At 71.8% G+C, this 50,147-nt stretch carries 39 protein-coding genes and 2 pseudogenes; 18 read left to right on the top strand and 23 right to left on the bottom strand.

Annotated features, from left to right (window positions below):
• Positions 1-48: 48 nt before the first annotated feature.
• From ABZT03_RS30450 to tkt, 7 genes are read right to left on the bottom strand one after another with little or no spacing between them, the layout of a single operon-like run.
• Positions 49-636, bottom strand: a complete 588-nt coding sequence (locus ABZT03_RS30450) for a histidine phosphatase family protein (protein ID WP_356045273.1) — start codon at positions 634-636, stop codon at positions 49-51.
• Positions 637-642: 6 nt separating this feature from the next.
• Complete coding sequence (gene gnd, locus ABZT03_RS30445; protein WP_356045289.1) at positions 643-1,524, bottom strand: phosphogluconate dehydrogenase (NAD(+)-dependent, decarboxylating); 882 nt, start codon at positions 1,522-1,524, stop codon at positions 643-645.
• A 10-nt stretch (positions 1,525-1,534) separates the two neighbouring features.
• Positions 1,535-3,187, bottom strand: a complete 1,653-nt coding sequence (gene pgi / locus ABZT03_RS30440) for a glucose-6-phosphate isomerase (protein WP_356045270.1) — start codon at positions 3,185-3,187, stop codon at positions 1,535-1,537.
• Positions 3,180-4,133, bottom strand: coding sequence for a glucose-6-phosphate dehydrogenase assembly protein OpcA (opcA, locus tag ABZT03_RS30435; RefSeq protein WP_356045267.1), 954 nt, complete (start codon positions 4,131-4,133; stop codon positions 3,180-3,182). Before opcA ends, pgi begins: the two co-directional genes overlap by 8 nt.
• Positions 4,130-5,689: a glucose-6-phosphate dehydrogenase gene (gene zwf / locus ABZT03_RS30430; protein ID WP_356045288.1), complete on the bottom strand. Its 1,560-nt coding sequence runs from the start codon at positions 5,687-5,689 to the stop codon at positions 4,130-4,132. Before zwf ends, opcA begins: the two co-directional genes overlap by 4 nt.
• 38 nt (positions 5,690-5,727) lie before the next feature.
• Entirely contained in the window at positions 5,728-6,873 is a 1,146-nt protein-coding gene (gene tal, locus ABZT03_RS30425; RefSeq protein ID WP_356045265.1) for a transaldolase, read from the bottom strand.
• Between the two features lie 19 nt (positions 6,874-6,892).
• Entirely contained in the window at positions 6,893-8,968 is a 2,076-nt protein-coding gene (gene tkt / locus ABZT03_RS30420; RefSeq protein WP_356045262.1) for a transketolase, read from the bottom strand.
• Positions 8,969-9,114: 146 nt separating this feature from the next.
• Between tkt and ABZT03_RS30415 the strand changes: the two genes are divergently transcribed.
• The gene (locus tag ABZT03_RS30415; RefSeq protein WP_356045260.1) at positions 9,115-10,020 is read left to right on the top strand and encodes an AraC family transcriptional regulator; all 906 of its coding nucleotides are present in this window, start codon (positions 9,115-9,117) and stop codon (positions 10,018-10,020) included.
• Between the two features lie 117 nt (positions 10,021-10,137).
• Here ABZT03_RS30415 and ABZT03_RS30410 read toward each other — a convergent pair whose 3' ends face one another.
• The 4 genes from ABZT03_RS30410 to ABZT03_RS30395 all read right to left on the bottom strand — a co-directional run bounded on the left by ABZT03_RS30410 (position 10,138) and on the right by ABZT03_RS30395 (position 14,489).
• Entirely contained in the window at positions 10,138-11,553 is a 1,416-nt protein-coding gene (locus ABZT03_RS30410) for a glycoside hydrolase family 16 protein (RefSeq protein ID WP_356045259.1), read from the bottom strand.
• Between the two features lie 246 nt (positions 11,554-11,799).
• On the bottom strand, positions 11,800-13,053 hold the full coding sequence (locus tag ABZT03_RS30405) for an Ig-like domain-containing protein (RefSeq protein WP_356045257.1): 1,254 nt from the start codon (positions 13,051-13,053) through the stop codon (positions 11,800-11,802).
• Positions 13,054-13,179: 126 nt separating this feature from the next.
• Entirely contained in the window at positions 13,180-13,950 is a 771-nt protein-coding gene (locus ABZT03_RS30400; protein WP_356045255.1) for an IclR family transcriptional regulator, read from the bottom strand.
• A 113-nt stretch (positions 13,951-14,063) separates the two neighbouring features.
• Positions 14,064-14,489, bottom strand: a complete 426-nt coding sequence (locus ABZT03_RS30395; protein ID WP_356045253.1) for a MarR family transcriptional regulator — start codon at positions 14,487-14,489, stop codon at positions 14,064-14,066.
• Between the two features lie 227 nt (positions 14,490-14,716).
• Here ABZT03_RS30395 and ABZT03_RS30390 point away from each other — a divergent pair, with 227 nt between their 5' ends.
• Genes ABZT03_RS30390 through ABZT03_RS30375 form a run of 4 tightly spaced genes read left to right on the top strand, consistent with a single transcriptional unit; the run spans position 14,717 to position 18,519 of the window.
• The gene (locus tag ABZT03_RS30390; protein ID WP_356045251.1) at positions 14,717-15,634 is read left to right on the top strand and encodes an SDR family oxidoreductase; all 918 of its coding nucleotides are present in this window, start codon (positions 14,717-14,719) and stop codon (positions 15,632-15,634) included.
• A gap of 11 nt (positions 15,635-15,645) precedes the next feature.
• Entirely contained in the window at positions 15,646-16,521 is an 876-nt protein-coding gene (locus tag ABZT03_RS30385) for an amidohydrolase family protein (protein WP_356045250.1), read from the top strand.
• An 11-nt stretch (positions 16,522-16,532) separates the two neighbouring features.
• On the top strand, positions 16,533-18,038 hold the full coding sequence (locus ABZT03_RS30380) for a long-chain fatty acid--CoA ligase (RefSeq protein ID WP_356045248.1): 1,506 nt from the start codon (positions 16,533-16,535) through the stop codon (positions 18,036-18,038).
• Positions 18,039-18,063: 25 nt separating this feature from the next.
• Positions 18,064-18,519: a MaoC family dehydratase gene (locus tag ABZT03_RS30375; RefSeq protein WP_356045246.1), complete on the top strand. Its 456-nt coding sequence runs from the start codon at positions 18,064-18,066 to the stop codon at positions 18,517-18,519.
• A gap of 175 nt (positions 18,520-18,694) precedes the next feature.
• Here ABZT03_RS30375 and ABZT03_RS30370 read toward each other — a convergent pair whose 3' ends face one another.
• The 7 genes from ABZT03_RS30370 to ABZT03_RS30340 all read right to left on the bottom strand — a co-directional run bounded on the left by ABZT03_RS30370 (position 18,695) and on the right by ABZT03_RS30340 (position 29,426).
• Entirely contained in the window at positions 18,695-20,359 is a 1,665-nt protein-coding gene (locus ABZT03_RS30370) for a histidinol-phosphatase (protein WP_356045243.1), read from the bottom strand.
• A gap of 16 nt (positions 20,360-20,375) precedes the next feature.
• On the bottom strand, positions 20,376-22,223 hold the full coding sequence (locus tag ABZT03_RS30365) for a LamG-like jellyroll fold domain-containing protein (RefSeq protein ID WP_356045240.1): 1,848 nt from the start codon (positions 22,221-22,223) through the stop codon (positions 20,376-20,378).
• 115 nt (positions 22,224-22,338) lie between these two features.
• Positions 22,339-25,263: a glycoside hydrolase family 2 TIM barrel-domain containing protein gene (locus ABZT03_RS30360; RefSeq protein ID WP_356045237.1), complete on the bottom strand. Its 2,925-nt coding sequence runs from the start codon at positions 25,261-25,263 to the stop codon at positions 22,339-22,341.
• The gene (locus ABZT03_RS30355) at positions 25,260-26,099 is read right to left on the bottom strand and encodes a carbohydrate ABC transporter permease (RefSeq protein ID WP_356045234.1); all 840 of its coding nucleotides are present in this window, start codon (positions 26,097-26,099) and stop codon (positions 25,260-25,262) included. Before ABZT03_RS30355 ends, ABZT03_RS30360 begins: the two co-directional genes overlap by 4 nt.
• 12 nt (positions 26,100-26,111) lie before the next feature.
• Complete coding sequence (locus ABZT03_RS30350; protein ID WP_356045232.1) at positions 26,112-27,065, bottom strand: sugar ABC transporter permease; 954 nt, start codon at positions 27,063-27,065, stop codon at positions 26,112-26,114.
• Positions 27,065-28,351, bottom strand: a complete 1,287-nt coding sequence (locus tag ABZT03_RS30345) for an extracellular solute-binding protein (RefSeq protein ID WP_356045228.1) — start codon at positions 28,349-28,351, stop codon at positions 27,065-27,067. Before ABZT03_RS30345 ends, ABZT03_RS30350 begins: the two co-directional genes overlap by 1 nt.
• A gap of 55 nt (positions 28,352-28,406) precedes the next feature.
• Positions 28,407-29,426, bottom strand: coding sequence for a carbohydrate kinase family protein (locus ABZT03_RS30340; RefSeq protein ID WP_356045287.1), 1,020 nt, complete (start codon positions 29,424-29,426; stop codon positions 28,407-28,409).
• Positions 29,427-29,566: 140 nt separating this feature from the next.
• Here ABZT03_RS30340 and ABZT03_RS30335 point away from each other — a divergent pair, with 140 nt between their 5' ends.
• From ABZT03_RS30335 to ABZT03_RS30320, 4 genes and pseudogenes are all read left to right on the top strand, one after another.
• Positions 29,567-30,343, top strand: a complete 777-nt coding sequence (locus ABZT03_RS30335; RefSeq protein ID WP_356045284.1) for a DeoR/GlpR family DNA-binding transcription regulator — start codon at positions 29,567-29,569, stop codon at positions 30,341-30,343.
• Positions 30,340-31,677 carry a 6-phospho-beta-glucosidase gene (locus ABZT03_RS30330; protein WP_356045226.1) on the top strand — a complete coding sequence of 446 codons (1,338 nt, stop codon included), beginning with the start codon at positions 30,340-30,342 and terminating at the stop codon, positions 31,675-31,677. Before ABZT03_RS30335 ends, ABZT03_RS30330 begins: the two co-directional genes overlap by 4 nt.
• A gap of 67 nt (positions 31,678-31,744) precedes the next feature.
• Positions 31,745-34,812, top strand: a pseudogene (locus ABZT03_RS30325) (glycoside hydrolase family 38 C-terminal domain-containing protein).
• 87 nt (positions 34,813-34,899) lie between these two features.
• Positions 34,900-36,153 (top strand): annotated as a pseudogene (locus ABZT03_RS30320) (alpha-L-fucosidase); the annotation flags it as partial.
• Positions 36,154-36,223: 70 nt separating this feature from the next.
• Here the strand turns inward: ABZT03_RS30320 and ABZT03_RS30315 are convergent.
• Together ABZT03_RS30315 and ABZT03_RS30310 are read right to left on the bottom strand one after the other, a co-directional pair.
• Positions 36,224-37,909: a carbohydrate binding domain-containing protein gene (locus tag ABZT03_RS30315; RefSeq protein WP_356045224.1), complete on the bottom strand. Its 1,686-nt coding sequence runs from the start codon at positions 37,907-37,909 to the stop codon at positions 36,224-36,226.
• Positions 37,910-38,037: 128 nt separating this feature from the next.
• A complete protein-coding gene (locus ABZT03_RS30310; RefSeq protein WP_356045221.1) occupies positions 38,038-39,189 on the bottom strand; it encodes an ATP-grasp domain-containing protein in 1,152 nt (383 codons plus the stop codon).
• A 387-nt stretch (positions 39,190-39,576) separates the two neighbouring features.
• On the opposite strand from ABZT03_RS30310, the gene ABZT03_RS30305 reads away from it, so the two are divergent.
• A complete protein-coding gene (locus ABZT03_RS30305) occupies positions 39,577-40,437 on the top strand; it encodes a metallophosphoesterase (protein ID WP_356045281.1) in 861 nt (286 codons plus the stop codon).
• Complete coding sequence (locus tag ABZT03_RS30300) at positions 40,434-41,114, top strand: 4'-phosphopantetheinyl transferase superfamily protein (RefSeq protein ID WP_356045219.1); 681 nt, start codon at positions 40,434-40,436, stop codon at positions 41,112-41,114. Before ABZT03_RS30305 ends, ABZT03_RS30300 begins: the two co-directional genes overlap by 4 nt.
• A 248-nt stretch (positions 41,115-41,362) precedes the next feature.
• Here the strand turns inward: ABZT03_RS30300 and ABZT03_RS30295 are convergent, their stop codons facing one another.
• Entirely contained in the window at positions 41,363-41,596 is a 234-nt protein-coding gene (locus ABZT03_RS30295; RefSeq protein ID WP_356045216.1) for a hypothetical protein, read from the bottom strand.
• Positions 41,597-41,940: 344 nt separating this feature from the next.
• Here ABZT03_RS30295 and ABZT03_RS30290 point away from each other — a divergent pair, with 344 nt between their 5' ends.
• Positions 41,941-42,900: an alpha/beta hydrolase gene (locus ABZT03_RS30290; RefSeq protein WP_356045279.1), complete on the top strand. Its 960-nt coding sequence runs from the start codon at positions 41,941-41,943 to the stop codon at positions 42,898-42,900.
• A 54-nt stretch (positions 42,901-42,954) separates the two neighbouring features.
• Here the strand turns inward: ABZT03_RS30290 and ABZT03_RS30285 are convergent, their stop codons facing one another.
• Positions 42,955-43,485, bottom strand: a complete 531-nt coding sequence (locus ABZT03_RS30285) for a toxin-antitoxin system, toxin component (protein ID WP_356045276.1) — start codon at positions 43,483-43,485, stop codon at positions 42,955-42,957.
• Positions 43,486-43,517: 32 nt separating this feature from the next.
• Positions 43,518-44,168 (bottom strand): helix-turn-helix transcriptional regulator, encoded by a 651-nt coding sequence (locus ABZT03_RS30280; RefSeq protein ID WP_356045214.1) that lies wholly within the window; start codon positions 44,166-44,168, stop codon positions 43,518-43,520.
• A 228-nt stretch (positions 44,169-44,396) separates the two neighbouring features.
• On the opposite strand from ABZT03_RS30280, the gene ABZT03_RS30275 reads away from it, so the two are divergent.
• The 6 genes from ABZT03_RS30275 to ABZT03_RS30250 all read left to right on the top strand — a co-directional run bounded on the left by ABZT03_RS30275 (position 44,397) and on the right by ABZT03_RS30250 (position 50,078).
• On the top strand, positions 44,397-45,068 hold the full coding sequence (locus ABZT03_RS30275) for a hypothetical protein (RefSeq protein ID WP_356045211.1): 672 nt from the start codon (positions 44,397-44,399) through the stop codon (positions 45,066-45,068).
• 209 nt (positions 45,069-45,277) lie between these two features.
• Positions 45,278-46,429 carry an FAD-binding oxidoreductase gene (locus ABZT03_RS30270; protein WP_356045208.1) on the top strand — a complete coding sequence of 384 codons (1,152 nt, stop codon included), beginning with the start codon at positions 45,278-45,280 and terminating at the stop codon, positions 46,427-46,429.
• On the top strand, positions 46,426-46,728 hold the full coding sequence (locus ABZT03_RS30265; protein ID WP_356045205.1) for a (2Fe-2S)-binding protein: 303 nt from the start codon (positions 46,426-46,428) through the stop codon (positions 46,726-46,728). The genes ABZT03_RS30270 and ABZT03_RS30265 overlap by 4 nt, the downstream gene beginning before the upstream one ends.
• Positions 46,721-48,130, top strand: coding sequence for an NAD(P)/FAD-dependent oxidoreductase (locus ABZT03_RS30260; RefSeq protein ID WP_356045202.1), 1,410 nt, complete (start codon positions 46,721-46,723; stop codon positions 48,128-48,130). The genes ABZT03_RS30265 and ABZT03_RS30260 overlap by 8 nt, the downstream gene beginning before the upstream one ends.
• Positions 48,127-49,017: a dihydrodipicolinate synthase family protein gene (locus ABZT03_RS30255; protein ID WP_356045199.1), complete on the top strand. Its 891-nt coding sequence runs from the start codon at positions 48,127-48,129 to the stop codon at positions 49,015-49,017. The genes ABZT03_RS30260 and ABZT03_RS30255 overlap by 4 nt, the downstream gene beginning before the upstream one ends.
• A 59-nt stretch (positions 49,018-49,076) precedes the next feature.
• Entirely contained in the window at positions 49,077-50,078 is a 1,002-nt protein-coding gene (locus tag ABZT03_RS30250) for a proline racemase family protein (RefSeq protein WP_356045197.1), read from the top strand.
• The last annotated feature ends 69 nt before the right edge of the window (positions 50,079-50,147 follow it).

Below are 50,147 nucleotides of genomic sequence, written 5' to 3'. Positions count from 1 at the left end.
CCCGGGTTCGCGCCCTTCGCGCGAACCCGGGCCGTTCCGTGCGCCGCTCTACGGCCTGGTGTTCCACTCCGCGATCACCGGGCGGCCGTGCTCGGTCGACAGCCGTCCCAGGGTGCCGGTCGCCAGTTGGAACAGGCGTCCGTCGGCCGCCGCCAGGCCCAGCCGCCGCGCGGTCAGGACGCGCAGGAAGTGGGCGTGGGCCACGAGGACCACGTCACCGTCGGGCAGCGCCTCGGCGACCCGGTCGAGCACCCGGTCGGCGCGCGCGCCGACCTGCTCGGGCGACTCGCCGGGGTATCCCTCGGGGCCGGGCGGTACCCCGTCGGTCCACAGGTACCAGTCGGGGCGGGTGCGGTGGATGTCGACGGTGGTGATGCCCTCGTAGCCACCGTAGTCCCATTCGTGCAGGTCGGGATCTGCCACGGCGCCGGTCAGGCCGGCCAGTTCGGCGGTGCGTATCGCGCGGTCCAGCGGGCTGGTCAGCGCGAGCGCACAGGTCCGCGACGAGAGGAGCGGAGCGAGGGACTTGGCCTGTTCCTCGCCGTGCTGGGTGAGGGGCAGGTCGGTCCAGCTGGTGTGCCGGCCCGACACGCTCCACTCCGTCTCGCCGTGGCGGACCAGGAGAAGGTCCCCCACGGCGGACTACTCCTTCACGGACTCGACGGCGTGGCCGCCGAACTGGTTGCGCAGCGCGGCCACCATCTTCATCTGCGGGGAGTCCTCCTGGCGGGAGGCGAACCGGGCGAAGAGGGAGGCCGTGATCGCCGGCAGCGGCACGGAGTTGTCGATGGCCGCCTCGACGGTCCAGCGGCCCTCGCCCGAGTCCTCGGCGTAGCCGCGCAGCTTCGTCAGGTGCTCGTCCTGGTCCAGGGCGTTGACGGCCAGGTCGAGCAGCCAGGAGCGGATGACCGTGCCGTCCTGCCAGGAGCGGAACACCTCGCGCACGTCGGTCACGGAGTCCACCGACTCCAGCAGTTCCCAGCCCTCGGCGTACGCCTGCATCATGGCGTACTCGATGCCGTTGTGGACCATCTTCGAGAAGTGCCCGGCGCCGACCTTGCCGGCGTGGACGTAGCCGTAGGGGCCTTCGGGCTTGAGCGCCTCGAAGATCGGCTGGAGCCGGTCGACGTGCTCCTTGTCGCCGCCGACCATCAGCGCGTAGCCGTTCTGCAGACCCCACACGCCGCCGGAGACGCCCGCGTCGACGAAGCCGATGCCCTTGGCGCCCAGCTCCTCGGCGTGCTTCTCGTCGTCGCTCCAGCGGGAGTTGCCGCCGTCGACGACGGTGTCGCCGGTCTCCAGCAGTCCGCCGAGCTCGTCGACGACGGACTGGGTGGCGGCGCCGGCCGGCACCATCACCCACACCGTGCGGGGCGCCTGGAGCTTGTCGACCAGTTCGGCCAGGCTGCTCACGTCGGAGACTTCGGGGTTGCGGTCGTAGCCGATGACGGTGTGGCCGGCGTGGCGGATGCGCTCGCGCATGTTGCCGCCCATCTTGCCGAGACCGATGAGGCCGAGCTGCATCGTTGTCATGTCAGTTCACTTCCCGAGTGTTGCGGAGAGTCCGGTACGCGGCCACGAGGGCGGTGGTGGAGGGGTCGAGTCCGGGGACGTCGGCACCCTCGGTCAGCGCGGGCTCCACGCGCTTGGCGAGGACCTTGCCGAGTTCGACGCCCCACTGGTCGAAGGAGTCGATGTTCCAGACGGCGCCCTGCACGAACACCTTGTGCTCGTACAGCGCGACGAGCTGACCCAGCACCGAGGGGGTCAGTTCGGCGGCCAGGACGGTCGTGGAGGGCTTGTTGCCCTTGAAGGTGCGGTGCGGCACCTGCTCCTCGGGCACGCCTTCCGCCCGTACCTCCTCGGCGGTCTTGCCGAAGGCCAGCGCCTGTCCCTGGGCGAACAGGTTCGCCATCAACAGGTCGTGCTGCGCCTTGAGTTCGTCGCTCAGCTCGGCGACCGGCCGGGCGAAGCCGATGAAGTCGGCCGGGATCAGCTTGGTGCCCTGGTGCAGGAGCTGGTAGTAGGCGTGCTGGCCGTTGGTGCCGGGCGTGCCCCACACCACCGGGCCGGTCTGCCACTCCACCGGCGTTCCGTCACGGTCCACCGACTTGCCGTTGGACTCCATGTCCAGCTGCTGGAGGTAGGCGGTGAACCGGGACAGGTAGTGGCTGTAGGGGAGCACGGCGTGCGACTGGGCGTCGAAGAAGTTGCCGTACCAGACCCCCAACAGGCCCAGAATCACCGGGGCGTTGGCCTCGGCGGGTGCGGTGCGGAAGTGGTCGTCGACGATGCGGAAGCCGTCCAGCAGCTCACGGAAGCGGTCCGGGCCGATCGCGATCATCAGGGACAGGCCGATGGCCGAGTCGTAGGAGTAGCGGCCGCCGACCCAGTCCCAGAACTCGAACATGTTGTCCGGGTCGATACCGAACTCGGTGACCTTCTCCTCGTTCGTCGACAGGGCGACGAAGTGCCGTGCGACGGCCTTCTCGTCGCCGAGGGTGTCGAGCAGCCAGGAGCGGGCCGAGGTGGCGTTGGTGATCGTCTCGATCGTCGTGAACGTCTTGGACGCGACGATGAACAGCGTCTCCGCCGGGTCCAGGTCACGGACGGCCTCGTGCAGGTCGGCCCCGTCGACGTTGGAGACGAACCGGAACGTCAGCTCACGGGCGGCGAACGCGCGCAGCGCCTCGTAGGCCATGGCCGGGCCGAGGTCGGAGCCGCCGATGCCGATGTTGACGACGTTCCTGATGCGCCGGCCGGTGTGGCCGGTCCACTCGCCCGAGCGGACCCGGGCGGAGAAGTCGCTCATCTTGTCCAGCACCGCGTGGACCTGGGGGACGACGTTCTCGCCGTCCACCTCGATCACCGCGTCCGCGGGGGCCCGCAGCGCGGTGTGCAGGACGGCCCGCCGCTCGGTGACGTTGATCTTCTCGCCGCGGAACATGGCGTCCCGCAGCCCGAAGACGTCGGTGGCGGTGGCCAGTTCCTGGAGCAGGGCGAGGGTCTCGTCGGTGATCAGCTGCTTGGAGTAGTCGAGGCGCAGGTCTCCGACGCGCACCACGTACCGCTCGGCGCGCCCGGGGTCGGCCTCGAACAGGTCCCGCAGAGTGGCGTGCCACTCGGCGCGGTGGTCCTCCAGGGCGGCCCACTCCGGCCGCCGCGTCAGCTTGGGGGTGTCAGACATGTGCAGGTGTCTCCTTGGTGCCCTTGGTGCCTTTGGTGTCCTCACCGCGCAGGGCGATGGCGTACATCTCGTCCGCGTCGAGGCGCCTGAGCTCCTCGGCGATGAGTTCGGAGGTGGAGCGGACCTTCAGCGCGAGGGTGCGCGAGGGCTGGCCCGGCAGGGACAGCGTGGCCAGCGGGCCCTCGGGGCGGTCGATGACGACGTCGCCGCCCGCCGTGCCCAGCCGCACCGCCGTGACCACCGGTCCCGCGGTGACCACCCGGTCGACGGTGACCCCGAGGCGGGCCTCCAGCCAGCGCGCGAGCAGCTCGGCGCTGGGGTTGTCGGCCTCGCTCTCGACGGCCGCCGAGGTGATCTCCGCGCGGGCCTGGTCGAGGGCGGCCGCCAGCATCGAGCGCCAGGGGGTGAGCCGGGTCCAGGCGAGGTCGGTGTCGCCGGGCGCGTAGGAGGCCACCCGGGCCTCCAGCGCCGCCAGCGGCCGGTCGACGGCGTACATGTCGGTGATCCGGCGCTGTGCGAGGGCGCCGAGGGGGTCCTTGACGGGCACCCCCGGCGCGTCCACGGGCCACCACACGACGACCGGCGCGTCCGGCAGCAGCAGCGGCAGCACGACGGAGTCGGCGTGCTCGGACACCTCGCCGTAGGTCCGCAGCACCACCGTCTCCCCGGTGCCGGCGTCGGCGCCCACCCTGACCTCGGCGTCCAGCCGCGAGGCGGTGCGGTCGCGCGGGGTGCGGGCGTGCCGCTTGATGACGACCAGGGTGCGCGAGGGGTGCTCGTGCGAGGCCTCCTCGGCGGCCCTGATCGAGTCGTAGGCGTTCTCCTCGTCCGTGACGATGACCATCGTCAGGACCATGCCCACCGCGGGTGTCCCGATGGCGCGGCGCCCCTGCACCAACGCCTTGTTGATCTTGCTTGCCGTGGTGTCGGTCAGGTCGATCTTCATGGCCTGCGCCAGCTCCGTCCGTCTCGTGCGAGCATCTCGTCGGCTTCCTCGGGTCCCCAGGTCCCCGAGCGGTACTGCGCGGGCGTGCCGCGCCGCGCCCAGTACTCCTCGATCGGGTCGAGGATCTTCCAGGACTCTTCCACTTCCTGGTGGCGGGGGAACAGGTTGGCGTCGCCGAGCAGCACGTCCAGGATGAGGCGTTCGTACGCCTCCGGGCTGGACTCGGTGAAGGACTCGCCGTAGGCGAAGTCCATGGACACGTCCCGGATCTCCATGGAGGTGCCCGGCACCTTGGAGCCGAACCGGACCGTCATGCCCTCGTCGGGCTGGACGCGGATGACGATCGCGTTCTGGCCGAGTTCCTCGGTGGCGGTGGAGTCGAAGGGGGAGTGCGGGGCCCGCTTGAAGACGACCGCGATCTCGGTGACCCGGCGGCCCAGGCGCTTGCCCGTGCGCAGGTAGAAGGGGATGCCCGCCCAGCGACGGTTGTCCACCTCCAGCTTGATCGCCGCGTACGTGTCGGTCTTCGACCGGGGGTTGATGCCCTCCTCCTGGAGGTATCCGGCCACCTTCTCGCCGCCCTGCCAGCCCTCGGCGTACTGCCCGAGCACGGTGTGCTCGCCCAGCTCCTCCGGCAGCCGCACGGACTTGAGGACCTTGAGCTTCTCGGTGAGCAGCGCGTCGGCGTCGAAGGCGATGGGCTCCTCCATCGCGGTGAGCGCCATCAGCTGGAGCAGGTGGTTCTGGATGACGTCACGGGCGGCGCCGATGCCGTCGTAGTACCCGGCGCGGCCGCCGATGCCGATGTCCTCGGCCATCGTGATCTGGATGTGGTCGACGTACGACCGGTTCCACACCGGCTCGTACATCTGGTTGGCGAACCGCAGCGCCAGCAGGTTCTGGACGGTCTCCTTGCCCAGGTAGTGGTCGATGCGGAAGACCTGGTCCGGTTCGAACACGTCGTGCACCAGCGCGTTGAGCTCGCGGGCGCTGCGCAGGTCGCGGCCGAAGGGCTTCTCGATCACCGCGCGCCGCCAGGAACCCTCCGGGGCGTCCGCCAGACCGTGCTTCTTGAGCTGGCGCACGACCTTGGGGAAGAACTTCGGCGGTACGGAGAGGTAGAAGGCGTAGTTGCCGGCGGTGCCGCGGGAGCTGTCGAGCTCGTCCACGGCCGCCCGCAGCTGCTTGAACGCGGTGTCGTCGTCGAAGTCGCCCGGGATGAACCGCATGCCCTCGGCGAGCTGCTGCCAGACCTCCTCACGGAACTCGGTACGGGCGTGCTCGCGCACCGCGTCGTGCACGACCTGGGCGAAGTCCTGGTCCTCCCAGTCCCGGCGGGCGAAGCCGACCAGGGAGAAGCCCGGCGGCAGCAGACCTCGGTTGGCCAGGTCGTACACGGCCGGCATCAGCTTCTTGCGGGACAGGTCGCCGGTGACGCCGAAGATCACCAGGCCGGAGGGGCCGGCGATGCGGGGCAGCCGGCGGTCGCGCGCGTCGCGCAGCGGGTTGGCCCATTCGGCGGGCGCGGTGGCGGACAGGGCGCTCACGGCCTCCATCGCCTCCTCGGCAGTCGTCGTCCCGGACAGTTCCTCACTCATTCCCCGTCGACCCCCTTGCTGTTCAGCGATTTGGTGACGGCGTCCAGCAGCTCCTGCCAGGCCGTCTCGAACTTGGCGACACCCTCGTCCTCGAGCTGCCGCACGACCTCGTCGTAGGAGACGCCGAGCCGCTCCAGGGCGGCCAGGTCGGCGCGAGCGGCGGCGTAGTGGCCGGTGACGGTGTCCCCGGTGATCCGGCCGTGGTCGGCGGTGGCGTCGAGCGTGGCCTCCGGCATGGTGTTGACCGTGCCGGGGGCGACGAGTTCGTCGACGTACAGCGTGTCCTTGTACGCCGGGTCCTTCACGCCGGTCGACGCCCACAGCGGGCGCTGGCGGGTGGCGCCGCCCGCGGCGAGCACGCTCCAGCGGTCCCGGGCGAAGACGCTCTCGTACGCCTCGTAGGCGAGCCGCGCGTTCGCGAGGGCGGCGCGCCCCGTGAGCGCGAGGGCCTCCTCGGTGCCGAGGACCGTCAGCCGCTTGTCGATCTCGCTGTCGACGCGGGAGACGAAGAAGGAGGCGACCGAGTGGATCGCGGACAGGTCGAGGCCGGCCGACCGCGCCTTCTCCAGACCCGTGAGGTAGGCGTCCATGACCTCGCGGTAGCGGGCCAGGGAGAAGATCAGCGTGACGTTGACGCTGATGCCGAGGCCGATGACCTCGGTGATCGCCGGGAGGCCGGCCTTCGTCGCCGGGATCTTGATCATGACGTTGGGGCGGTCCACCAGCCAGGCCAGCTGCCTGGCCTCGGCGATCGTGGCCCGCGTGTCGTGGGCGAGCCGGGGGTCGACCTCGATGGAGACCCGGCCGTCACGGCCGGCGGACGCCTCGTACACCGGACGCAGGACGTCGGCGGCGGCGCGGACGTCGGCGGTGGTCATCATGCGGACGGCCTCGTCGACGCCCACCCCGCGCACGGCGAGATCGGTGAGCTGCTCCTGGTAGCCGTGCCCCGAGCCGATCGCGGCCTGGAAGATGGACGGGTTGGTGGTCACGCCGACCACGCAACGGTGTGCGACGAGGTCGGCCAGGTTGCCGGACGTGATCCGTTCGCGTGACAGGTCGTCCAGCCAGACGGAGACGCCCTCCTCGGACAGTCGCTGGAGCGCACCCGCGGTCGCGGTTGCTTCGGTCACTGTGATCATCTTCTTTCTGGCGGTCGGATCAGCCACGCGCGGCGGCCAGCGACTGCCTGGCCGCCTCGGCGACGTTCTCGGCGGTGAAGCCGAACTCGGCGAACAGGGTCTTCGCATCGGCGGAGGCGCCGAAGTGTTCGAGGGAGACGACGCGTCCCGCGTCACCCGTGAACCGGTACCACGTCAGCCCGATCCCGGCCTCGACCGCAACGCGGGCCTTCACGGACGGCGGCAGGACGCTGTCGCGGTACTCGCGCGGCTGCTCCTCGAACCACTCCACGGACGGCATCGACACCACCCGGGTCCCGACGCCCTCGGCCTCCAGCCGTTCCCGTGCGGCGACGGCGAGTTGGACCTCGGAACCGGTCGCGATCAGGACCACCTCGGGCGTCCCGGTCGAGGACTCCACCCGCACGTAGCCGCCCTTCGCCGTGCCCTCGTCGGACGCGTACGTCGGTACGCCCTGACGGGTGAGCACCAGGCCGTGCGGAGCGGGGTTCGTGGCGTGCCGCCGCAGGATCTCGCGCCAGGCGATCGCGGTCTCGTTGGCGTCCGCCGGGCGGACGACGTTGAGGCCCGGGATCGCGCGCAGCGAGGCGAGGTGCTCGACCGGCTGGTGGGTGGGGCCGTCCTCGCCGAGGCCGATGGAGTCGTGCGTCCACACGTACGTCACCGGCAGCTGCATCAGCGCGGACAGGCGCACGGCGTTGCGCATGTAGTCGGAGAACACCAGGAAGGTGCCGCCGTAGATCCGGGTGTTGCCGTGCAGGGTGATGCCGTTCATCTCCGCGGCCATGGAGTGCTCGCGGATGCCGAAGTGGATGGTGCGCCCGTACGGGTCGGCACCGGGCAGCGGGTTGCCGCCGGGCAGGAACGAGCTGTTCTTGTCGATCGTGGTGTTGTTGGAGCCGGCCAGGTCGGCCGAGCCGCCCCACAGCTCCGGGATGACCGCGCCCAGGGCCTGGAGGACCTTGCCGGACGCGGCGCGGGTGGCGACAGAGGCGCCCGTCTCGAAGACCGGCAGCGAGTCCTCCCAGCCCTCGGGGAGCTGACCGGCGACGACCCGGTCGAAGAGCGCCGCGCGCTCCGGGTCGCCCGCCCGCCACTTGTCGATCCGCTTGTCCCAGGTGGCGTGTTCCCGCGCACCCCGGTCGAGGGCCTCGCGGGTGCGGTCGAGGACCTCGGGCTCGACCTGGAAGGTCTGCTCCGGGTCGAAGCCGAGGGTGCGCTTGGTGGCGGCGATCTCGTCCTCGCCGAGGGCGGAGCCGTGCGCGGCCTCGGTGTTCCGCGCGTTCGGGGCGGGCCAGGCGATGATCGTGCGCATCGCGATGATCGAGGGTCGGCCGGTCTCGGCCTGCGCGGCCCTGAGCGCCGAGTGCAGCGCGTGGACGTCGATGTCGCCGTCGGCGGCGGGCTCGATCCGCTGGACGTGCCAGCCGTACGCCTCGTACCGTTTCAGCACGTCCTCGGAGAACGCGGTCGCGGTGTCGCCCTCGATGGAGATGTGGTTGTCGTCGTAGAGGAAGACCAGGTTGCCGAGGCGCTGGTGGCCGGCGAGGGAGGACGCCTCCGCGGAGATGCCCTCCTCCAGGTCGCCGTCGGAGACGATCGCCCAGACGGTGTGGTCGAACGGCGACTCGCCCTCGGGTGCCTCCGGGTCGAACAGGCCGCGCTCGTAGCGGGCGGCCATCGCCATGCCCACCGCGTTGGCGACACCCTGCCCGAGCGGGCCGGTGGTCGTCTCCACCCCGGCCGTGTGCCCGTACTCCGGGTGGCCGGGCGTCTTCGAACCGTGGGTGCGGAACGCCTTCAGGTCGTCGAGTTCCAGCTCGTACCCGGCGAGGAACAGCTGCGTGTAGAGGGTCAGCGAGGTGTGGCCCGGCGACAGGACGAAGCGGTCACGACCCGTCCACTCGGGGTCCGCGGGATCGTGACGCATTACCTTCTGAAAGATCGTGTACGCCGCCGGGGCCAGGCTCATCGCGGTGCCGGGGTGTCCGTTCCCGACCCGCTGCACGGCATCGGCCGCCAGAAGACGGGCGGTGTCGACGGCACGCCGGTCGAGTTCGGTCCATTCGAAGGTGTCCGGTGTCTGCGTGCTCATCTTCAAGAAGTCCTCGATCGGAGCGGGAAATCTGACCTGACGCGTTCAAACTTAAAAGTCTGACTTTTACGGGGGAAGGTCGCCGTGTGTCAGCCTGTGGTGAAAGTGGGACACCGACGGCGTGAACAGGGCGGCACGAGAAGGACATGGCGGACAGAACCATCCAAGGCGGAGTCGGTGACGGCGGCGTTGACACGATCAGAACGTTCCCCTTTCCGGCCGAATTGAGCGTGGGCGGTGTCGGCATGCAGGTCGGCCCGATGGGAACCGGCCGCACCTGGCACGCCGACGCGCCGCTGCACCGCGTCCACCGCATCGACTTCCACGTCGTGATGCTGTTCGACGCCGGCCCCGTGCACCACATGATCGACTTCGCCGGGTACGAGGCGACAGCGGGCGATCTGCTGTGGATCCGCCCCGGACAGGTCCACCGCTTCTCGCGCGGCAGCGAGTACCTCGGAACCGTCCTGACCATGCAGCCCGGCTTCCTGCCCCGCGCCACGGTCGAGGCCACCGGCCTGTACCGCTACGACCTGCCGCCCCTGCTGCACCCCTCCGGGCCCGAACTCGCCGGCCTGCGCTCCGCGCTCGCCCAACTCCGGCACGAGTACGAGGACACGACGACCCTGCCGACCGGTCTGCACACCGCGGTGCTGCGGCACTCCCTGACGGCGTTCCTGCTGCGCCTGGCCCATCTCGCGGCCAGCTCCGCGGAGGCGGCCCGCGGGCAGGCCGACACCACCTTCACGCTCTTCCGCGACGCCGTGGAGCGGGACTTCGCCACCAACCACAGCGTCAGCGCCTACGCCGACGGCCTCGGCTACTCCCGCCGCACCCTCGTACGGGCGGTGCGCGCCGCCACCGGGCAGACCCCCAAGGGCTTCATCGACCACCGCGTGATCCTGGAGGCCAAACGCCTCCTCGCCCACACCGACCTGCCGACGGGCCGGGTCGGCGCGGCGGTCGGCTTCCCCGACGCGGCGAACTTCTCCAAGTTCTTCCATCTGCACACGGACATGACTCCGGCCGCGTTCCGGGCGGAGCTGAGCTGAACCGCCCCCCGGCCGGGGCCGGGGACACGCGGATGCCCCGCGAGGTCCTCGCCTCGCGGGGCATCCGTCCTTCGGTGGGCCGGGTGAACGGGGCTCGCGCACCCGGCCGTTGGCCGGTCAGTGGCCGAAGTCGAACCAGTTGACGTTCACGAAGTCCGCCGGCTGGCCGCTGGTGAAGGTGAGATAGACGTCATGGGTGCCCGTGACCGAGGTGATGTTCGCCGGGACGGACCGCCAGGACTGCCAGCCACCGGTGTTGGCCACCGAGAAACTGCCGACCGGCGTGCTGGTACGGCTGTCCAGACGGACCTCGACCAGGCCGCTGACCCCGCCGGCGGCGCCGCTCGACACCCGCGCGACGAACTGCTTCGCCGCCGTGGAGCCGAAGTTGACGCCCTTGTAGAGGGCCCAGTCGCCGTTCGCGAGGGCACCGATGTTCTGGCCGCCCCCGGTGTCCGAGGTGGTCTCGGTGATCGTGCCCGACTGGCTGTCGTAGGACTCCGCCTGGATCGCGCCGTAGGCGTCACGGTTGCCGGTGGGCGGGGGAGTGGTGCCGCCCCCGCTGCCCGACTGGAGCACCTGGACGTAGTCCACGACCATCGGGTGGCCCGGCGCCGTGTCGTTGTCCAGGCCGCCGCCGAACGCGTCCGGGAACCCGCCGCCCATCGCCACGTTCAGGATGACGAAGTACCCGTGGTTGGTCGCGTTGGCCCAGGTCGTCGCGTCGACCTGATTGGCCGTCACCGTGTGGTAGTTGGTGCCGTCGACGTAGAAGCGGATCGCCTCCGGGCTCACCGAGCGGTCCCACTCCATGCTGTAGGTGTGGAAGCCGGACTGGCACGTCGAGCCGGGACAGGCCACGGAGTTGCCGATGCCGGTGGTCTCGTTGCAGGGGCCGCCCGGACTGGTGCCGCAGTGCATCGTGGCCCAGACCTTGTTCAGGCCCTGCACGTTCTCCATGATGTCCAGCTCGCCGACGCCCGGCCAGTTCTGGTAGTTGCCGCGGTACGGCGCGCCCAGCGCCCAGAACGCCGGCCAGTAGCCCTCGGCGGCGGTGCCGGTGACGTTCGGCATCTGGATGCGGGCCTCGACGCGCAGTTTGCCGCCGGCCGGGGGCTGGAAGTCGGTGCGGGTGGTCTCGATGCGTCCGGAGGTCCAGTGTCCGGCCGAGTCGCGCAGGGGGGTGATGCGCAGGTTGCCGTTGCCGTCGAGCGAGACGTTGTTGGTGCTGGAAGTCATCGTCTCGACCTCGCCCGTGCCCCAGTTGGACGGACCGCCGGGGTAGGAGATGCCGGTGTCGTACTGCCAGTTGCCGGTGTTCACGCCGGTACCGGCCGTGCCGTTGAAGTCGTCGAGGAAGACCTGGGACCAGCCCGACGGAGGGGTGGGCGCGGAGGCGTTCGCCACCGGTGAGGTGACCGTGGCGGCGGCCGCCGCCAGGCCGAGCGTGCCGAGGACGGCGACGAGTGCCCGCCGCAGCGGACGGCGTCTGTGGTGCGCGCCGGGGAGGGATATGCCGGAGGTGTCGTTCATGGGGGCCTCTCGGGTACGGGTGGGTGCGCGGGAGCCTCGGGAGCGCGAGGTTTTGAGAGCGCTCTCAGAGTGCGCCCAATGTGCTCCCGGCCACTGCGGCCGTCAAGAGGTGTAACCCGGGATTTCCTTCTGGGGCAGGTGAGTTCACCCGATGAAGGCAGGAATGTGCGGGCGGCGCCCGCGGTCACCGCCCGCCCCCGGAGCCGGACGTCCTTCCGGGGGCCGCCGTGGCCTGCCGGTCCCGGGTCAGAGCGCGCTGCCCGCCTTCCACCGGGCCCAGGAGAGGTTCCAGCCGTTGAGGCCGTTGGCCGGGTCGACCGTCCTCTCGCCCGAGTTCCTCACGATCACCACGTCGCCGAGCAGGGAGCTCTCGTAGAACTCGTAGCCCGCCACCGAACTGTCGTCCGCGCCCTTGGCGTCGTGCAGGCCCACGCAGCCGTGACTGGTGTTCTGGCTGCCGAACACCGAGGTGGACGCCCAGTAGTTGCCGTGGACGAAGGTGCCGGAAGTGGTAAGGCGCTGGGCGTGCGGGACGTCAGCGATGTCGTACTCGTCGCCCAGGCCGACCGTGGAGGACTCCATGCGGGTCTGCTTGAACCGTTCGCTGATCACCATGATCCCGGACCAGGTGGTGTGGTCCGCGTCGCCGCCGCTGACCGGATAACTCGCGAGCGTCGCGCCGTCCCGTCGTACCGTCATGCGCTTGGTGGACAGGTCGACCGTGCTGATCTGCTCGCGGCCGATGTGGAACGTGACGTCCTTGTGCTGAACACCGTATACACCATTCGATCCTTCGACGTCCTTCAACCGCAGGCTGAGCGTGACCGTGGTGCCGGCCGCCCAGTACGTCTCGGGCCGGAAGTCGAGCCGTGTGTCGCTGAACCAGTGCCCGACCACCTCGACGGCGGGCTCCGCGGTCACGCTGATCGCCTTCTCCACCGCGGCCCGGTCCGCGACGGCGTGCGTGAAGTTCAGGGACACCGGCATACCGACCCCGGACGTCGAGTTCGCCTCGGGTGTGAAGTAGCCGACGAACGTCGCGCCCGGCGACCTCGTGGTGAAGGTCGTGGTCTCGGCCGCCGCCCCCGTGGCCGCGGCGGTCACCGTGTACTTCGTCCCCGAGTACGGGTTCGCCGTCGACGTCCAGGTGGTCCTGGCGTGGTCGAAGGACCCCGCGAGTCTCGAGCCGTCGTTGCCGGTGACCGTCACCGAGGCGAGCGTCCCGTCGGTCACGGTGACCTCGACGGGGTCGGCGAAGGCCGCCTTCCTCGTGCCGTCCGCGGGGGTGACGGAGATCGCCGGCTTCCTCGCGGCGGCCTTCACGGAGGCGGGGGCCGTGCCGTCCGCGGAGGCCGCCGCGCCGGTCTTCTCCGTGGCGTCCGCCGAACCGCCGCACCCGGTGACCACGGCGGCCGGCACCGTGCCCAGCACGGCGAGGACCCCCCGCCTGGACCACTTCCGCGACTGCCCGGACCGGTTCGATGTGTGCGAGACGCCCACGCCATGCCTTCCTGAGATGTCCACCTTTGCCGGTGCATCGTGCCTCTCCCACCTGGGGCGACTCTGTGAATCCACGGGCCGCCGGCTGAGATTTCGATGAGGAGGACGACGGTCCCGGAGGCAGGTCTACGGCGCCCCGCCCGCCGTCTCCCGCCCGGGCTGCCAGCCCAGCGCCCGCGAGATGCCGCGTGCCGCGAGCCGTACCGCCGGAACCAGTACCGGCACCTGGGCGTCGGCCCGCGGTACGACGACCGAGACGGCGGCGACCACCGATCCGCCCGGTCCGCGCACCGGCGCGGCCACGGACAGGGCGTCCTCGGTGACCTGCCGGCTGCTCACCGCGACACCGCTGCGCCGCACCTCGGCCAGTTCCCGGCGCAGCCGGACCCCGTCGGTGATCGTGTGCGGGGTGAAGGAGGCCAGCGGGCCCGAGCAGTAGGTCTCCTGGAACGCGGCCTCCCCGTGGGCCAGCAGGACGAGCCCCACCCCGGTGGCGTGCAGCGGCCAGCGCGCGCCGACGCGGATGTGCACACCGACCGCCGAGCGCCCCGAGATCCACTCGATGTAGACGACCTCCGCCGCGTCCCGCACCGCCAGCTGCACGTTCTCGTGGGTGGCTTCGTACAGGTCCTCCAGGTGCGGCAGCGCGACCTGCCGCAGGGCGAGCCCGCGCGGGGCGAGCGCCGCGACCTCCCACAGTCGCAGCCCGACGTGGTAGACGCCGGACGCGTCCCGTTCCAGCGCGCCCCACTCGGTGAGGGCGGCGACGAGCCGGTGCGCGGTGGTCAGGGTGAGCCCGGCCCGGCGGCTGATGTCGGTGAGGCACAGCGCGGGGTGCTCGTGGTCGAACGCGCCCAGCACGGACAGCAGCCGGTCGGGCGCGGAGCGGTTCGTCATGGCCGGCGTCTCCCGGGTGGGCGAGGTGCTGCGGGCGGGGGCGGTGCTGGGCCGGAGGGCGCGCGCCGCTGAAGCCGTAGGGCCGCAGTCGTGCGAGGCGGGGTGGCGGCCGGTCAGGCGAGGCCGTCCTCCGCGACCCGCAGCAGCAGTGCGTGCAGGGCCTCGCGCTCGGCCGCGTCCAGGGGGTCGAGGAGCTCGTTGGTCACCCGCAGGCCCGCCTCGTCGGTGCCGCGCAGGAAGTCACGGCCGTCCGCGGTCAGTACGACGATGCGGCTGCGGCGGTCGTCGGGGGAGGGCCGGCGCTCGGCGAAGCCCTGCTTCTCCAGGTCGTCGACCAGCCCGACGATCGCGCTCGGGTCGTAGCCGAGACGGACGCTCAACTCGCGCTGCAGGGCGCCCTCCGAGGTGGCGAGCAGACGCAGGACCGCGTAGTGGCGCAGACGCAGCCCCGACTCCTGGAGGCAGGCGTTGAACAGCTGCCCGGAGCGCAGCCCCAGCCGGTACAGCAGATAGCCCGTGTCCGCGTGCAGCTCGCGCATCCACGGTTCGTTCGCGTCGATCGGGGCGGGGTTCGTGGCGGGCTGGCGGGTGATGGCGGGCTCCCTGGTCTCTCGGTGCGGACGGTCGCGGTCGTCGTGGTGATTTCAGCATGACGCACCCGTAGGCCATCAACAACTATTGACGTTAACAATTATTGCTCTTAGCTTCGATCTCGTAGCCGCACCGATGCGCCGTCACGGCGCATCCCATGTGAAGGGACTCGCCCGTGCCCAGCATCGATCTCACCGGCAAGGCCGCCGTCGTCACCGGCAGCGGCCGGGGACTCGGCCTCGCCTACGCCCACGCCCTCGCCGCCCACGGCGCGTCCGTGGTGGTCAACGACGTGGACGAGGCCGTGGCCGAGCAGGCCGTGAAGTCCATCACCGCGGCGGGCGGCACCGCCGTCGCCGAGGTCGTCGCCGTCGGCACCACCGAGGCCGCCGAGCGGCTGGTGGCCCGCGCGGTCGAGGAGTTCGGCCGGCTCGACGTCCTGGTCACCAACGCGGGCATCCTGCGCGACAAGGTGCTGTGGAAGATGACCGACGAGGACTTCGACGCGGTGATCACCACCCATCTCAGGGGCACCTTCACCTGCGCCCGCGCCGCCGCCGTACGGATGCGCGAGCAGGGCGAGGGCGGCACGCTCGTCCTGGTCGGCTCGCCCGCCGGGCAGCGCGGCAACTTCGGGCAGACGAACTACGCCGCCGCCAAGGCCGGCATCGCCGCCATGGCCCGCACCTGGTCCATGGAACTGGGTCGCGCCGGCATCACCGTCAACGCCGTCGTGCCGGTGGCCGCGACCGCCATGACCGAGACCATCCCCGCCTTCGCCCCCTACGTCGAGGCGCTGCGGAACGGCGAGCCGTTCCCCGGCTTCCTGCGCAAGGGCGAGGGCTTCGGCACGCCGGAGGACTGCGCCGGGCTGGTCGCCTTCCTGGCCTCCGAGGCCGCCCGGTCCGTCACCGGCCAGGCCATCGGCATCGGCGGTGACAAGGTGGCACTCTGGTCCCATCCGCAGGAGATCAGGGCGGCCTACGCGGACGGCGGCTGGACCCCCGGCGCCCTGGCCGACGCCTGGTCCACCTCGGTCGGCGCCGAACCGCAGACGGTGGGCATCCCGGCCCCCCAGTTCCCGGAGGCGTGATGGACTCCGTCATGAACGTCGAGGGTCTGAAGGCGATCGACGTCCACACCCACGCGGAGGTGTCCTCCAAGGGGCACTCTTCCCTGGCCGACGACCTGCACGACGCCTCCTCCGCCTACTTCAAGGTCGAGGGCAAGCGGAAGCCGACCCTGGAGGAGACGGCCGCGTACTACCGCGAGCGGGGCATGGCGGCCGTGATCTTCACGGTGGACGCCGAGTCCGCCACCGGCACGGCGCCCGTCCCCAACGAGGAGGTCGCCGAGGCGGCCGCCGCCAACGCCGACGTCCTCATCCCCTTCGCCTCCATCGACCCCTTCCGGGGCAGGGCCGGGGTGCGGCAGGCCCGTCGCCTGGTCGAGGAGTACGGGGTGAAGGGCTTCAAGTTCCACCCCAGCATCCAGGGCTTCTTCCCCGACGACCGCGCGGTGGCCTACGGCCTCTACGAGGTGATCGAGGAGACCGGGACCATCGCGCTGTTCCACACCGGCCAGACCGGTATCGGCGCCGGAGTGCCCGGCGGCGGCGGGATCAGGCTCAAGTACTCCAACCCGCTGCACGTGGACGACGTGGCCGCGGACTTCCCGCACCTCAAGATCATCCTGGCGCATCCCTCGTTCCCCTGGCAGGACGAGGCCCTCGCCGTCGCCACCCACAAGCCGGGCGTGCACATCGACCTGTCCGGCTGGTCGCCGAAGTACTTCCCGCCGCAGCTCGTGCAGTACGCCAACACGCTGCTCAGGGACAAGGTCCTGTTCGGCTCGGACTTCCCCGTCCTCACCCCCGACCGCTGGCTCGCCGACTTCGCGAAGCTGCCGATCAAGGACGAGGTCCGGCCGAAGATCCTCAAGGAGAACGCCGCCCGTCTGCTCGGGCTGACGACACCGTAAAGGGGCGCCAGATGCGCAACGAGGGACTCGGGTCCTGGCCCGCACGCCGGGCCCGCAAGACCCCGCACCGCACCGCCCTGGTCCACGGCGGCCAGTCGACCGACTACCGCACACTGTATGCACGCACCACCCGCCTCGCCCACGCCCTGCGCCTGCGGGGTCTGCGCCGCGGCGACCGGATCGCCTACCTCGGCCCCAACCACCCCTCCTACCTGGAGACCCTCTTCGCCGCCGGCACGCTCGGCGCGGTCTTCGTCCCCCTCAACACCCGCCTGGCCGGCCCGGAGATCGCCTACCAGCTGGCCGACTCCGGCGCCAAGGTCCTCGTCTACGGCCCCACCCACGCGGGGCTCGTCGCCGGACTCCCCGGCAGCACCGACGTACGGACGTACGTCGAGGTCGGCGCAGAGTACGAGCAGGCGCTGGCGTCGGCGCCTGCCGAGCCGGTCGACGAGCCGGTCGCCCCTGACGACACCTGCATCATCATGTACACCTCGGGCACCACCGGCCGCCCCAAGGGCGCCATGCTCACCCACGCCAACCTGACCTGGAACGCGGTCAACGTGCTGGTCGACACCGACCTGATCGCCGACGAACGCGCCCTGGTCTCCGCCCCGTTGTTCCACACGGCGGGCCTGAACATGCTCACCCTGCCGGTGCTGCTGAAGGGCGGCAGCTGCGTCCTGGTCGACGCCTTCGATCCCGGGCAGACCCTCGACCTGATCGAACAACACCGGATCACCTTCATGTTCGGGGTGCCGGCGATGTTCGACCAGGTGACCCGGCACCCGCGCTTCAAGGACGCCGACCTGTCCTCGCTGCGCATCCTGACCTGCGGCGGCTCACCGGTGCCGACCCCGCTGATCGCCGCCTACCAGGAACGCGGCCTGACCTTCCTGCAGGGCTACGGCATGACGGAGGCGTCCCCCGGCACCCTGTTCCTGGACGCCGAGCACGCCGTGAGCAAGGCCGGCTCGGCCGGCGTACCGCACTTCTTCAGCGACGTACGGGTGGTGCGCCCGGACCTCTCCCCGGCGGACGTCGACGAGCCGGGCGAGGTCGTGGTCCGCGGCCCGCACGTCATGCCGGGCTACTGGGGGCTGCCCGAGGAGACGGCCGCCTCCTTCGCGGACGGCTGGTTCCGCAGCGGCGACGCGGCCCGCGTCGACGAGGACGGATACGTCCACATCGTCGACCGCATCAAGGACATGATCATCTCGGGTGGGGAGAACATCTACCCGGCCGAGATCGAGGACCAGCTGCTGGCCCACCCGGACATCGTCGAGTGCGCGGTCATCGGCGTGCCGGACGACAAGTGGGGCGAGGTACCGCGCGCGGTGGTGGTGCCCCGCGAGGGCGCCCGGCTCGACGCGGACGAGGTGCTCGCCTCCCTGGCGGGCCGGCTGGCCAAGTACAAGATCCCCAAGTCGGTGGTGCTGGCGGACGAACTGCCCCGCACCGCCTCCGGAAAGCTCCTCAAGTCCCGGGTGCGCTCCCGGTTCGGCACCGACTCCTGAACAACTCTCCCGTGAGGAACGGCATATGAGCATCACCGTCAACGGTCTCGACGAACTGAAGAAGCTGGCCGGCGGCGACCTGGGCACCAGCGAGTGGATCGAGGTCACCCAGGAGCGCATCGACACGTTCGCCGACGCGACCGGCGACCACCAGTGGATCCACGTCGACCCGGAGAAGGCCGCGGCAGGCCCCTTCGGCGCCCCGATCGCCCACGGCTACCTCACCCTCTCCCTGTTCATCCCGCTGTTCACCGGGCTGCTGGACGTCCAGGGCGTCACCACGAAGGTCAACTACGGGCTGAACAAGGTGCGTTTCCCCGCGCCGGTGAAGGTCGGCTCGCGGATCCGCCTGGCCGCCCGGCTGGCCGAGGTCGAGGAGGTACCGGGCGGGGCGCAGATCACCGTCGACGGCACGATCGAGATCGAGGGCGGCGCGAAGCCGGCGGCGGTGCTGCAGAGCCTTTCGCGGTTCTACGCGTGAGCCGATGACCGCGGCGCCGAGGCCGCGGGAGCGGCGGTTCCACGCGTGAGCCGACGCGGGCTGCGGTCAGCTCTTGGGCGCGTCCCGGCGGTGTCGACCGCGCCACCGAGCCCTGGGCGAGCGGCGCGACCGGCGTGACCGGTCGCGCCGCTCCCCACGTCCCGTGCGGGGCGCCTCAGCCGACGACGTCCACGAAGACCGGGTTGGTGTAGAACCAGGTGTCGGCCCACGGGTCGCCGTTGCCCGGCTCGTGCGGGACCGGGCCGTGCGGGTCCACGGAGGCACCCAGGTAGCCGGCCCCGTTCCGGTTGCCGTCGCTGCCGCGCAACCGGACGTAGAAGGGCTCGTCGCCCGCGGTCAGCGGGATGCGCAGGGTGTACGTCCCCCTGCGGCCCCGGACGTCCTTCGTGTGCACGACCCTGGTGTCCGGCGCCCGCCAGGTGTCGGCGTCGGGCACCGGTCCGCGCACCGCGCCGCGGATCACGTCCACCTGCGCCAGGTCGGGCAGGACGCCCTGGGAGTTGGGGCGGGTCGCGGTGGTCACGGTCACGTCCAGGGTGAGCTTCTCGCCCCTGCGCACCCGCAGCCGGCCGCCGAGGGTGACACCCCGCCCGTGGTCGCAGTCCCGCTTCAGCCGGACGTCGAGCCCGTCGAGCAGATGCCCGTGGTCGAGCCAGACGCGGCCCGCGCGCAGACCGGCCATCACCGACCGGTAGCCGTAGTGGGTGACACCGACGTGGGTGCGGCTGAACTGGCCGGGCCAGAAGTCGCTGCCCGGCTGCGGGGTGTCGGTGTCCACCGGGTCCGGGAGCCTGCCGGTGTTGTCGAAGTTCTGCCCGGCCGGCCAGTCGCCGTTCTTCCAGGTGTCGAACACCACCCGGTGCGCGTCGGAGTTGGTGGTGATGGAGAACAGCCTGCCCTCGGACAGCATCGCGTCCCACAACCCGCCCACGGTCGCGGTCGCCCAGTCGAAGCCGCCGTAGGTGACGTAGGCGTCGGCCGGGTATCCCGCCCAGGACTGCGCGGACGGCTTGTTCTCGTACTCGCCGCGGATCGAGGTCGCGCCGCGCCACCCGGGCAGCGCCGCGCCCTGGGCGCCCGGCGCGCCCTCCATGCCGATCACGATCTCCGGGGCCGCGTCCCGCCAGCCGCGGATCTCGCGCGGGGAGTCGATGCCCAGGCGCAGCGGGTGGTTGGCGAGGACGAGCACGTCGTCCACGTAACCGGTGCGGCGCTGCTCCGCGAGCCACCGCAGGGCCCTGAGCGCGTGCGCCTCGTTGCGGGCGGTGTCGGCGGCGCCGGCGGCTCCCTCGGTGTAGCCGAGCAGCTTGCCGTCGTAGGCGAGTTCGAAGCGGGTCAGCAGGTCGACCTCGTGCGGGCCGGGGGCCGCGAAGACCGTGGCGTGCTCGGCGGCCGGGATGTACCACTCCAGGCCCTGGAAGATCAGCTGGCGGGGGTTCGCGGCGCGCGCCGCGAGGATCTCCTTGTGCTCCAGCGCGGCGCCGTGGGCGGCGTGCCCGAAGTTGGAGTGCTCGTTGAACACCATCCAGTCGAGGCCGAACCGGGCGCCCGCGCGGGCCAGTTGGGAGAAGGTGTACTTCGCGTCGTGGCTGTACACCGTGTGGATGTGGTGGTCGCCCACCAGGTAGGCGAGGTGCGGATCCTCGCCGCCGGGGCCGCGGCCGGCAGCCGCCGCGGGCACGGCGGCCGGCCCGAGGGCGAAGGCGGCCCCGAACAGGCCCGCGCGGCGCAGGAGTTTGCGCCGGGACACGCCCTGCGCCTCGAGGATGGCGGGGGAGACGGACGGGTCCGCCCAGTCGGGCAGTTGCTGCTCGGTCATCGGGGTCCTCGCCGGGTCAGTGGTTCATGAAGGAGGTCACGGGCAGCGCCCGGTCGACGATCCGGAGGTCACCGAGCCGTCCGTGCAGGATCTGGTCGATCCTTCCCGCGTACTCGTAGCCGCCGAGCAGCCAGGGCAGCCCGAGTGAGGTGAGGCCGACCGCGGGGGCGTGCGGGTTGCGGGCGACCGGGCAGCCCTGGACGTACAGCGTGGTGTGCCTGCCGTCGTTGACGACCGCGACGTGCCACCACCGCTCCCGGGCCGTCTCGTCGCCCCAGTTGGTGGCGATGCCCTGCTGGTTGAGCGGCCGCACCGCCCACTGCGGGCCGGGGCCGTCGGAGAGGGACAGTGTGGCGAGCGGCTCGTCGGGATCGTCCGCGGTCCTGCCGGCGGCGCCGCCCGTGCCGGTGCGGCTGACCAGACCGGACCAGGCGTTGCGCGAGGGGTCCCAGTCGGCGGGCAGCCGGTAGAACGCCTCGATGGTGTAACCGGACCGGAAGGTGGCCGAGTTGAGGGGGGCGCCGTCCACGGTCCGCAGATACGCGCCGGTGAGCGGCGACCTGTCACCCCGGAACTCCAGGCTGCCGTGACCCGGCTGGTCGGGGTGGTGGTCCGAGGACCAGATCAGCGCGCCGCCGCCGACGCTCACCACGCCGAGGTCGTTGCCCCGCCCGGACAGGTCGCGGACCGTGCCGGACACCGCCGAGCCCTCCGCGTGGCCGTCGAAACGCCAGTAGGCGAGGGTGCCGCGCACCAGGACGCTCGACGCGGGCCGGGCCGGCCGGGCGGGCACCGGGGCGAAGCCGGCGAAGCGGGCCGCGAAGTCGATGCCGACGGAGAACCGGTCGGCGTCGCCGCTCAGTTCGATCTCCTGCCGTTCCAGTTCGTTGAGTCCCTCGGCCGCCCGCCCGAGGATCCACGGGGAGACGGTCTCCACGTCGATGGTGTTCCGGTCCAGGTCGAAGCGGTAGAGGCGGATCATCGCCGCGCCGCCGAAGTAACGGTTCTGATAGTTCGTCAGATGCAGGTGGACGTCGTGCCCCGACGCGTTGCGCCGGGTCGCGCGGCCCGCGGGCCAGTAGTGCCCGTTGAGGGTGAGGAAGATCTGGTCGTGGTCCGCGACGAGCCCGTCCCACAGCTGCTGCCCGTACGACGACAACGTGTCGTCGGCCACGACCAGTTCGTGCGTGGTGAGGATCACCGGCGTGTGCGGGTGCGCGGCCAGTACCTCCTTCGCCCACGCGTAGCCCCTGGCAGACAGCCGCCAGTCCAGCGCGAGCACCATCCACTGACGGCCGGCGGCACCGAAGAGGTGGAAGGTGTTGTAGCCGTCGGGCGACGCCCCGCCGAACGTCGCGGCGCCCTCGAAGCGCTTCGGCCCGAAGGTGTCCAGATACGGCGTCGAGCCGCGCTGGTCGTCCGTCGAGGACCGCACGTCGTGGTTGCCGGCCAGGACGCTGTAGCCGACCCCGCGCCGGTCCAGCAGCCCGAACGCCTCGCCGATCGCGGCGCATTCGGCGGTGGCGCCGTTTTCCGTGAGGTCGCCGAGATGGGACAGGAAGACGATGTTGTCCTCCCTGCCGTGCTCCAGGAGATAGCGCAGCGACGCCTCGAAGGGCGCCCTGTCGATGCTCGGCCCGTCGAAGAGGTACTGCGTGTCGGGCATGACGGCCAGTGTGAAACGCCGGCTGTCCGGGTCGGGCCGCCAGTGGGCCGCCGCCCGCGGTGCCGCCTCGGCGGCGTCCGGCAGCGCGACCCCGGCCGCGGCGGCCGCGCCGAGCAGCGCGGTGGCCCGCAGGAAACCGCGTCGTCCGGCACCGGCCTGGGCGGCCTCGCCCTGATCGTGCTCATGCGAAGTGCACACGTGTGCTCCGTGAAGGTGAAACCGCGAGGGAAAGGGGGAGGGAGGCCCGCGGACAGCAGGGGGCCGGAAGCCGTAGAAGGGGGAAAGGGCCCCCCGGACCGGCCGGGGGGACCGGTCACAGCACGCGCAGGGTCCAGCTCCAGCGGTGGACGCCCGGCGCGACGAGATGGGCGGGGGACGTGTCGGGGCCGCACGAGGCCGTGCCCAGGCCCCGGTGCGCGGCGTCGATGTGGACCACGCAGCCCGGACGCGGGACCAGTTCGTCGTGGTGCCGCACCGCGGTCAGGTCCTCGGCGCGGTGGCGGGTCACGGAGACCTGCCGGGGCTCGTCGAGCAGGACGGTGAGCCCGGTCGCGTCCGGCGCGGACAGCGTGAAGTGCCGTACGCCGTGCCGCCCGCCGCTCTCCTGCGGCCGCAGGTAGGGGGTGAACAACTCGTCGACGGGGACCCGGTGATGGCCCACCGGGGCGCCCGCCCGGCGGTCCGGGTACGACTCCCAGGGGCCCTGCCCGAACCACTCCATCAGGTCCAGGCCCGCCACCGTCTCGAACACGGAGCCGACCCGGGCCACGTCGTCGAGGCCGTCCGGCAGCTCGGCCGACTCCTCGATCCGCAGCCCGCCCTCGACGGAAGTGAGGACCTGGACGTGGCGGACGACACCCGCCTGTGCCGCGTACTCGGCGAGGACCGTGACCCCGGCCTGCGTCCGCCGTACGTCGACGGCCTTGCGGACCAGCCGGTCCAGGCCCCACGAACGCCAGCGCGGCGCGATCCCCCCGAGTTCGTCGTTGTCGGTGGGCGCCCGCCACAGCGACAGCGTGGGCGCGGTGGTCAGCAGGGGATGGACCAGCAGGCCGTCCGCGTCGACCTCCACCCGGCGGTCCGCGACCGGGACGACAGCTGCCGGAGCGGACGCCCGCAGGCGCACCTGGGGCAGGCACACCACCGTGCCGCGCGGCGCCCACGGCTCGTCGCGCGCGGTCGTGACCCGCAGCGTCAGCCAGGCCTCGCCGCCGTCCGGCGGCAGCGCGAACGGCACCGGCACCGCCGCCGTCTCACCCGGGCGCAGATCGGGCAGTTCGGCCGGCGCGGTCAGCACCCGGCCGTCGGCCAGGGCCAGTTCCCACGCGGCCGACAGCCAGTCCAGACCGCGGAAGTGCTGGTGGTTGCCGATCACGACACCCTCGTGCCGGAAGCACTCCAGCCGCACGGGCGCCGCGATCTCCCGGTGCTCGTACAGCGCGGGCTTGGGCGTGCGGTCGGGGAAGACCACGCCGTCCGCGATGAACGCGCCGTCGTGGACCGTCTCCCCGAAGTCACCGCCGTACGCCCAGCGGTGGCCGGGCGCGGCGACGCCGCCCTCGTACAGCCCGGCGCCCGCGCGCCCGGCCGGTCTTCCGTCACTCACACGCTGCAGGATTCCGTGGTCCCAGAACTCCCAGATGAAGCCGCCCTGAAGACCCGGGGTGGACTCGATGGCGGCCCAGTGCTCGGCGAGCGTGCCGTTGCTGTTGCCCATGGCGTGGGAGTACTCGCACTGGATGAGGGGCCGCGTCTGCCGGCCCGACAGGGCGTGCGCGACGCAGTCCTCGATCGGCGCGTACATCGGACAGGCGATGTCCGAGGCGTCGTCGGTGGCCGCCCAGCCGAGCTTGGCCGCCCCCTCGTACTGGAGCGGCCGGGTCGGGTCGTGGCGGCGCGCCCAGCCGGCCGCCGCGTCGTGGTTCGCGCCGTAGTCGGACTCGTTGCCCAGCGACCAGATGATCACCGACGGGTGGTTCTTGTCGCGCAGGACCATCCGCGAGACCCGGTCCACGAAGGCGCTCAGGTAGCGCGGGTCGCCGGCGATCTCGTGCGCGTGGTCGTGCGACTCGATGTCCGCCTCGTCCACGACGTAGAACCCGAGCTCGTCGGAGAGGTCGTACAGCGCCGGGTCGTTCGGGTAGTGGGCGGTGCGGATCGCGTTGAAGCCGAAGCGCTTGAGCAGGACGAGGTCGGCCCGCAGGTGGTCCGGTGAGACCGTACGGCCGGTCAGCGGATGGAAGTCGTGCCGGTTGACGCCCCGGACGTAGACCCGCTCACCGTTCACCAGCAGGTCCCGGCCGCTGATCTCGACGTCGCGAAAACCGACGCGGTGGTGCGAGGTGTCGGCGACCGTCCCCTCGGGCCGGTGCAGGCGGACGGTCAGGTCGTACAGCTCGGGCGTCTCCGCGTTCCAGGTGCGCACCTCGGGGACGTGGACGCGCAGCCGCGCCTCACCGAGGAAGTCGGAGACCCGCTCGTCCGCGGCGTTGGCCCGGTCGAACTCCCCGTCCTGGCCGAGGAGAAGGCCGTCCAGCTCACCGCTGACGTACCAGCCCGCCGGCAGCGCGCCGCCCGCGTCGCGCACCAGGCAGTCCACCCGCAGCTCACCGTCACGGCCCGCCCGGACGGTCACGTCGGCCAGGTGCAGCGGGTCCGTCGCGTACAGCAGCACCGACCGCGGCAGGCCGCCGTGCCACCACTGGTCCTGGTCCTCGATGTGCGAGGAGTCCGACCACTTCACGACCGTCAGCCGTACCGTGGCCGGCGCCCCGGGGCGTACGGCGTCGGACAGGTCGAACTCGGCGGCCAGGTGGGAGTCCTTGGAGAGGCCCACCGGCCGCCCGTCCACGTGCACCAGCAGCACGCTCTCGGCGGCCCCGACCTGGAGCACGATCCGCCGCCCGGCCCACTCGGCGGGCACGTCGACCTCGCGCTCGTACACACCCGTCGGGTTGGCGGCGGGAGACAGCGGCGGGAATTGCGCATACGGCATACGGACGTTGGTGTACTGCGGAAGGTCGTCCGTCTCCTGCATGGTCCACACACCGGGCACCTGCGACGACGACCAGACGCCGCCGACCGGTGCGTCCGGAGCGGGCAGCAGCTGGAAGCGCCACTCGCCGTCCAGACACAGGGCCCCGGACCGGCGGTCGACCGCGTTCATGGGCAGCCGTCCCCAGGAGGTCACCTCGGGTGTCTCCCAGGGCCGCAGGGCGAACAGCGGATCGCCGGTCATCCTCGGACCGCTCCCTTCGCGAGGTCACCGATGATCTGTTTGGCGCCGAGCGCGAACACGATCAGCAGCGGGACCAGGGCGAGCAGCGCGCCGGTCATCACGATGCCGTAGTCGGTGGTGCCGTGGGTGCCGTTGAGCTGGGACAGCGCGACCTGGAGCGTCACGTTGTCGGGGTCGGTGAGAGCGATCAGGGGCCAGGCGAAGTCGTTCCACTGGCCCATGAAGGTGAAGATGCCGAGGAAGGCGAGGCCCGGGCGGACCACCGGCAGCGCCACGTGCCAGTACTGGCGCAGGAAGTTCGCCCCGTCCAGCCTGGAGGCGTCCAGGAGTTCGTCCGGGATGGCGCTGCGCATGTACTGCCGCATCCAGAAGATGCCGAACGCGTTGGCCGCGGCCGGCACGATGAGCGAGGTCATCGAGCCGATCCAGCCGATCCTCGCCATCACCACGAACTGCGGGATGACCGACAGCTGCGCCGGCACCATGAAGATCACCATGAGGAGCCCGAACAGCGGCCGCCGGCCGGGGAAGGCGAACTTCGCGAAGACGAAGGCCGCCAGCGAGTCGAAGAACAGGACCAGGAAGGTCACCGACACCGCGACCAGCAGGGAGTTCCACATCGAGCCGAAGAAGTCGACGGCGTCGAAGAGATGGCGGACGTTCTCCGGGAAGTGCGTGCCCGGCAGCAGCTTCGGCGGGTAGGAGAAGATCTCCGACGAGGTGTGCGTCGACATGATCACGGCCCAGTAGAACGGGAAGGCCGAGAGCAGGGTGCCGAGGATCAGCGGGAGGTGCAGCGCGAGGCCCCGGCGGCGGGAGCCCTTGATGGATGCCATGGTGCGCCCTTCCTAGTCTTCGCCCCGGCGCTGCACGAGGCGCCAGTTGACGATCGAGAAGAGGACGACGACGAGGAAGATGCCCCACGCCACCGCGGCGCCGTACCCGAAGTCGTTGTTGTCGAAGGTCTGCTGGAAGAAGTAGAGGACCATCGTCTGGCCCGAGTGGCCCGGACCGCCCGCGAACGTCGAGTCGTTGGACGAGGTCTGCAGCAGGACCCGCGGTTCCGAGAAGCTCTGCAGGCCGGTGACCGTCGAGACGACCAGCACGAACAGCAGCGTGGGCCGCAGCAGCGGCAGCGTGATCCGGAGGAACGTCTGGACCGGTCCCGCGCCGTCCACGCGCGCGGCCTCGTACAGGTCGCTCGGGACGGTCTGCAGTCCGGCCAGGAAGATGATGGCGTTGTAGCCGGTCCACTGCCAGGTCATCAGGGTCGCGATGGTGACCTTGATGCCCCAGGGCGTGTTCAGCCAGGCCACCTGGTCGAGGCCCACCGCGTGCAGGACGGCGTTCACCATGCCGGCGTTGGTGGAGAAGATCGACCCGAAGACGATCGCGATCGCGACGACCGAGGTGACGCTCGGCAGGAAGTAGGCGACGCGGTAGACGCTCTTGAAGCGGACCGCCGAGTTGAGCATCACGGCCGTGATCATCGCCAGGAGGATCATGGGGAAGGTGGCCAGCACCCAGATGACGACCGTGTTGCCGATCGAGTTCCAGAAGTCGCCGTCGCTCAGCAGGTACCGGTACTGCGAGAGTCCGGCCCACTCCATCGGGCCGAGGCCGTCCCAGCGGTGGAAGGACAGGTAGAGGGAGAAGCCGACGGGGAACAGCCCGAAGCCGAGGAAGAGCAGGTAGAAGGGCGAGATCGCGGCGTAGAGGTGCCAGTGCTTGCGGAATCCCGTCCTCGGCCGGACGGGCGAGGGCTGTGCCACCGCGGGCGGGGTCTGCTCGAGGACGGCCATCAGTGGCTCACCCCCAGGTGCTTCGCGATCCGCCGGCACTTGCTCATGGCGTCACTCCAGGCCTTCTTCGGGTCCTTGCCGAGGACGCCGACGTTCTTGATCTCGTCCTTGAGGGGCTGCCCGAGCGCTATGTCGTACGGGCTGTTGTAGGCGACCACGATCTTCTGCGCGGCCGGCCCGAAGACGTCGGTGGTGACCTGGCCGCCGAAGAAGGGGTCGGGCTCCCGCATCTGCTCCAGGCCGTAGGAGGCGGGCGTGGAGGGGAAGAGGCCGGCGTCGACGTAACCCTGCGCCTGGTTGGCCGCGTCGAGCATCCAGGCGATGATCGCGAAGGCCCGCTCGGGCTCGCGGCACGCCTTGGTGATCGACAGGAACGAGCCGCCGTTGTTGGCGGGCCGCACCGGCATCTGTGCCACCCGCCACCTGCCCTTGGTCCTCGGCACGCCGTTCTTGATGTCGAAACTGGCCCAGGAGGCGTTCAGTTGGGTCGGCAGCTTGCCGGCCTGGATGGCGGACAACTGGTCCGGGGTACCGCTCACCAGGTCCGAGACGATCCCGCGCTGCTTGGCCTCCACTGCGAGCGCCCAGGCCCGGCGCACATGCTCCTGGTCGCCGATGAAGTGGCGGTCCCTGTCGACGTACCGCTTCGCGCCCTGCTGCACGACGTTCTCGAAGACGCCGTTGACGTCGGTGAGCAGTTTGGCCCCCGGGACGCGCCTGCCCAGTCGCACGCCCGCGTCGAAGAACCTCTCCCAGGTGTCGAGTTCGCGGGTGACGTCGTCGGGTTCGTACGGCAGTCCCGCCCTGCGGTAGACGTCGTACTGGTAGAAGTGCGCGACCGGTCCGCAGTCGATCGGGAAGCCGACCATCGTGCCGTCGTCGGCGATGCCCTGATCCCATTTCCAGGGCAGGTACCGGCTCCGGTACTTCTCCGCGCCGAGCGTCCGCAGATCGATGAACTGGTTGGCGTTCGGCAGGTAGGCGGCCATGTCCTCGCCCTTGAGCCCCGCGATGTCGGGGATGTGGGCCCGGCCGGTGATGGTGGTGATCAGCTTGGACCGGTACTGGCCGCCGATCTGGATGGCCCGCAGGTCCACGGAGCTGTCGTAACGCGCCTTCGCGTTCTTGACGACCGTGTCGCTCAGGCCGCCGCTCCAGTACCACAGGACCATCTCGCGGCCGGTCGAACCGGTCGGAACGGCACAGCCGGACGCCAGGCCGCCGAGCGCCGTGGTGGCCGAGCCGCCCAGTCCGGCGCGCAGCAGGCCTCTTCGTGAGAGCCGCACAGCTCCCACCGCCTTTCGGGTCTGTTCGTGAGGTCGCACGGGTGTGGGGATGAGGTCAGTGCCGTGGTGCGGGCGGGGTGACGGGCGCGTACCGCACGGGAGGACCGGGGTCCTTCGGCATCCGCTCCGCCAGGAAGCCGTACGCCCGCTTCAGTTCGGGGTCGGTCAGGGCGCGCCACCAGCGGTCCACGCCGTACCAGCCGGGGGCCGCCAGCGCGCCCCCGTGATGCCCGACGGACAGGCCCGCCGCCAGCACGGCGAACCGCAGCCGCTCGGCCAGCGGCCAGCCGCCCAGCGAGGCGGCGACGAAGCTCGCGCCGAAGACGTCACCGGCGCCCGTCGCGTCGAGGACATCGATGTCGAGGGCCGGCACGTCCGCGTACTCGCCCGTCGTCTGGTCGACGGCGACCGCCCCCTCGCCGCCCCGGGTGACCACGGCCACCGGCACCAGCTCGCAGAGCGTGCCCAGCGCGGCGACCGCGCTGTCGGTGCGGGTGTAGGCCATGGCCTCGGCCTCGTTGGGGAGGAAGGCGTGGCACAGGGCGAGCTGGTCGAGCAGGTCGGTGGACCACCGCTGGGTGGGGTCCCAGCCGACGTCGGCGTAGATCTGCGTGCCGTTCGCGGCCGCCTTGGCCGGCCAGGCGCGCGGCTCGGCCTCCAGGTGCACCAGGGCGGTACGCGCCTCGGGCGGGTCGCCGATCAGGACGTCCTGCGAGTACGGCGGTTCCTGGCCGTGGGTGATCAGGGACCGGTCCCCGGCATGGGCGAGGGAGACGGTGACGGGGGTGTGCCAGCCGTCCGCGACCCGGGAGAGCGAGAGGTCGACGCCCTCCTGGCCGGCCAGGACCTCCTGGCAGTGGGAGCCGTAGAAGTCGTCGCCGAAGACCGTGGCCAGGGAGGTGCTCAGGCCGAAGCGGGCGGCGGCCACCGCCAGGTTGGCGATGCCGCCCGGGCCGCAGCCCATGCCGCCCGTCCAGATCTCCTCGCCCGGGGTGGGCGGCTTGCCCAGCCCGGTGAGGACGAGGTCGTAGAAGAGCAGGCCGGTCAGCAGCACCTCGGGCCGGTCGTCGACCACGCGCACATCCTCTCGCCGGGAGAGCTCGTCAAAACTCTTCATTTCGGTGACCGGAATCGTGCGCTGCTCCGCGTGATTGGTCAATACCCGAGCAGAACTGAGCATAGAAATGATCGAAGATGACGAGTAGTGTTCACGTCGTGCTGGCAGAACGACGACACCAACTCATCCTGCGGGCCCTGCGCTCGGGCGGCCCCGCGGCTGTGACCGACCTCTCCGAGCAGCTCGGAGTGAGCCCCGCCACCATCAGGCGCGACCTGCTGAAACTCGAGGAGGACGGACTGCTCACCCGGGTGCACGGCGGCGCCGTGGCCGACGAGGGCGACCAACCCTTCGCCGAGGTCGCCGAGGTGCGCGTGGGCGAGAAGGACGCCATAGCCGCGCACGCCGCCCGGATGGTCGCGGACGGCGACTCGGTGCTGCTCGACATCGGCACCACCGCCTATCGCCTGGCCAGGCAGCTGCACGGCCGCCGGCTCACCGTGATCACCAGCAACCTGGTGGTCTACGAGGAACTCGCCGACGACGAGGGCATCGAGCTGGTGCTCCTGGGCGGCGTGGTCCGCCGCGACTACCGCTCCCTGGTCGGTTTCCTGACCGAGGACAACCTGCGCCAGCTGCACGCCGACTGGCTCTTCCTCGGCACCAGCGGAGTGCGCCCGGGCGGCCAGGTGATGGACACGACGGTGGTCGAGGTGCCGGTCAAGCGGGCCATGATCAAGAGCAGCGAGAAGGTCGTCCTGCTCGCGGACTCGGCGAAGTTCCCGGGTACGGGCATGGCGAAGGTCTGCGGTCCCGAGGACCTGGACGTGGTGGTGACGAACGGGCCGGTGAACCCGGTGACGCGGTCCTCCCTGGAGGAGGCGGGCGTCGACGTGGTCCTGGCCCAGGAACCAGGGAAGGCGGGTGCGGCGTGAAGCTGACGATTCTGGGCGGCGGCGGGTTCCGGGTGCCGCTCGTGTACGGCGCGCTGCTGACGGACCGCGGGGAGGGGCGGGTCACGGACGTCGTTCTGCACGATCTGGACGACAGCCGACTGTATGCGGTCGCCCGTGTACTGGCCGAACAGGCGTCGACCGTGTCCGACGCCCCCCGGGTCACCGCCACCACCGACCTGGACGAGGCCCTGCGCGGCGCCGACTTCGTGTTCTCCGCGATCCGCGTCGGCGGCCTGGAGGGCCGCGCGGACGACGAGCGGGTGGCGCTCGCGGAAGGCGTCCTCGGCCAGGAGACCGTCGGCGCGGGCGGCATCGCCTACGGGCTGCGGACCGTGCCGGTCGCCGTCGACATCGCCCGCCGCGTGGCCCGCCTCGCCCCGGACGCCTGGGTCATCAACTTCACCAACCCGGCGGGCCTGGTCACCGAGGCCATGTCCCGCCACCTCGGCGACCGCGTCATCGGCATCTGCGACTCCCCGGTCGGCCTCGGCCGCCGTATCGCCCGCATGCTCGGCGCGAACCCGCAGGAGGCGTGGATCGACTACGTCGGCCTCAACCACCTCGGCTGGGTCCGCGGACTGCGGGTGGCCGGCCGCGACGAGCTGCCGCGACTGCTCGCCGACCCGGACCTGCTCGGCTCCTTCGAGGAGGGCAAGCTGTTCGGCGTCGACTGGCTCCAGTCGCTCGGCGCGATCCCCAACGAGTACCTGCACTACTACTACTTCAACCGGGAGGCCGTACGCGCCTACCAGCAGGCCGACAAGACCCGCGGCGCCTTCCTGCGCGACCAGCAGGCACGTTTCTACGACGAGATGCGGCGCCCGGACGCGTCCGCCCTCACCGCCTGGGACCGCACCCGCGCCGAGCGCGAGGCGACCTACATGGCCGAGAACCGGGAGACGGCGGGCGCCGGTGAGCGCGACGCCGACGACCTCTCCGGCGGCTACGAGAAGGTCGCGCTCGCCCTGATGCGGGCCATCGCCCGCGACGAACGCACCACGCTGATCCTCAACGTCCGCAACCAGGGCACCCTCTCGGTGCTCGACGCGGACGCCGTCATCGAGGTGCCGTGCCTGGTCGACGCCAACGGCGCGCACCCCGTCTCGGTGGACCCGCTGCCCGACCACGCGACCGGCCTGGTGTGCTCGGTCAAGGCGGTGGAGCGCGAGGTCCTGGCGGCCGCCGCGTCCGGCTCCCGCGCGACGGCGGTCAAGGCGTTCGCGCTGCACCCGCTCGTCGACTCCGTGAACGTGGCCCGCAGGCTGGTCGAGGGCTACACCGACGTCCACCCCGGACTGGCGTACCTTACGTAGCGCCGTTAGTAAGCGCTTTCCGGCCTTTTGGCTCACCCTCTGGCTCCCAGCCTTCCTGGAGACTCTCATGCACGACGAACGCCGACGGATCGAGGAGCGCGTCGAGCGCGTCCACACCCAGCGCGTCAAGCCCGCGATCTACGCGGCCGGCGTCCCCCTCGAGGTCGAGGCCTGGCAGGCGCCGGGGGAGCCGGTCCCGTTCGAGGAGGCCGCCGCCGCCCCCTACGAGCCCTTCGCGATGGACACCCCCTGGGGGCCGCCCTGGGGCACGACCTGGTTCCGGATGCGCGGGCAGGTGCCCGCGGAGTGGGCCGGCAAGCGCGTTGAGGCCGTCATCGACCTCGGCTTCGTGGGGGACTGGCCCGGCAACCAGGCCGAGGCCCTGGTCCACCTCACCGACGGGACGCCGCTGAAGGCGGTCAACCCGCTCAACCAGTACGTCGCGGTCGCCAACCCGGCGGTGGGCGGCGAGACGATCGACTACCTCGTGGAGGCGGCCTCCAACCCGGACATCCTCGCCGACAACTTCTCGAAGGCCACCCCGCTCGGTGACATCCTGACCGCGGGCGACAAGCCGCTCTACACCTTCCGGCGGGCCGACATCGCCGTCCTCGACGAGGAGGTCTGGCACCTCGACCTGGACCTCCAGGTCCTGCGCGAGCTCATGGTCCACCTCGGCGAGCACGAACCGCGCCGCCACGAGATCATGCACGCCCTGGACCGCGCCATGGACACCCTGGACCTCGACGACGTCTCCGGCAGCGCCGCGGCCGTCCGCGAGGTGCTCGCCCCCGTCCTGGCCAGGCCCGCGCACGCCAGCGCCCACACCATCTCCGGCGTCGGCCACGCGCACATCGACTCCGCCTGGCTGTGGCCCATCCGCGAGACCAAGCGCAAGACCTCCCGCACCTTCTCCAACGTCACCTCGCTCGCCGACGAGTACGACGACTTCGTCTTCGCCTGCTCCCAGGCCCAGCAGTACGAATGGGTCCGGGACAACTATCCCCAGGTGTGGGCCGCATCCAGGAGTCGGTGAAGAAGGGCCAGTGGGCGCCCGTCGGCGGCATGTGGGTCGAGGCGGACGGCAACCTGCCCGGCGGCGAGGCCGTCGCCCGGCAGTTCATCCACGGCAAGCGGTTCTTCATCGAGCACTTCGGCGTGGAGACCAAGGGCGTCTGGCTGCCCGACTCCTTCGGCTACAACGCCGCCTACCCGCAGCTCGCCAAGCTCGCCGGCAACGACTGGTTCCTCACCCAGAAGATCTCCTGGAACCAGACGAACAAGTTCCCCCACCACACCTTCTGGTGGGAGGGCATCGACGGCACCCGCATCTTCACCCACTTCCCGCCGGTCGACACCTACAACGCCCGCTTCAGCGGCGAGGAGATGGACCGGGCGGTGCGCAACTACTCGGAGAAGGGCGGCGGTACGCGCTCCCTGGCTCCGTTCGGCTGGGGCGACGGCGGCGGCGGCCCCACCCGCGAGATCATGGAACGCGCCCGTCGGCTCGCCGACCTGGAGGGCTCGCCCAAGGTCGTCGTCGAACACCCCGACGCGTTCTTCAAGGCCGCCCGCGACGAGTACCCGGACGCCCCGGTCTGGGTCGGCGAGCTGTACCTGGAACTGCACCGCGCCACCTACACCTCCCAGGCCCGCACCAAGCAGGGCAACCGCCGCAGCGAACACAAGCTGCGCGAAGCCGAGTTGTGGGCGACGACGGCCGCGCTGCACGCGCCGGGCTACGCCTACCCGTACGAGAAGCTGGACCGGCTGTGGAAGACGGTGCTGCTGCACCAGTTCCACGACATCCTGCCGGGCTCCTCGATCGCCTGGGTGCACCGGGAGGCGGAGGCCGAGTACGCGCGGGTGGCCCGGGAACTGGAGCAGCTGACGGCCGAGGCGGTCGCCGCCCTCGGGGACGGTGGCAGCCGGGTGTTCAACACCAGCCCGTACGCCCGCGCCGAGGTGGTCCGCACGTCCGCGGGCGCGCCCGCCTACGTGGAGGTGCCCGCGAGCGGCAGCGCGCCGCTGGCCGCCGCCGAACCGCCGCGTCCGGTGACGGTCCGTGGCCGGGTCCTCGACAACGGCCTGGTACGGGTGGAGGTCGCCGCGGACGGCACCCTGTCGTCCGTCCTGGACCTGCGGGCGAACCGCGAGGTCCTCGCCGGACCCGGCAACCTGCTGCGCCTGCACACCGACCTGCCCAACTACTGGGACGCCTGGGACATCGACAAGCACTACCGCAACCGCTTCACGGACCTGCTGGAAGCGGACGCGGTGGCCGTCGTCGAGGAGGACCCGCTGCTCGGCGCGGTCCGCGTCACGCGCTCGTTCGGCAAGGGGTCGCGGATCACCCAGACCGTCACCCTGCGGGCCGGCAGCCCCCGCGTCGACATCGAGACCGACATCGACTGGCACGAGGCCGAGAAGATCCTCAAGGCGTCCTTCCCGGTGGACATCCGCGCCCCGCACTCCTCGGCCGAGATCCAGTTCGGCCACGTCCAGCGCCCCACCCACACCAACACCACCTGGGAGGCGGCCCGTTTCGAGGTCTCCGGCCACCGCTGGGTGCACCTGGCCGAACCGGGCTACGGTGTCGCGGTCATCAACGACTCGACGTACGGCCACGACGTCACCCGCACGGTCCGCGAGGACGGCGGTACGACGACCACGGTCGCCCTGAGCCTGGTCCGCGCCCCGCGGATCCCCGATCCGGAGGCCGACCAGGGCCGGCACCGCTTCACCTACTCCCTGCTGCCGGGCGCCACCGTCGGCGACGCGGTCGCCGAGGGCTACGCCCTCAACCTGCCGCTGCGGGTGGCCGATTCGGCGGGCGCGCCCGAGCCGGTCGTCTCCGTGGACGGCGAGGGCCTGACCGTCGAGGCCGTGAAGCTCGCCGACGACGCGTCCGGCGACGTCGTCGTCCGTCTGTACGAGTCGCGCGGCGGTCGCGCCCAGGGCGTGCTGCGCACCGGGTTCCCGCTCGCCGGCGCCGAGGTCACCGACCTGCTGGAGCGGCCGCTCGACGGGGCGGAGGCGGAGGCGGTGCTCGACGGGGACGGTGCTCTCGCGCTCTCGCTGCGGCCGTTCCAGATCCTGACCCTGCGGCTGCGGCGGGAGACCGGCGGCCGGTAGCAGCCGGCATCGGCGGGAGGGCGCGGTCACGCGCCCTCCCGCCCCGGATGCCCCCCAGCCAAGTGCCCCACCCAGCCGAGGAGTTCAGCCATGCCCGTACAGCCGTGGTTCACCGACGCCAAGTTGGGGATCTTCGTCCACTGGGGGATCTACGCCGTCGACGGCGTCCAGGAGTCCTGGTCGTTCTACGACGGCGTCGTGCCGCACGAGCGGTACATGTCCCAGCTCGGCCGCTTCACCGGCGCCCGGTACGACCCGCGTGCCTGGGCCGACCTCTTCGCCCGGGCGGGCGCCAGGTACGCGGTCCTCACCAGCCGCCACCACGACGGCGTCGCCCTGTGGGACACCGCGTACGGCGACCTCCACCTGGGCCGGGACTACCTCACCGGCTATGCCGAGGCCCTGCGCGAGAGGGGTTTGAAGGTCGGCTTCTACTACTCGCACTCCGACTGGAACCACCCCGACTACGCCTCCACCCGCAAGCCGGGCCGGCCCCCGGAGCAGGCGGACAACCGTTACTCCGAGGTCGCCGCCGAGGACGAGGACCTGGACGCCTGGGAGCGGTTCATCGCCTACCGCGACGGCCAGGTGAGGGAACTCGCCTCGCGATACCGCCCCGACCTGATGTGGTTCGACGGCGAGTGGGAGCGCAGCGAGGAGCAGTGGCGGATACCCGAACTCGCCGCGCTCGTCCGCTCGTACGCGCCCGACGTCGTCTTCAACGCCCGCATGCTCAGTGAGGGCGACTACGCCACCCCCGAGCAGGGCGCTCCCATCGAACCACCGCCGGGACCCTGGGAGTTGTGCCTGACCATCAACGACTCGTGGGGCTACCAGCACGCCGACCACAACCACAAGTCGCTGAGCCAGCTGATCCGTTACTTCAGCGAGACGATCGGCGGGGGCGGCAACCTGCTCCTCGACGTCGGCCCGACGGAGGACGGCACCATCCCGCAGCCGCAGGTCGAGCGCCTCGAAGGTCTGGGGGAGTGGATCCGCAAGCACTCCGAGGCCGTGTACGGCACGGTCCGCGGGCTTCCGTCCGGGCACCACTACGGGCCCAGCACGCTGTCCGCCGACAGGCGCACCCTCTACCTCACCCTGTTCGACATCCCGCGCGCCGAGATCGGCATACGCGGTCTCGTCACGCCGGTCAGCCGGGTCACGGTGCTGGGCACCGGCACCCGGCTCGGCCACCGGGTCGTCGGCGGGCTGCACGAGGCCGTCGGGGTGCTGTTCGTCGACCCGCCCGCCGGGTCCGACCTCGACCCGCACGCCACCGTGCTCAAGGTCGAACTGGACGGGGAACTGGAGCTGTACCGCGGGTCGGGCCGGTTCTGAGGCCGTGCACCGCGGGCCGGCGTGGGGTGCCCGGCCGTGCACCCCACGCCTGCCGCGCCGCCGGTCCGGTTCAGCCGGTGAAGCCGGCCGTGATCGACGTGAACTGCCAGGTGTTCTGGTTGATGCCGGAGCAGTTGCTCACCACTCCGCCGCCCGCGCACGGCCGGTCACGGTTGACCGCCCAGTAGGCGAGACGGGCGATGTGGTGGCTGTTGGACCAGTCGCGGATCTGGGTCCAGATCGCCGGGGTGGTGTTCTCCTGCTGGTCGGACAGGCCGTTCATGCCGGAGATGCCGATGTGCGCGTAGGCGGTCGCGTCGTCCCAGCCGAAAGTCGACTTCAGCTTGGTCTTCAGGCCCTCCGCCGCGTTCACGGTGTTGCCGTACATGTCGGAGCCGCCGCCGAAGTCGAACGGCATGATCGTGAAGACGTCGATGCCGGCGTTCAGCGCCTTGGCCTGCTCGATGAGCCGGTTGCCCCAGTAGTTGGGTCCGGTCGTGCTGGTACCGAAGGTGACGATCGTCCGCAGGCCGGGGTTGTTGGCCTTGACCGTCTTCAGGGCGGTCAGGATGCGGTCCTGGACGGTGGCGTTCTCGAACTCGTCGGTGTTCTCGATGTCCATGTCGACGGCCTTCAGGCCGTAGGCGTCGATCACCTTCTGCAGGGCCCCGGCGAGCGCGCTCGCCGAGGAGCAGTTGGCGCCGAGCTTGCTGCCCTGCCAGCCGCCGAACGAGGGCACGACGTCACCGCCCGCGGAGCGGATCTGGTTGATGACGCTCTGGTCGGTGCCTCCGGTGAGGGGACGGGTGCTGTCCCAGGCCGGGTTGCAGCCGCCCGCGTCCAGCATGAAGGCCATCGTGAACCACTTGATCCCGGTCGAGCTCATCACCGAGCTCGCGCTCGGCGGATCACCCCAGCCGAGGTACAGGTACGGCGCGGCCTGCTTGAAGCCGGTGCCGCCGCCGGTGCCCGCGTCCGTGGTGACGCTCACGGAGTTGGAGGCAGACGAGGTGTTCCCGGCGGCGTCCCGCGCCTTCACGGTGAAGGAGTAGGCGGTGCTCGACGACAGTCCGCTGACCGTGGCGGTCGTACCGGAGACGCTCAGCACCTGGTTAGAGCCGCTGTAGACGTCGTACGCGGTGACTCCGACGTTGTCGGTGGAGGCGTTCCACGCGAGCGACACGCTGGAGGAGGTCTTCGCGGTGGACCTGAGGCTCGCGGGAGCCGTGGGTGCCTGGCTGTCCGAGCCGCCCCCGCCGCCGGGGCCGTCGAGGCTGACGTCGTCGGCGTAGTACGTGCCCTGCGCGTACCAGCCGTGGACGTAGACGGTGGCGCTGGTCTGGGACGCGCCGGTCGTGAAGGACACGCTCAACTGGCTGTAGGCGGCGGGGGAGGACGTCCAGGTGGAGGCGCCGCCGTCGACGCCGAGATAGACGTAGCTGCCGCGCACCCAGCCGGTGAGTTTGTACGCCGTGTTCGGCTGTACGGAGACGGTCTGGCTGCACTGGGCGTTGTCGCTCGAACTCACCGCTCCCGCGAGGGCCTTGGAGCCGCCGTGCACGGGTGAGGAGACGATCGAGCCGAGGTTGCCGGTGCAGGACCAGGGGGAGAGGCTCCCGGACTCGAAGCCGGGGTTGGGCAGCACGTTGGCCGCCTGGGCGGTGCCGGGCAGGGCGATGGCTCCGGCGAGTGCGAGTGCGGCGGAGCCGAGGAGGGCCAGAAGCCGACGTCCGGGACGTCTGAGTGGGTTGCGCACGCGGTCTCCCTGAAGAATGGGGGTGTTCGGGAGTGCAGGGAAGTGCAGAACGATGCGCAACCAAGTTGGTATGGACCAATCCGGGTGTCAAGAGTTGACGTCGAATTGGTCCATACCGGTGAGAGTCTTCAGAAGGGCAGAGCCTCCGCGGCCTTGGCGACGGAGTCGACCGGAGCCGGTTCGGCCGCCGCGGGCGAGGGCGCCGGCACGGCCGGCAGCAGCGGCTCCGTGTCGTCGATCCGCTGGTGCGGGACGGACACCGGCCGCAGCGGACGCGCCCCGGACACCACCGTGTAGTCCTGGCCGAGGAACGGCGGAGTGATCTCACCCGGATCGTCACCGAGCGCCAACTGCACTGCCAACCAAGGGGCGTTGATGCCGCACAGTGACAGTTGGTGCAGGCCGCCCGCCGGTCGCGTGTTGACGTCCATCAGGACGGGCGTCTCGCCGAACATCCGGAACTGGATGTTCGACAGGTAGTGCAGCCCGAAGCCCTCCGCGATCCGGCGCGCCGGCTCCAGCCACTGCTCGTGCAGGGTGAACCCGCGGCGCCGGCCGTTCTTGGTGCGGCCCACGGCCAGCCGGACGCGGTTGTCGGGACCGGTGAGGCAGTCCACCGACACCTCCGGCTGCTCCAGCCGCGGCATCACCAGCCAGTCCACCTGCTCCTCGGCCTGCCGCAGCGCCTCCACGGCCACGTCCAGCGGGACGTAGGGGCTCGGGAAGCCGTTGAAGTGCGCGAGCGAGAACGGGGCACGCGTGATGATCCGGAAGCCCACCCCGCCCGCGCCGGACGCCGGCTTGAAGCACGCCTTGTGCCCGCCCGCCTCCAACTCCTCGACGGCGGACACGAGTTCGTCCGCGGTGCGCACCCGCCACCAGGGCGGGACGGGCCCGCCGATGGCCTTGACGGCCTCGTAGGCGATGACCTTGTCGTGGAAGACGGCCACGGCCTCCGGCGGCGGCGCGAGCAGCGCCGTACCGGCCGCCGCGAAATCGGCGCGGTGCGCCACGATCGCCGTCTGGTGCAGCCGGGGCACGAACACGTCGATGCCGCGACGGGTGCACTGGTCCAGCGCGTACTCCACGTACGCGGCCGGGGACAGGCCCTCCGGCTCCAGGTCGGCGGTGTCCGCGGCGGCCAGCACGGGGGAGTCCGCGTCGCCGTGCGTGGCATGGATCTCGACGGCCCGGTCGCTGGGATTTCTCCGCAGCTGATCCATGAAGAACACGTTCTCCGCGTACGTGCGGTTGAGCCAGACGCGTACGCGAGAGACCATGCAGGCCGTCCTTTCAGGTTCACGGGCACGGCGAAGCAGGCCGTGCCCGGCCAGGTGGTATGGAGGGACACCGAACCGCCCCGTGCGAGGGACAGGCGTGGCGGAGGTGTTGGGGCGATCATACGGCTTCCCGGGGGTGCGCCGTGCAACGTGCGTGTTACGGATTTTACGATCATGTCCAGCCCCGGCCGGCGCCCGTGTCGCGGTCGCGATCACCGGGGCGGCGCGCACCGCGGCCGCCGGGCCGTCCGCACAGCCGCCGCCGGGCCGTCCGCACCGCTGTTCCCCGGGGCGCGACGGAGCGGCCGGGAGTGGCGGGGGGCCGCCTTGTACAAGCATCGTGGATGTGTTGTCGTGGTCCCATTCGTGCGCGCGGAGGGGGCGAAGGTGACGTCGACGGCCGGTGGTGCCGGACAGTTGCTGGCCATCAGCGACCTGCACATCGGGTACGAGGAGAACCGCGCCCTGGTCGAGAAGATGCGCCCCGGCTCCGACGACGACTGGCTGCTGGTGGCCGGTGACGTGGCGGAGACCGTGGCGGACATCCGCTGGGCCCTGGAGACGCTCGCGGGCCGCTTCCGCAGGGTGCTGTGGGTTCCCGGCAACCACGAGCTGTGGACCCACCCGAAGGACCCCGTCACCCTGCGCGGCCTGGCCCGCTACGAGCACCTCGTCGCCCTGTGCCGCGAACTCGGCGTGACCACGCCCGAGGACCCCTACCCCGTCTGGGAGGGCCCTGGCGGCCCGGTGGCCGTGGCACCGCTGTTCCTGCTGTACGACTACTCCTTCCTGCCGGCCGGCTGCGCGACCAAGGAGGAGGGGCTGGCGTACGCGCACGGGACAGGCGTCGTCTGCAACGACGAGTACCTGCTGCACCCCGATCCCTACCCGACCAGGGAGGACTGGTGCCGGGCCCGGGTCGAGGCGACCGCCCGCCGGCTCGCCGAGCTGCCCGGCGACCTGCCCACGGTCCTCGTCAACCACTATCCGCTGGACCGGCATCCGACGGACGTCCTGTGGTACCCCGAGTTCGCCATGTGGTGCGGCACCCGGCGGACCGCCGACTGGCACCGCCGCTTCCGCGTCGAGACGATGGTGTACGGCCATCTCCACATCCCGCGCACCACCTGGCACGAGGGCGTCCGCTTCGAGGAGGTCTCGGTGGGATACCCCCGCGAGTGGCGCAAGCGCCCCGAGCCACCGGGCCGGCTGCGCCGCATCCTGCCGAGCGAGGACCCGGACGCGTGATCCACGAACTCCTGCCGGACCTGGTGGTGACCGCGGAGGCCCACGGCGACGACGGCCCTCGGGAAGCCTTCCTGTACCCGCAGGAGGCGGCCGTCGTCGCCCAGGCGGTGCCGAAGCGGCGCCGTGAGTTCGCCGCCGTACGCGCGTGTGCCCGCCAGGCGATGGAGAAGCTCGGCGTGCCGCCGCAGCCCGTGCTGCCCGGAGAACGCGGCGCCCCGCGCTGGCCGGCCGGCCTGATCGGCAGCATGACCCACTGCGACGGCTACCGCGCCGCCGCCCTGGCCCGGTCCGCCGACCTCGCGGGGCTCGGCATCGACGCCGAACCCCATCTGCCGCTGCCCGAGGGCGTCCTGCCCACGGTGTCCCTGCCCGCCGAGGAGGACCGGCTGCGCCGCCTCGCCCGCCGGCATCCCCACGTCCACTTCGACCGGCTGCTGTTCAGCGCCAAGGAGTCCGTCTACAAGGCGTGGTTCCCGCTGACCGGGCTGTGGCTGGAGTTCACGGAGGCCGACATCGAGATCTCCGTGACCCCCGGCGAACGGCCCGGCGGCACCTTCCGCGCCGAACTCCTCATACCCGGCCCGCTCGTGGGCGGTCGGCGGCTCGGGTTCTTCGACGGCCGCTGGACCGTACGCCACGGCCTGGTGGCCACGGCCGTCACGGTGCCCCACCCCTGAACGCGGCGCGGCCCGGCCCGTTCCGCCGCCGCGCCACCGGCCGGACCGCCTGTCACGGCCCGGCTCGTTCCGCCGCGGTGCCACCGGCTGGAGCGCCCGCCACGTCGGCGCCCGTTCCGCCACCGGCCGGACCGCCCCGTCATGGCCCCGAGTGGACTGCCGTCGCGTCACCGCCTGGACCCCCCTCGTGCCACGGGCCGGCCGCCCCCTCGCGGTCCCGCCCGGACCGCCGTCGTGCCTGCGCCCGGTCAGCCTCCGGGGCAGCACACCTGGAGGAGGCGGAAGAACTCCTCCTCGTTGCCGGTCAGTCCCGCGTCGGCCAGGGCGCGTTCCGCCTCGGCCAGGACCGCCGGGGGGACGACGGGTGGTCGGCGGCCGGACGGCGGGCCGTCCACGTCGAAGGCGGCCCGCACCGTGTGCAGCAGCCGCAGATAGGCCTGCACGGCGGTGCGCTCGCGGTCGGTCAGTACGGTGGTCTGCATCGGTCGGCTCTCCCCGCGTCGGCGTCGTCGGTCACGCGCCCGGCGGCGCGCACGCCGCCGCACAGCGGTGGCGCACCTCCAGCTTGCCGCGCACCACTGACAATCCGGTCCGACGTCCCCCGGCCAGGGGAGCCCACGCGCCGCCCCGGGCGCTTAGCGGAGGTGAAACCTCACCGAAATCCGCCGGCCGACAGGGGCCCTACGCTGGAGTGAAGGGCTTTCGGCCGCTTTCCGCGGCCACGGAACGGGAGGCGAGGCACGTGGTCGACGCCCCACGCCGGCACCGGGCGCACACCGTACGGCTGCGCCCGGTGGACGGCAGGAAGACCGAGCTGCGCCATCGCATGGTGCACGGCTACCGCCGCGCCTACCGGATGGCCGGCCAGGGCCCCGCGCTCGTGCTGATCCACGGTATCGGCGACTCCTCCGCCACCTGGGCCGAGTTGATCCCCGACCTCGCCCGCACCCACACCGTGATCGCCCCCGACCTGCTCGGCCACGGCGACTCCGGCAAGCCGCGCGCGGACTACTCGGTGGCCGCGTACGCGAACGGGGTCCGCGACCTGCTCACCACCCTCGGCATCGAGTCGGCGACCCTCGTCGGGCACTCGCTGGGCGGTGGGGTGGCCATGCAGTTCGCCTACCAGTTCCCCGAGCGCACCGAGCGGCTCATCCTGGTCAGCGCGGGCGGTGTGGGCCGGGAGGTCAACCCCGTTCTGCGGCTGGTGTCGCTGCCGGGCGCCCATCTGATGCTGTCCGCGCTGCGGTTGCCGGGCATGCGCTTCCAGGTGGGCTTGGTGGCACGCCTGCTGAAGCTCCTGGACACCGACCTCGGCCAGGACGCACCGGAGTTGCTCACCCTGGTGGACGCGCTGCCCGACGAGACCTCCCGCAACGCCTTCATCCGCACCCTGCGCGCGGTCGTCGACTGGCGAGGTCAGGTCGTGACGATGCTGGACCGCTGCTATCTGACCGAGGGCATGCCGACCATGCTGCTGTGGGGCGACCGGGACTCCGTGGTGCCGGTGCGGCACGCGTACGGCGCGCGCGACGCGATGCCGGGCAGCCGCCTGGAGATCTTCGAGGGCGCGGGCCACTTCCCGTTCCACACCGATCCCGCCCGCTTCGTCGCGCTGGTCGAGGAGTTCACCGGTACGACCGCGCCGGCCGACTGGAGCCGCGAGCACTGGCGCGACCTGCTGCGCGACGGCCGCCCCGGCGATCCGGCGGGCCGCTCGGGCGCGGGAACCAGGCGTGCGACGCGGCGTGATCTGCGGGAGGCGAGCGAACGCAGCGCGACCTGAGGGGAGGTGAGGGCGGGCGAGGGGGCGGAGTCGGACGGGCCTGTGCGGTTTCGCTCAGCCCTTCGGGCCCAGGTATCCAAGCGACGCCTCGATGCGCCCCGCCAGGTGGTCGCGCTGCACCGGACCGCGCAGGGCGGAACCGGCGAGCCAGGTACGGCACTTGCTGGCGAGCAGCAGACCGAAGCTCTCGGCCTCCCGCTCGTCGGCGAGGTCGAAGCGGCTGCGTGCGGCGACCCTGAGCACGGTCGCCTGCAGGTCCGCCTCGTCGTCCAGTAAGCGCGCCGCGACCGCGGCCCCGGCGACGTGATGGCCGCAGTGCCCGGCCTTCATGTGCCACAGCTCGTGACCGAGGATCACCAACTGGTGGTCGGGGGCGGTGCGTTCCTCGATCACCACGAGGTCCTGGTCGGCCATGTCGAGCCACAGTCCGCTGGCGGTCCCTGCCGGGAAGGCGGCCGTACGGAAGCGGACGGGCCGGCCGCGGCGTCTGCTCATCGCGGCGCACAGCGCGCCGTACAGCTCGGCGGGCGGGGCCGGCGCGGGCAGGGTCAGCTCCGCGACCAGCTCGCCGCACAGACGGCGCATTTCCTTGCCGATGCCCACAGTTCTCTCCCGGATCACGACTCTGGCCGCTTGACGCTCTCCAAGAGCATGTCCAGCCATTCCGCGACCTTGTCGCGGTGCTGGTCGGTGGGCAGCTGCGCGGCCCGCCAGGCGATCCCGCGGACGCCGTGGTCCTGCAACAGCCGCTCCAGCGGGTCCTCGGCGGGCTGGGCCGCCTCGCGCTCGGCGAGCCTCTGGAGGAGCTCCTGCTCGGTGCGCTGGAGGGCCCCGGCGAGCGCCTCGGGGTCCTCGGCCGTGAGGAACCCGGCGTGCACGCGGAAGAAGCGCTGGATGGCGTCGCAGTGCTCCATGGTGGGGCGCCGGTCGCCGTTGATGAGGGCGCCGGCCTGCTGCCGGGACATGCCCGCGCCGTCGGCTATCTCCTGCTGCGTGTACTTGCGCCGGTTGGGCTTCAGACGGGTGCGGCGCAGCAGGTCCAGGCGCTGGAGGAAGCGGGCCTGCACATCCGGTTCACCGGCGGGGCGGCCGCTCAGCAGGGCCTTGACCACGGGGTCCGGGACGCCGGAGGCGACGGACAGCCGGCCGATGTCGAAGATCTCCGCGTGCGGTACTCCGAGCCGGTCGGCGAGTGCGGTGACGCGGGCGACGACGCCCGGCAGCACAGCCGACGCCGCGTTGCCCGGACCTTCGAAGCCATCCGACACCGACAGATCTCCTACGTCTCTCACAGGCTTCTCACACCACACACACTTGCCGTGAACTTCCCGGAGAGTAGCGGGTGGTTCGAACTCACATCCAGGTCTCGCCACAACTGTGGCCAATTTCAGCCGTCAACAGGCATGAAATGCCACGATAGTTGACACCGATCGTGTCGGGGCAGCAGGATCAGGGCGCCGCGTGAAGGCCGCATAGGCAAGAGGGGTGACCTCCCGATGGCGCATCAGGCAGGAGGGCAGCGGTCCGCACCGCGGCCCGTCCCCGACACTCCCGAGGCCCAGGCCTACCTCCAGGACTACACCACCCTCCTGGCGGCGGTCCCCTTTCCCTCCGTGGTGCTCGACCACCGCTGGGACGTCGTGGTGACCAACACCGCTTTCGAGTCACTTTTCGGCGGCGTGGGCCCCCACCCGACGGCCATGCCCGGCGACAACTTCCTCCGCTTCGTCCTCTTCCATCCCGACGCCGGCTCCGTCCTCGGCGAGCACGAGTCGCGCTGGTGTCTGCCGATGCTGGCGCACTTCGCGGCCGCCGTGGAGCGCAACGCCGGCGACCACGGACTCCAGTCCATCCGCCGGGACATCGCCCAGGACCCGATCATGGAGGCCGCCTTCCGCCAGGGCCTGCCGCACTGGATCCGCGCGGTCGGTGAGCGGGCGGCGGAACTGGACGGCGCGGTCCGCCCGGTGCTGCATCCCGACCCGCGCTGGGGCGCCACCGACTGCCGGGTGGTCGACGAAACCCCCCGCACCCTGCGCGAGATGGGCTACACGAGGCTCACGCTGATCCTGCGTTCGGCCCGGCGCCCGTCGCCCGCCCCGCGCCGGCCGGGTCGCGCCCGCCGTGCCGCCGGCCATCTGAGCGTCGTGCCGTCCTCCGACGCGTAACGGCCCCGGTGCTTCCGGCTCCGTCGGCGTTCAGGTCGCCGACGGCGCCGGAGCCGTTTCCCCTGCCGAGGGCCCGGTGCCGGTGCTCGTCGTGGGCGAATGATCGCGGCTCTTCTTCCACGGTCCCGTCCCTCACCGGGCTGCCCCGACCCCGTCCCGGTCGTCCGCGCACCATGGTCACGAGCAGGGGTATGTGACATAGTACTGCCGTGAGTCAGTCTCTGACCTGCGATGTCGTGGTCGTCGGGGCCGGTATGGTCGGCGCCGCCTGCGCCTTCTACGCGGCCCGTGCCGGCCTGGACGTCGTCGTGGTGGACCGTGGCCCGGTCGCCGGCGGCACGACCGGCGCGGGGGAGGGGAACCTCCTCGTCTCCGACAAGGAACCCGGCCCGGAACTGGATCTCGCGCTCCTGTCGGCCCGGCTGTGGGGCCTGCTGGCGCGGGACTTCGGGCCCGCCGTCGAGTACGAGGCCAAGGGCGGACTGGTGGTGGCCACCTCGCCCGGATCGCTGACCGCCCTGGAGCGCTTCGCGGACGGCCAGCGTGCCGCCGGAGTCGCCGCCGAACCCGTCGACGCGGACGCCCTGTACGACCTCGAACCCCGGCTCGCCCCCGGCCTGCCCGGTGCCGTGCGCTATCCGCAGGACGGGCAGGTCATGCCCGCGCTCGCCGCCGCCGGTCTCCTGCGGGCCTCCGGGGCCCGCCTGTTCACCGGCCGCACCGTGACGGACGTACTGCGCACACCGGACGGGACGGTGCGCGCGGTGCGCACCGACCGGGGCGACATCCACGCTCCGGCCGTCGTCAACGCCGCCGGCACCTGGGGCGCGGACGTCGCGGCGCTCGCGGGCACCGCCCTGCCCGTCCTCCCGCGCCGCGGCTTCGTCCTGGTCACCGAACCCCTGCCGCGCTGGATCCACCACAAGGTGTACGCCGCCGAGTACGTCGCCGACGTGGCCAGCGACTCGGCCGCCCTCCAGACCTCACCGGTCGTCGAGGGCACGGCCGCCGGACCCGTCCTGATCGGCGCAAGCCGCGAACGGGTCGGCTTCGACCGGTCGTTCTCGCTGCCCGCCGTACGGGCCCTGGCGGCGGGCGCGACCGCCCTGTTCCCCTTCCTGGCCGAGGTCCGCGCCCTCCGCGGCTACCTCGGCTTCCGCCCCTACCTGCCCGACCACCTGCCGGCCGTCGGAGCCGACCCCCGGGTCCCCGGACTGCTGCACGCATGCGGGCACGAGGGCGCCGGCATCGGACTCGCCACCGGCACCGGGCACCTGATCGCGCAGCTCCTGACCCGGACACGACCCGACCTGGACCTGCGGCCGTTCAGGCCCGACCGGTTCACCGAGGAGGCGGCATGACGGACCCCGTCGACCCGACCCGGGCCGATCCCGGGGTGCCCTTCACGGTCACCCTCGACGGCCGGGACATCGAGGCGCTGCCCGGCCAGACGGTGGCGGCCGCGCTCTGGACGGCGGGTGTCACCGCCTGGCGCACGACCCGCCGCGAGGGCCGCCCGCGCGGGGTCCTCTGCGGGATCGGCGTCTGCTTCGACTGCCTGCTGACCGTCAACGGCCGCCCCAACCAACGCGCTTGTCTGGTGCCGCTGCGCCCGGGCGACGCGATCCGCACCCAGGAGGGAACGGGCCACGGTGACTGAACGACCGCACCTCGCCGTGATCGGCGCCGGCCCGGCGGGTCTCGCCGCGACCGTGGCCGCCGCCGCCCACGGCGTCCGCGTCACCCTGATCGACTCGGCGGCCGAGGCGGGCGGTCAGTTCTACCGGCAGCCGGCCGCCGCCCTGCGCGCCCGCCACCCCGAGTCCCCGCAGCACGGCGGGCGCACCTGGGAACGTCTCCGTGACGCCCTCCGGACCCACCAACAGGCGCGTACAGTAAGTCACTTGACGGACCATCACGTCTGGTTCATCGAGCCGCGCGACGCGGGCTTCACCGTGCACGCCCTGTTCGGCCCGGAGCAGGAGGACTCCGTCGGCGTGCGGGCCGACGCCGTCCTCCTGGCCACCGGCGGCTACGAGAAGGTGCTGCCGTTTCCCGGCTGGACCCTCCCCGGCGTCGTCACCGCGGGCGGCGCCCAGGCCATGCTCAAGGGCACCCTCGCGGTCTCCGGGCGCACCGCCGTGGTCGCCGGGACCGGCCCGCTGCTGCTGCCCGTGGCGACCGGCCTCGCCGCCGCCGGGGTCGAGATCGCCGCCCTCGTCGAGTCCGCCACGCCAGGGGCGTTCCTGAGGCGGGCCGCCGCGCTGTCGGCCCGCCCGGACAAGGCCGCCGAAGGCGCCGGGTACGCCCTCCGGCTGCTCCGGCACCGTGTCCCCACCCTCCTCGGCCACACCGTCACCGAGGCGCACGGCACCGCCCGGCTGGAGGCGGTGACGGTCGCCGCGCTCGACCGCGACGGACGTGCCCGTCCGGAAACACGGCGCCGCATCGCGTGCGACACACTCGCCACCGGCCACGGCATGCTCCCGCACACCGACCTCGCCGGAGGCCTCGGCTGCCGGCTGGAGGGGACACACGTCGGCGTCGACGCCGAGCAGCGCACCGACGTGCCCGGCGTGTGGGCCGCCGGCGAGAGCACCGGGATCGGCGGCGCGGCCCTCGCGCTGGCCGAGGGCCACATCGCCGGACGCTCCGCCGCCGCCCGGCTGCGCGGCACGGAACCGGACCCGCGCGCGTGGGCCGCCGCGGCGAGGGCCCGCACCCGGCTGCGCGCCTTCGCCACCACCCTCGACACCGTGTACGCGCCGCCCGCCCACTGGACCGAGCGGATCACCGACGACACCGTCGTGTGCCGCTGCGAGGAGGTCACCGGCGGGGCCGTCCGCGAGGCCGTCGAGCAGCTCGGGGCCGGCGACGTCCGCACCGTGAAACTCCTGACCCGGGCCGGCATGGGCTGGTGCCAGGGCCGGATGTGCGCACCGGCCGTCGCCGGCCTGGCCGGCTGCGAACCGCGCCCGGACAGAAGGCCGTTCGCCCGTCCCGTACCGCTCGGCGTCCTCGCCCGGGAACCCGCGCCCACCACCGAGGAAGGACCCTCATGACCGACCCCCGTCCCTGGCACGGCGTCCTCGTCGCCACCGCCCTGCCGCTGAACGACGACCTCTCCGTGAACCACGAGAAGTACGCCGAGCACTGCGCCTGGCTGGTCGCCAACGGGTGCGACGGCGTCGTCCCCAACGGCTCGCTCGGCGAGTACCAGGTGCTCACCGCCGAGGAACGCGCCAGGGTCGTCACGACGGCCGTCGCCGCGGTCGGCGGACGGCGCGTGCTGCCCGGCGTCGCCGCCTACGGTTCGGCCGAGAGCCGCCGCTGGGCCGAGCAGGCCCGCGACGCCGGCTGCCGCGCGGTGATGCTGCTGCCGCCCAACGCCTACCGGGCGGACGAGCGTTCGGTGCTCGCCCACTACGCGGAGGTCGCGCGGGCGGGCCTGCCGATCGTGGCGTACAACAACCCCGTCGACACCAAGGTCGACCTGGTGCCGGAACTCCTCGCGGAACTCCACGGCGAGGGCCACATCCACGCCGTGAAGGAGTTCTCCGGAGACGTCCGGCGCGCCTACCGCATCGCCGAACTCGCCCCGGAACTCGACCTCCTGATCGGCGCTGACGACGTGCTGCTGGAACTCGCGATCGCCGGCGCCAAGGGCTGGGTGGCCGGCTACCCCAACGCGCTGCCCGCCGCGAGCGTCGAGCTGTACCACGCGGCCGTCGACGGGGACCTGGACACGGCCCGGCGGCTGTACCGCCAACTGCATCCGCTGCTGCGCTGGGACTCCCAGGTCGAGTTCGTGCAGGCGATCAAGCTGTCCATGGACGTCGTCGGACGGCACGGCGGACCGGTCCGGCCACCCCGCATGCCGCTGCTGCCCGGCCAGGATGCCGCGATCCGGGCCGCCACCGAGAAGGCCGTCGCCGCGGGCCTCGCCTAGGGCCTGTACGGCCCCGAGGTACGTCATCCACCGCGCGGACCCACAAGGAGGCGGAGCCCATGCGCAGCTCACTCGTCCTGCACGCCGTCGACTCGCACACCGAGGGCATGCCCACCCGCGTGATCACCGGCGGGATCGGCACCGTCCCCGGCGCCACCATGAACGAACGGCGGCTGTACTTCCGCGAACACCGGGACGAAGTACGGCAGTTGCTGATGAACGAGCCGCGCGGGCACTCCGCGATGAGCGGCGCCGTGCTCCAGCCGCCGACCCGGCCCGACTGCGACTGGGGTGTTCTCTACATCGAGGTCTCCGGCTATCTGCCGATGTGCGGGCACGGCACCATCGGCGTCGCCACGGTCCTGGTGGAGACCGGCATGGTCGAGGTCGTCGAACCGGTCACCACCATCCGCCTCGACACCCCGGCGGGAGTGGTCGTCGCCGAGGTCGCCGTGGAGGGCGGAGCGGCGAAGGCGGTCACCCTGCACAACGTGCCGTCCTTCTCGGTGGGGCTCGACCGCACGGCGACGCTGCCCGACGGGCGGACGGTGACCTACGACCTCGCCTACGGCGGCAACTTCTACGCCATCCTGCCGCTGGCTCGGTTCGGGCTGCCCTTCGACCGCTCCCGCAAGGACGACATCCTGGCCGCCGGGCTCGCGCTGATGGACGCCGTCAACGCGCAGGACGAACCCGTCCATCCGCTGGACCCGTCCATCCGCGGCTGCCACCACGTCCACCTGTACGCGCCCGGGGCGAGCGCCCGGCACTCCCGGCACGCGATGGCGATCCACCCCGGCTGGTTCGACCGGTCGCCCTGCGGCACCGGGACCAGTGCGCGCATGGCGCAACTGCATGCGCGGGGCGAACTCCCCCTGCACACCGAGTTCGTCAACGAGTCCTTCATCGGCACCCGGTTCACCGGACGCCTGCTGGGCACCACCGAGGTCGCGGGCCGGCCCGCGGTGCTGCCCAGTTTCACCGGCCGGGCCTGGATCACCGGCACCGCCCAGTACCTGCTGGACCCCGACGACCCCTTCCCGGCCGGGTTCGTGCTCTAGTGCCGTGACCGGAAGGGTTTGCCGGGAAGCTCGCGGCGTCCGGTGCGGTGCTCCCCCAGCCTTCGGCTG

The organism is Streptomyces sp. NPDC005574 (assembly GCF_040605435.1).
Lineage (GTDB): Bacteria > Actinomycetota > Actinomycetes > Streptomycetales > Streptomycetaceae > Streptomyces.
Note: the sequence above shows the minus strand (reverse complement) of the source record. Positions and strands in the feature narration are given on the sequence as shown.

Coding starts and splice junctions, on each gene's coding strand:
- ABZT03_RS30375 (WP_356045246.1), top strand. CDS start 18,064: ATGAGCATCACCGTCAACGGTCTCGACGAACTGAAGAAGCTGGCCGGC.
- tkt (WP_356045262.1), bottom strand. CDS start 8,968: ATGAGCACGCAGACACCGGACACCTTCGAATGGACCGAACTCGACCGG.
- opcA (WP_356045267.1), bottom strand. CDS start 4,133: ATGAAGATCGACCTGACCGACACCACGGCAAGCAAGATCAACAAGGCG.
- ABZT03_RS30285 (WP_356045276.1), bottom strand. CDS start 43,485: ATGCGCCGTCTGTGCGGCGAGCTGGTCGCGGAGCTGACCCTGCCCGCG.
- ABZT03_RS30290 (WP_356045279.1), top strand. CDS start 41,941: ATGGTGCACGGCTACCGCCGCGCCTACCGGATGGCCGGCCAGGGCCCC.
- ABZT03_RS30400 (WP_356045255.1), bottom strand. CDS start 13,950: ATGACGAACCGCTCCGCGCCCGACCGGCTGCTGTCCGTGCTGGGCGCG.
- ABZT03_RS30370 (WP_356045243.1), bottom strand. CDS start 20,359: ATGACCGAGCAGCAACTGCCCGACTGGGCGGACCCGTCCGTCTCCCCC.
- ABZT03_RS30255 (WP_356045199.1), top strand. CDS start 48,127: ATGACCGACCCCCGTCCCTGGCACGGCGTCCTCGTCGCCACCGCCCTG.
- ABZT03_RS30350 (WP_356045232.1), bottom strand. CDS start 27,065: ATGGCCGTCCTCGAGCAGACCCCGCCCGCGGTGGCACAGCCCTCGCCC.
- ABZT03_RS30265 (WP_356045205.1), top strand. CDS start 46,426: ATGACGGACCCCGTCGACCCGACCCGGGCCGATCCCGGGGTGCCCTTC.
- ABZT03_RS30295 (WP_356045216.1), bottom strand. CDS start 41,596: ATGCAGACCACCGTACTGACCGACCGCGAGCGCACCGCCGTGCAGGCC.
- zwf (WP_356045288.1), bottom strand. CDS start 5,689: ATGGAGGCCGTGAGCGCCCTGTCCGCCACCGCGCCCGCCGAATGGGCC.
- ABZT03_RS30415 (WP_356045260.1), top strand. CDS start 9,115: ATGGCGGACAGAACCATCCAAGGCGGAGTCGGTGACGGCGGCGTTGAC.
- ABZT03_RS30310 (WP_356045221.1), bottom strand. CDS start 39,189: ATGGTCTCTCGCGTACGCGTCTGGCTCAACCGCACGTACGCGGAGAAC.
- ABZT03_RS30410 (WP_356045259.1), bottom strand. CDS start 11,553: ATGAACGACACCTCCGGCATATCCCTCCCCGGCGCGCACCACAGACGC.
- ABZT03_RS30395 (WP_356045253.1), bottom strand. CDS start 14,489: ATGCGCGAGCTGCACGCGGACACGGGCTATCTGCTGTACCGGCTGGGG.
- ABZT03_RS30355 (WP_356045234.1), bottom strand. CDS start 26,099: ATGGCATCCATCAAGGGCTCCCGCCGCCGGGGCCTCGCGCTGCACCTC.
- ABZT03_RS30385 (WP_356045250.1), top strand. CDS start 15,646: ATGAACGTCGAGGGTCTGAAGGCGATCGACGTCCACACCCACGCGGAG.
- tal (WP_356045265.1), bottom strand. CDS start 6,873: ATGATCACAGTGACCGAAGCAACCGCGACCGCGGGTGCGCTCCAGCGA.
- ABZT03_RS30360 (WP_356045237.1), bottom strand. CDS start 25,263: ATGACCGGCGATCCGCTGTTCGCCCTGCGGCCCTGGGAGACACCCGAG.
- gnd (WP_356045289.1), bottom strand. CDS start 1,524: ATGCAGCTCGGCCTCATCGGTCTCGGCAAGATGGGCGGCAACATGCGC.
- ABZT03_RS30275 (WP_356045211.1), top strand. CDS start 44,397: ATGGCGCATCAGGCAGGAGGGCAGCGGTCCGCACCGCGGCCCGTCCCC.
- ABZT03_RS30250 (WP_356045197.1), top strand. CDS start 49,077: ATGCGCAGCTCACTCGTCCTGCACGCCGTCGACTCGCACACCGAGGGC.
- ABZT03_RS30380 (WP_356045248.1), top strand. CDS start 16,533: ATGCGCAACGAGGGACTCGGGTCCTGGCCCGCACGCCGGGCCCGCAAG.
- pgi (WP_356045270.1), bottom strand. CDS start 3,187: ATGTCTGACACCCCCAAGCTGACGCGGCGGCCGGAGTGGGCCGCCCTG.